This window comes from Kitasatospora sp. NPDC087315, from assembly GCF_044744345.1.
Classification (GTDB): Bacteria; Actinomycetota; Actinomycetes; order Streptomycetales; family Streptomycetaceae; genus Kitasatospora.
Genome location: NZ_JBIUYD010000019.1, coordinates 1 through 57,671, shown reverse-complemented (window position 1 = coordinate 57,671; position 57,671 = coordinate 1). Strand labels below are relative to the sequence as shown.

Sequence of the window (57,671 nt, the reverse complement as noted above, 5' to 3'; positions counted from 1 at the left end):
GCGGGGGCCGCGTCGTTGATCGAGTAGCCGTACCAGAGCCGGTACGAGTAGAGGAAGAAGGCCATCGCGGCGATGCAGACCATGCCGCCGGCCAGGCCGTCCAGACCGTCGATGAAGTTCACCGCGTTGACCATGACGACGACCATGGTGACCGAGATGACCATGCCCTGGGTGGGACTGACCGCGACCGCGCCGAAGCCGGGCACCGGGATCGTGATCACGGTGACGCCCTGCCAGACCATCACACCGGCGGCGATCATCTGGCCGCCGAGCTTCACCAGCGCGTCCACGCCCCATTTGTCGTCGAGCACGCCGAGCAGCCACATGATCCCGGCACCGGAGAGCAGCGCCCGGATGTCGGTGCCCTCGGAGAAGATCTTGCTCAGGTTGTCCAGCTGGGAGGCCACCAGGATGCCCGCGCAGAGGCCGCCGAACATGGCGATGCCGCCGAGTCGCGGCGTGGGCTCGCGGTGCACGTCACGGGCGCGGACCGGCGGCATCGCGCCGGCCGCGATCGCGAACTTCCGTACCGGGCCGGTCAGCAGGTAGGTGACGGCCGCGGTGCAGAACAGCACCAGCAGATACTCACGCACCACTGGCCTCCTGCGTCACTGTCCAACGGGTGGGTACCGAAAGTACCCCCGTGCCTGTCCGGGGTTCGAGGTGGGTCGCCACGGCACACACCTTATTGAGTCGGACGCGTGGGGTGTGCATCGCGGTTCGCCCTGGCGGGTAGGTAAGTCGGATGTCTGTGCTCCGGTCGCTCTCACCGGCGGTCGGCGAAGGCCTGCGCGAGCTCCCGGACCCGGGCGCCGGTCCGGGCGTCCGCGCCCTCCGTGAGCAGACGGCCGATCAGTCCGGCGATCTCCGCGAGCTCGGTCTCGCCCATGCCCTGCGAGGTCACGGTGCCGGTGCCGAGCCTGATCCCGGACGCCTCGGCGGGTGGCGCCGGGTCGTACGGCAGTGCGCTCTTGCCGAGCATCAGTCCGGCCGCGGCGCAGCGGCGCTCGGCCTCGGCTCCGCTGACGCCCAGCGGGCCGACGTCGGCGGTGACCAGATGGGTGTCGGTGCCGCCGGTCAGCGGGCGCGCACCGGCCGCCGCGAGCCCGTCCGCCAGCACCCGGGCGCCGGCCACCGTGCGCAGGGCGTACGCGCGGTAGCCGGGGGTGCCCGCCTCGGCCAGGGCGACGGCCTTGCCGGCCACCTCGTTCATCGCGGCGCCGCCCTGGCTGAACGGGAACACCGCCCGGTCGATCCGCTCGGCCAGCTCGGCGATACAGAGCAGCAGGCCGCCGCGCGGACCGCGGAGGAGCTTGTGGGTGGCGGCGACGGTGACGTCCACGTACGGCACCGGGGAGGGCGCCGCACCGGCCGCGACCAGGCCGGTGGTCTGTGCGACGGAGGCGATCAGATAGGCGTCGACCTCGTCGGCGATCTCCCGGAAGGCGGCCCAGTCGGGGTGCCGGGGGTAGGAGATGGATCCGGCCACGATCGCCTTGGGGCGGTGGAGCCGGGCGAGTTCGCGGACCTGGTCGAGGTCGATCAGGCCGTCGTCCCGGCGGACCCCGTAACCGATGAACTCGAACCAGCGGCCGGAGAAGTTGGCCCGCGATCCGCAGCTGAGGTGACCGCCGTGCTCCAGCGACATCGCCAGCACCACGTCGCCCGGCCGCAGCAGCGCCGCGTAGGCCGCCAGCATCGCCGAAGTGACCGAGCGGGGCTGGACGTTGGCGTGCGGGGCGGAGAACAGCTCGCGGGCCCGGTCGATCGCCAGCAGCTCGGCGGCGTCCGCGAGCGCGCAGCCGGTGTGGTGGCGCCGGCCCGGGTAGCCCTCGGCGTACTTGTCGATCAGCGGGCCGGAGAGCGCCGCCAGTACCGCCGCGCTGGTGAGGTTCTCCCCCGCCAGCAGCTGGATCGTCTCGGCCCGCCGCTCGGCCTCGGCGGCGAGCAGGTCGGCCAGCTGCGGATCGGCCCGGTGCAGCGCCTCGGACGCCCAACGGCGCCCCGTCGTCTCGGTGGAGCCGGTCGCGGCATCGGTGACGGTCATGGCGGGGCTCCCGGGCAGGGTCCGTGGCGTGCCTCCCGACCGGAGGCAGGGGGTCTCTCCAGCGTATGACCGGGCCTCCCGGCCGTCCTGCCGACGCGAGGCCGGTGCACCCGGCCGGACGCCGGGAGGGGCGCCGGGGCCAGAGCACCGGTGAGGCACAGAGGTACAGCCCCGGCCCCTGTTTCACACCCGCGCGGGCACTCCGGTGAGCGCGGTGACCACCGGGTCCACCGCGTGGAATATCTCCTCGCCGCAGTTGCGGAACATCCCGATCGGCGCGCCGTACGGGTCGTGCACCTCGTCCGACTCCGGGCTGGCGGCGAGCAGCCAGCCGCGCAGCGCGGCGGCGGCCCGGACCAGCGCGCGGGCACGCTCGGTGACGTCGGCGCCGCGACGCGGGTCGGGCAGGGTGCCCGGGTCGATCGTCCGCACCAGGCGGGTGAACTCCTTCAGGGTGAAGGTGCGCAGGCCCGCCTCGTGGCCCATCGAGATCACCTGGGCGCGGTGGTCGAGGGTCGCGGTGAGCACCAGGTCGGCCTCGACCACGTGCTCGTCCAGCAGCTCGCGGCCGGCGAAGCCGCCGCTGTCGGCGCCGTACTCGTCCAGCACCGTGGCGGCGTGCTCCTCCATCGGCGCGCCCTCGTGGCCCCAGGTGCCGGCGCTCTCCACCAGGATGCGCCCGGCCACCCGGGGGCTGAGCCGGGTGTCCAGCTCACGCCGGGTGAGCCGCTCGGCGATCGGCGAGCGGCAGATGTTGCCGGTACAGACGAACAGGATCCGGAAGTGGTCCAGCGGCCGCGGGCCCACGCTCAGGTACGGCGATATGCCGGGCCCGGCATGGAGGGAGGCGGCCGTCAACTGCCGGCCTCCAGGTCGGGGACGACCTCCCTCAGCTGCTCGGCGCTGATCGCGCCGGCCCGCAGCAGGACCGGGACCTTGCCCGTGACGTCGACGATCGAGGAGGCGGTGGCGTGGTCGGCCCGGCCGCCGTCCAGGTAGACGGAGATGGCGTCGCCGAGCTGCTGCTGGGCCTCGTCGCAGGTGCTCGGGGACGGTCCGCCGGTCCTGTTGGCGCTGGAGACGGCGAGCGGGCCGGTGGTGTTCAGCAGCTCGATCGCGACCGGGTGCAGCGGCATCCGGACGGCGACGGTGCCCCGGGTCTCGCCGAGGTCCCAGCGCAGCGAGGGCTGGTGCCGGGCGACCAGGGTGAGCCCGCCCGGCCAGAAGGCGTCGACCAGCTCCCAGGCCTGTTCGGAGAAGTCGGTGACCAGGCCGTGCAGGGTGGTCGGCGAGCCGACCAGCACGGGCGAGGGCATGTTGCGGCCCCGGCCCTTGGCGGCCAGCAGGGCGGCGACGGCCTCCGGCGAGAAGGCGTCGGCGCCGACCCCGTAGAGGGTGTCGGTGGGCAGCACGACGAGTTCGCCGCGGCGGATGGCCGAGGCGGCCTCGCGCAGGCCGGTGGCGCGGTCCCCGGTGTCGGCACAGTCGTAGCGGCGGCTCATCGGTGCGGTCCCCTTCCGAGATTGCTCATTACAGCGATGCCTTGCGCGCCGTGGTGAAGCGCGGGCGGTTGTTGAGGTCGCGGTGGTCGGCTGCGTCCGTCCAGCCGCCCTCCTCGTTGAAGATCCACGGCACCTGGCCGCCCTGGGTGTCGGCGTGCTCGATCACCACGGCCCCACCCGGGCGCAGCAGCCGGGCGGCGACCCGCTCGATGCCGCGGATGGTGTCCAGCCCGTCCTCGCCGGAGAACAGCGACATCTGCGGGTCGTGGTCGCGGGCCTCCGGCGCGACGTACTCCCACTCGGTGAGCGGGATGTACGGCGGGTTGGAGATCACCAGGTCGAAGCGGCCGTCCCAGGAGCGGTCGTCCTCGAAGGCCCGGGTGGCGTCACCGGCGTGCAGGGTGACGCGGGCCCGGTCGGAGCTGGCCTCGATGTTGCGCCGGGTGTACCGCAGCGCGCCCTCGTCCAGTTCGAAGGCGTGCACGGTGGAGCGCGGCAGCTCCTGGGCGAGGGCGAGGGCGATGGCGCCGGAGCCGGAGCAGAGGTCGACCACCAGCGGCTCGGCGACGTCCATGTCCCGGACGGCGTCTATGGCCCACTCGACGACCGACTCGGTCTCCGGGCGGGGCACGAAGACCCCGGGGCCGACCTCCAGCTCCAGATAGCGGAAGAACGCCCGGCCGGTGATGTGCTGCAGCGGCTCGCGCGCCTCCCGGCGGGAGACGGCCTCCCAGTAGCGGGCGTCGAAGTCGGCGTCCTTGACCGTGTGCAGCTGGCTGCGCTTCACGTTGTGGACGTGTGCGGCGAGTTCCTCCGCGTCGAAGCGCGGCGACGGTACGCCGGCCGCGGCCAACCGCTGGGTGGCCTGGGCCACCTCGGCGAGCAGCAGGTTCATCCGTACGACCTCTTGTTTCTGCGCTCCGGCCTGGCTGCCGGTCTCAGTTCTGTTGGGCCGTGGCGAGCTTGGCCGCCGCGTCCGCGTCGACGCAGGACTGGATCACCGCGTTCAGGTCGCCGTCCAGGACCTGGTCCAGGTTGTACGACTTGAAGCCCGTGCGGTGGTCCGAGATGCGGTTCTCGGGGTAGTTGTACGTCCGGATCCGCTCGGAGCGGTCCACCGTGCGGACCTGGCTGCGGCGCGCGTCCGAGGCCTCGCGTTCGGCCTCCTCCTGCGCGGCGGCCAGCAGCCGCGAACGCAGGATACGCATGGCCTGCTCCTTGTTCTGCAGCTGGCTCTTCTCGTTCTGGCAGGAGGCCACGATACCGGTCGGGAGGTGGGTGATCCGGACGGCGGAGTCGGTGGTGTTGACCGACTGGCCGCCGGGGCCCGACGAGCGGTAGACGTCGATCCGCAGGTCGTTGGCGACGATCTCGACCTCGACCTCCTCGGCCTCGGGGGTGACCAGCACGCCCGCCGCGGAGGTGTGGATCCGGCCCTGGGACTCGGTGGCGGGGACGCGCTGCACGCGGTGCACACCGCCCTCGTACTTCAGCCGGGCCCAGACGCCGTGGCCGGGCTCGGTGCTGCCCTTGGTCTTCACGGCCACCGAGACGTCCTTGTAGCCGCCGAGGTCGGACTCGTTGGAGTCGATGATCTCGGTCTTCCAGCCGACCCGCTCGGCGAAGCGCAGGTACATCCGGAGCAGGTCGCCGGCGAACAGCGCGGACTCCTCGCCGCCCTCACCCGCCTTGACCTCCAGGATGACGTCCTTGTCGTCGTTCGGGTCGCGCGGCACGAGGAGCAGCCGCAGCTCCTCGGTCAGCTCCTCGCGGCGGGCCTCGGATTCCTTCACCTCGGCGAGGAACTCCGGCTCCTCGGCGGCGAGTTCGCGAGCGGCCTCGATGTCCTCACCGGTCTGCTTCCAGGCGCGGTAGACGCGGGTGATCGGGGTCAGCTCGGCGTACCGCTTGGCCAGCTTGCGGGCGTTCGCCTGGTCGGCGTGGACCGAGGGGTCGGCCAGCCTCGTTTCGAGGTCGGCGTGCTCGGCGAGGAGCTCTTCGACTGCCTCGAACATGGAGTGGCCTCCTTCCCGTGAGATCCGGTGGTGTGGGGGCGCGCGAGCACCGTGGGACGCGAACGGCGCCGGCCCCCGACGCCCCCGGAACGAGTACGGGGGCGTCGGAGACCGGCGCCGAGGGAGCGCTAGGCCTTCGCGCTGTGCTGCTTGCCGAAGCGGGCCTCGAAGCGGGCCACGCGGCCACCGGTGTCGAGGATCTTCTGCTTGCCGGTGTAGAACGGGTGGCACTGCGAGCAGACCTCGGCGCGGATCTCGCCACTGGCCTCGGTCGAGCGAGTGGTGAACTCGTTGCCGCAGGTGCAGGTCACACGGGTGACCACGTACTCGGGGTGAACGTTGGGCTTCAAGGGGTTCTCCTAGTGTTCGGGAGGGCACCGGGTCGGCGACTTGAATGCCGCACGTGAACCGGGACCGACGGACCAGTCTGCCAGGACCGGCCGCTTCTTCCCAAACCGGGTCCGGTCCGGGGATATTCCGGGCGCGTCCTAGCGGCTCGCGGTGGCGCCCGCTCCGCCGCCCGCCGGGGCCTTCGGAGCCTTCGCAGGGGCCGTGGGGGCCTTCGCGGGGGCCGTGGGGGCGGCCTGGGCCGGGTTCTGCGGCTGGTCCGCCACGATGGCCTGCGGGAGCGGCTGGTCGGCCTTCAGGGCGGCCCAGAGCTGATCGGCCTGGGGCTGCTGCTCGACCACCCGGTTGAGGTCGCCGGGGGCGGTCACCACCGGCAGGGTGACCATGCTGAGCTGGTCGGGGCCGATGCCCTTGAGTTCCTGGGCCAGCCCCACCAGGGAGTTCACCGAGGCCAGTGCCGAGTCGGTGGTGATGCTGCGGGTGAGGGTGTCGCCGACCGACCAGAGCTTGACCGGGTTGCCGAACAGCCCGATCCCGCCGGCCTGCTGGAGCAGCGAGCGCACCATCTGCTTCTGGAGTTCGATCCGGCCGAGGTCGCTGCCGTCGCCGACGCCGTGCCGGGTACGGACGAAGGCCAGCGCCTGCTCGCCGTTGAGGTGGTGCTCCCCCGCCGGGAGGTCCAGCCCGCTGTCCTTGTCGTGGATGGCCACCGTGGTCGTCACGGTGGCCCCGCCTATCGCGTCCACGACGTGGGCGAAGCCGACGAAGTCGACCTCGACGTAGTGGTCCATCCGCAGCCCGGTGAGCTGTTCGGTGGTCCTGACCGCACAGGCGGCCCCGCCGGTCTCGTACGCGCTGTTGAACATCGCGCGCTTGGCGCCCGGGGCGGGCCTGCCGGTGGAGTCGGTGCAGTCGGGGCGGGTGACCAGGGTGTCACGCGGTATCGAGACGACCTCGGCGCGCGAGTGGTCCTGGCTGATGTGGACCACCATCGCGGTGTCCGAGCGGGCCGTGTCGCCGGTGTCCCCGCCGGCCAGGCCGCCGTTCGCGCCGGCCCGTGAATCCGAGCCCAGCACCAGGAGGTTGAACGAGCCGTCGGTCGCGGCCGGGGGCCGTGCGGTGCCCAGCCGGGCGTCGATGTCGACGCTCTTGAGGTTGCCGTTGAACTTCACGTAGGCGTAGCCGGCGGCCCCGACGCCGAGCACGACGAGCGCGGCGAACGCACACGCGACCGACCGCAGGACTTTGCGGCGGCGACTCGGAACCCTCTTGTGCTCGGCCATACGGTCCAGAGTAAATCGGACAACATGATCCAAAAGGCTCAATGTGTCCCAACCCTGGAACAAACACGGAACCCCGGACCGCTCGCGCGGTCCGGGGTTCCGTGTTCACGAGTGACCCGAGTGCGGTCAGTCGCCGGACCCGGGGGTCGTCTTGGCGATCTGCATCAGGAACTCGGCGTTGCTCTTGGTCTGCTTCATCTTGTCCAGCAGCAGCTCGATCGCCTGCTGCGAGTCCAGCGCGTGCAGCACCCGGCGGAGCTTCCAGACGATGGCCAACTCCTCGCTGCCCAGCAGGATCTCCTCCTTGCGGGTGCTGGAGGCGTCGACGTCGACGGCCGGGAAGATGCGCTTGTCCGAGAGCTTCCGGTCGAGCTTGAGCTCCATGTTGCCGGTGCCCTTGAACTCCTCGAAGATCACCTCGTCCATGCGCGAGCCGGTCTCGACCAGCGCGGTGGCCAGGATGGTCAGCGAGCCGCCGTTCTCGATGTTGCGCGCGGCGCCGAAGAACTTCTTCGGCGGGTAGAGCGCGGTCGAGTCGACACCACCGGACAGGATGCGGCCGGAGGCCGGCGCCGCCAGGTTGTAGGCACGGCCGAGGCGGGTGATGGAGTCCAGCAGGATCACCACGTCGTGGCCCAGCTCCACCAGGCGCTTGGCACGCTCGATGGCCAGCTCGGCGACGGTGGTGTGGTCCTCCGCCGGGCGGTCGAAGGTCGAGGAGATGACCTCGCCCTTCACCGACCGCTGCATGTCGGTGACCTCTTCCGGACGCTCGTCGACCAGGACGACCATCAGGTGGCACTCGGGGTTGTTGTGGGTGATCGCGTTGGCGACCGCCTGCAGCACCATCGTCTTACCGGTCTTCGGCGGCGCGACGATCAGACCGCGCTGGCCCTTGCCGATCGGCGACACCAGGTCGATGATCCGGGTGGTCAGCACGCCCGGGTCGGTCTCCAGGCGCAGCCGGTCCTGCGGGTACAGCGGGGTCAGCTTGTTGAACTCGGGGCGGCCGCGACCGCTCTCCGGGTCCATGCCGTTGACGGAGTCCAGCCGCACCATGGCGTTGAACTTCTCGCGGCGCTCGCCGTCACGCGGCTGGCGCACCGCACCGGTGATGGCGTCACCCTTGCGCAGGCCGTTCTTGCGGACCTGGGCGAGCGACACGTAGACGTCGTTCTGGCCCGGCAGGTAGCCGGAGGTGCGCACGAACGCGTAGTTGTCGAGGATGTCGAGGATGCCCGCGACCGGGATCAGCACGTCGTCCTCGCCGACCTGCGGCTCGACCACGCCGGCCTCGAAGCCCTCGCGGCGGGTGCCACGGCCCCGGCGGTCACGGTAGCGGCCACGACGGCCCCGGCGACCGTCGCCGAACTCGTCGTCGTCGTAACCGCCCTGCTGCACCTGCGGCTGGACCTGCTGGCCGCCCTGACGGCTCTGCTGGCCGTCGCTCTGGGCGCTCTGCTGCTGGCCCTGCTGCGCGGGCTGGCGGTCGGTGCGGTCCCGGCGGTTGCGGCGGTCGCGACGCGACTCGCGCGAGTCGGCGTCCTGGCCGGCCTGGGCCTCGCCGCCCTCCTGACGGCCGTCGCGCTCGCCGCCCTCGCGGCGGTCCCGGCGGTCCCGGCGGTCGCGGCGGGTCTCGGTACGACCCTCCTCGCGGCCCTCGAAGGTGCGGGTGGCGTCCGGGCGGGCCTCGGCCTGCTTGGCCTCGGTGGCGACCGCGGCGGGCGCCTCGGCGGTCTCGGCGACCGGCGCGCCGGCGGCCGAGGTGGCCCGGCGGCGGGTGCGCTCGGCACGGGCCGGCGCGGCGGTCTCGGCGGCGGCCTGGACCGGGATCTCGATCTGGGCGGCCTGCGCCTCGGCGGCCGGGGCCTCGGCCTGCGCGGCGCGGCTGCGACGGGCGGGCTTCTCGGCCGGCTCGGCCTGCGCGGCGGCCTCGGCCGGAGCGGCCTTGGCGGCGCGCTTGGCGGCCGGGGCGGCGGTGCTGCCGCCGGCCGCGAGCAGCGGGTCCCCGCCGCTCTTCTCCTTGATGGCCTCGATCAGCTGGCTCTTGCGCAGGCGTCCCGTGCCGCTGATTCCGAGCGTCGAGGCGAGCTTCTGCAGCTCGGCCAGGACGAGGCCGTCCAGGCCCGCGGCGGCGGTGCGACGGCGCCGGGCCGGGGCCGCGGGGGCGGCGGCTGCGTCCGGCGCCTCGGCGTCCGGGCGCGCGCCCATCAGATCGGTGGTGTCGCTCACTAAGGGTCCTTCCCTGGAGCGGACGTCGGCCTGTCTGGCTCGGCGACCGGTTGTGCTGTCCTGACCAACGCTCGACTGCGTCGGTCCGAGGCGGTGATCCCCCGAATGGCGGTTGGCCCGTCGGGGGAGAGCTGCGAGGTGCGGTGCGTGAAGCACGGTGGTGCTGAGTGGCGCGGTCGAGTGCCGACCTGCGCTGTTGCCTGCGAATCCCGGGCCCCCGTCGCGTGACAGCGGCCCGTGCTCCGCCCGTCCTCGCCTCTAGGTGGGAGGCCGCGGGTGGGAGTCAGGTGCCATCACGGCTTCGGGATGCGGCCGCATGTGCGCAGGCAGGCTGCGTACGCGCTGCGGTGGGCTCCCGGAGAATCGTCGCCCCGGATATCGCCGGGACTCCGCGTGAGCGGAGTGCTGGGATCGGGACGCGGCGCACCGAGCCCCGGAGGGCACCTGGTGCAGCAATGAGGTTAACACTACCGACCCCCTCAGACATTCCCCAGCCTTGCGCTTACCAATCGTGTCCGGAGGACCCGGCTCCGGCCGTGCCGGACCGGGCCCCGCGGACGACGTGCTCAGACGTCGAGCGGGAGCACCGCGGCCCCGGCCCGGTCGAGTTCCAGCCGGTGGGCGGCGAACGCCGGGCCGCCACCGTGGCCGTGGTCACCGGCGAACGCCAGCACCTTGTCGGCGCCCGCCTCGTCGGTGAGCGCGAGGACGGTCGGCCCCGCGCCGGAGATCACCGCGGGGATCCCCTCCGCGCGCAGCGCGCCCACCAGGGCGGCGCTGTCCGGCATCGCGGAGGCCCGGTAGTCCTGGTGCAGCCGGTCCTCGGTGGCGGCGAGCAGCAGCTCGGGCCGCCGGGTCAGGGCCTCCACCAGCAGCGCGGCGCGGCCCGCGTTGACGGCGGCGTCGGCCAGCGGAACGGTCTTGGGCAGCAGGCCGCGGGCGGTCTCGGTGAGCACCTCGGTGGCCGGGACGAACACCACCGGGACGACCCGGTCGGACGGCTCCAGGGTGACGGCCCTGGCCGACTCCTCGTCCGTCCAGGCCACCGTGAAGTTGCCACGCAGGCAAGCCGCGACATTGTCCGGGTGGCCCTCCAGTTCGGAGGCGAGGACCAGCAGCGCGTCGTCGTCCAGGGCGGACGGGCCGCCGATGGTGACGGCGCGGGCGGCCACGATGCCGGCGCAGATCGCGGCGGAGGACGAGCCCAGGCCGCGGCCGTGCGGTATCCGGTTGGCGCAGACCACCTCGAGGCCGCGCGGCTGGCCGCCGAGCCGGTCGAAGGCGGCCCGCATCGAGCGGACCACCAGGTGGCGCTCGTCGCGGGCCAGGGTGTCGGCGCCCTCGCCGGCGATGTCGACGGAGAGCCCGGAGTCGGAGACCCGGACGACCACGTCGTCGTACAGACCCAGCGCGAGTCCGAAGGCGTCGAAACCGGGGCCGAGATTGGCGCTGGTCGCGGGGACCCGGACCCGGACGGCGGCGGCACGGAACGCAGGACCGGCCATGCGGTGGACTCTCCTGGGGAAATCGGGCGGCGCGAAGCGCGTCGGTGCGAGGGTGGGGAGGGGCCGCGGGCCCCGGCCGGGGCGGGCGGTCACAGTCGTTGGTGCGGCCCGCACAGGGGCCGGACCCGGGGCATGTGCCACACGGCCGGACCCAGAGTATCGAAGACAGGTTCCACAGTGGTACACCCCGTAGGCCTTCGATCTGGTGTGTTGCCGCTTCTGGCCGGAATACATGCGGCGATGGCGTCGGAAAGCGCCATGAAATTGACACAAAAGTGTCAGCCGGGAACGGCGGTGGGCCGACCCTCGAAAGGGTCGGCCCACCGTGCGCCCGTGGGTCCGCCGGTCAGTCCAGCAGGCCGAGCCGCTGGGCGGCCGCCTCCGGGTCGACCGGGACGATCTGCGGCTGCGGCGCGCCGGCCACCGCCCAGTCCGGGTCCTTGAGGCCGTTGCCGGTCACCGTGCAGACGATCCGCTGGCCCGGGTCGACCAGGCCGGCCTCCGCCTTGGCCAGCAGGCCGGCCACCGAGGCGGCCGAGGCGGGCTCCACGAAAACGCCCTCCTGAGAGGCCAACAGCCGGTAGGCTGAGAGGATCTGACGGTCGGTCACCTTGTCGATGAGGCCGCCCGACTCGTCGCGCGCGGCGAGGGCGAAGTCCCAGGAGGCGGGGTTGCCGATCCGGATCGCGGTGGCGATGGTCTGCGGCTTGAGCACCGGGGCGCCGTCCACGATCGGGGCCGAGCCGGACGCCTGGAAGCCCCACATCCGCGGCTTGCGGGTGCTCAGGCCGTCCGCGGCGTACTCGCGGTAGCCCTTCCAGTAGGCGGTGATGTTGCCCGCGTTGCCGACCGGGAGGACGTGGATGTCGGGCGCGTCGCCGAGCATGTCGACGATCTCGAACGCGGCCGTCTTCTGGCCCTCGATCCGGACCGGGTTCACCGAGTTGACCAGCGCCACCGGGTACTTCTCGGACAGTTCACGCGCAAGGGTGAGGCAGTCGTCGAAGTTGCCGTCCACCTGAAGGATCCGGGCGCCGTGCACCAGCGCCTGGCCCATCTTGCCGAGCGCGATCTTGCCCTGCGGCACCAGCACCGCCGACACCATCCCGGCGCGCACCGCGTAGGCGGCGGCGGAGGCCGAGGTGTTGCCGGTGGAGGCGCAGATGACCGCCTGGGCGCCGTCCTCCTTGGCCTTGGAGATGGCCATCGTCATGCCCCGGTCCTTGAAGGAGCCGGTCGGGTTGGCGCCCTCCACCTTGAGGTAGACGTCGCAGCCGGTGCGCTCGGAGAGCACCTGGGCGGGGACCAGCGGCGTGCCGCCCTCCAGCAGGGTGACCACGGGAGTCGTGGCGCTGACCGGCAGACGGTCGCGGTACTCCTCGATCAGGCCGCGCCACTGGTGGGTGTGCGCGCCTCGGGCGATCGCTGCGTTCATGGTGCTTCCTACTCCCCTTCAACCCGCATGATGCTGGCCACGTCCCGCACGCTGTCCAGCGCGCGGAGCTTGTCGACCGTCGCCGACAGCGCGGCGTCGGTGGCACGGTGGGTGACCACGACGAGCGAGGCGTCGCCGTCGCGGCCCTGCTGGCGCACGGTGTCGATGGAGACGCCGTGCTCGGCGAAGGTGGACGCCACCTGGGCGAGCACGCCCGCGCGGTCGTCCACGTCCAGGCTGACGTGGTACCGGGTGACCACCTCGTCCATCGGCTTGGCCGGCAGCCGGGTGTACACCGAGTCGCCGGGGCCGGTGGCGCCGGCGAGCTTGTTGCGGCAGACCGCGACCAGGTCGCCGAGGACCGCGGAGGCGGTCGGCGCGCCGCCCGCGCCCGGGCCGTAGAACATCAGCCGGCCGGCCGCCTCGGCCTCGACGAACACCGCGTTGTACGCCTCGCGGACGGAGGCGAGCGGGTGCGAGAGCGGGATCATCGCCGGGTGGACCCGGGCGGTGACCGACTCGCCGTCCGCCGCCCGCTCGCAGATCGCCAGCAGCTTGACCACGCAGCCCATCCGCTTGGCGGAGGCGATGTCGGCGGCGGTCACCTCGGTCAGGCCCTCGCGGTAGACGTCCGCCGCGGTGACCTTGGTGTGGAAGGCGATGCCGGCCAGGATCGCGGCCTTGGCGGCGGCGTCGAAGCCCTCGACGTCGGCCGTCGGGTCCGCCTCGGCGTAGCCGAGCGCGGTGGCCTCCTCCAGCGCCTCCGAGTAGCCGGCGCCGGTGCTGTCCATCTTGTCGAGGATGAAGTTGGTGGTGCCGTTGACGATCCCGAGCACCCGGTTGACCCGGTCGCCCGCGAGCGACTCGCGCAGCGGGCGCAGCAGCGGGATCGCGCCGGCCACCGCGGCCTCGTAGTACAGGTCCACCCCGGCCTCGGCGGCCGCGGCGTGCAGTTCGGTGCCGTCCTTGGCGAGCAGCGCCTTGTTCGCGCTGACCACCGAGGCGCCCTGCTCGAACGCCGACAGGATGAGGTGTTTGGACGGCTCGATACCGCCCACCACCTCGATCACCACATCGATGTCGCCCCGGTTGACCAGGGCCTCGGCATCGGTGGTGATCAGGTCCTCGGGCACGCCCGGGCGGGCCCGGCCCGCCCGGCGGACCGCGATGCCGACGAGCTCGACCGGCGCGCCGATGCGCGCGGCGAGGTCGGCGGCGTCCGTCGTCATGATGCGCGCCACCTCGGAGCCCACCACACCACAGCCCAGCAACGCCACCTTCAGCGGCCGCGTACGCATCATCCGACTCCGCTCTGCATTCATCGTGCTTCGGTAGTTCCGGCGGGGTTTCGGGGGTCCGCCGGACCTTCGGTCTGTTCCAGTCTCCGGGACTTTCCGCACGGATCTACGGTCGTTCCATGATCTGAGACAAGGATTTCGTCATCCGATATCGAGACGCAGGAGATCCTCCTCCGTCTCGCGCCGGACGATCACCCGGGCCGAACCGTCCTTGACGGCCACCACGGGAGGCTTCAGGGCGTGGTTGTAGTTGCTCGCCATCGAGCGGCAGTACGCGCCGGTGGCGGGCACCGCGATCAGGTCGCCCGCGGTCAGGTCGGCCGGCAGGAAGGCGTCCCGGACGACGATGTCGCCGGACTCGCAGTGCTTGCCCACCACGCGGACCAGCATCGGCTCGGCGTCGCTGGAACGCGACACCAGGGCGACCGAGTACTCGGCGTCGTAGAGCGCGGTACGGATGTTGTCGGACATGCCGCCGTCCACGCTGACGTAGGTGCGCAGGCCCTCCAGCGCCTTGACGGTGCCGACCTCGTACAGCGTGAACGCCGTCGGGCCGACGATCGCCCGGCCCGGCTCCACGCTCAGCCGGGGGGCGCTCAGCCGGGCGGCGGCGCACTCGCGGCGGACGATCTCGGCCAGCGCGGCCGCGATCTCGGCCGGTTCGCGCGGGTCGTCCTCGCTGGTGTACGCGATGCCGAGGCCGCCGCCGAGGTCGATCTCGGGCAGCTCGACGCCGTGCTCGTCGCGGATCTCGGCGAGCAGGCCGACCACCCGGCGGGCGGCGACCTCGAAGCCGGCCGTGTCGAAGATCTGCGAGCCGATGTGCGAGTGGATGCCGCGCAGTTCGAGGCTCCGGTGGGCCAGGACCCGGCGGACCGCCTCGGCCGCGGCGCCCCCCGTCAGCGAGAGCCCGAACTTCTGGTCCTCGTGCGCGGTGGCGATGAACTCGTGGGTGTGCGCCTCGACACCGACCGTGATCCGGATCAGCACCTGCTGCCGGACGCCGTGCCGGGCCGCGATCGCCGCCAGCCGCTCGATCTCCTCGTAGGAGTCCACCACGATGTGGCCGACACCGGTCTTCACCGCGTGTTCGAGCTCGGCCACCGACTTGTTGTTGCCGTGCAGCGCGATCCGCTCCGCCGGCATCCCGGCGGCCAGCGCCACCGCCAGCTCGCCCGGGCTGCAGACGTCCAGGTTCAGGCCCTCCTCGTGCAGCCAGCGCACGACGGCCTTGGAGAGGAACGCCTTGCCGGCGTAGTACACGTCCGCCTCGGTGCCGAAGGCCTCCCGCCAGGCGCGCGCCCGGGCCCGGAAGTCCTCCTCGTCCAGCACGTACGCCGGGGTGCCGAACTCGGCGGCCAGCCGCTTGACGTCGATGCCGCCGACGGTGGCCACGCCCTCGGCGTCCCGGGTGACGGTCCTCGACCAGACCTTCGGGTCGAGCGCGTTCAGGTCGCTCGGCGGCGCCTGGTAGTGGCCCTCGGGCAGCACGTCGCCGTGGCGGGGACCTGCGGGGTGTGCGGAGCGGCTCATCTGTCTTCTCGTCCTTGACCTATGGCGAGGGGCGGCGACGGTCTCCGTCGACCGTCCGCCGCCCCCGCTGCGCGCTTGGGGGTGGTGCTACATCCGCTCGGGCGCCGAAACGCCCAGGAGCGTGAGGCCGTTGGCCGTGACCGTTCGCGTGGCCTCGACCAGCCAGAGGCGGGCCCGGTGCGTGTCCGTGAGCTCCTCGTCGCCCTTCGGCAGGAACATGCAGTTCTCGTACAGGCGGTGGTACTTGCCCGCGAGGTCCTCCAGGAACCGCGCGACCCGGTGCGGCTCGCGCAGTTCGCCGGCCGTGGCCAGGACGCGCGGGAACTCGCCGAGGGCGCCGAGGATGTCGTTCTCCCACGAGGTGGAGAGCAGCTCGGGTTTGAAGTCCTCCGCCGCGCCCTTGTCCACGCCGAGCTGAGCGGCCTTGCGCGCCACTCCGCACATCCGGGTGTGCGCGTACTGGACGTAGTAGACCGGGTTCTCGTTGGTCTGGCTGGTCAGCACGTTGATGTCGAGCGTGATGGTGGAGTCGGTGGACGAGCGCGCCAGGGTGTAACGGGCCGCGTCCACGCCGATCCAGTCGACGACGTCGTCGATGGTGATGATGTTGCCGGCCCGCTTGGACATGCGGACCTCTTCGCCGTCGCGAAGCATCTTCACGAACTGGCCGATCCTGACCTCGATGTTGCGGTCCATGTCGTCGCCCGCGCAGGCCGAGATGGCCTTGAGCCGGTTGACGTAGCCGTGGTGGTCCGCGCCCAGCATGTACACCGAGACCTCGGAGCCGCGGTCCCGCTTGGAGAGGTAGTACGCGGCGTCGGCGGCGAAGTAGGTGGTCTCGCCGTCGGCCTTGATCAGGACGCGGTCCTTGTCGTCACCGAAGTCGGTGGTGCGCAGCCAGATCGCGCCGTCCCGCTCGAAGACGTGGCCCTGCTCGCGCAGCCGCTCGATGGCCTGCTCGATGGCGCCGGAGTCGTGCAGCGACTTCTCCGAGAACCAGGTGTCGAAGTGGGTGCCGAACTCGTCCATCGAGCGCTGGATCTCGGCCACCATGAGCTTGAGGCCCTCGGTGCGGAAGACCTGGAGCTGCTCGTCCCCGGGCAGGTCGAGCACGCCCGGGACGCCGTCGGTGATCGCCTTGGCGATGTCGCCGATGTACTCGCCGACGTAGCCGTCCGCGGGCACCTCGCGCCCGTTGGCGGCGGCCTGGAGCGAGGCGGCGAACTTGGAGATCTGCACACCGGCGTCGTTGAGGTAGTACTCGGTGGTGACGTCGGCGCCGGAGGCCTTCAGCACGCGGGCCAGCGAATCGCCGACGGCGGCCCAGCGGACGCCGCCGATGTGGATCGGGCCGGTCGGGTTGGCGGAGACGAACTCCAGGTTGATCCGCAGACCCCTGAGCGCCTCGTTGCGGCCGTACTCCGCGCCCGCCTCGACGATGGTGCGGGCCAGCTCGCCCTGGGTGGCGGCGTCGAAGGTGATGTTCAGGAAGCCCGGCCCGGCGATGTCGACCCCGGCGACCCCGGGCAGCTCTCGCAGACGGGCGGCGACCAGCTCGGCCACGGCTCGCGGCGGCTTGCCGGCCGGCTTCGCGAGCTGGAGGGCCACGTTCGTCGCGTAGTCGCCGTGGTCCCTGTTCTTGGGTCGCTCGACCGTCACGTGCTCGGGCACGGCGACGGCCAGCTCGCCCGCCTCGACGGCGGCGCTCACTGCGGCCTGGACTGCCTGGGAAAGTTCTGCGGGGGTCACGACGCCAAGCGTAGGCGAGACGGGGTGCCCGCCCGCCACCCGGTTTACCGGTTGAGACACCCGGCCGCCGTGGCGGCGGGGGTGTCAGCCACGATCCGTCCGATCTGTTCGCTCAGGGCGAAATCCGCCCGGTGTCCCGCCCAGCACCATCAACCGCCGCACCAGCGCCACCAGATCGGCCGGGTCGAAGGGCTTGCCCAGGTAGCCGTCCACCCCGACCGACTCCCCCAGATCGAGATCGGCCGGCGTGCAGGCGCTGACGATCGCGATGGGCAGCCGGCGCGTCCCCGGCGCCGCCCGCAGCCGGGCCGCCGTGCGCAGACCGTCCAGCCGTGGCATCACCACGTCGAGCGTCACGACGTCCGGCTTCACCCGGCGGACCACCTCCAGGCACTCGGCCCCGTCGGCGGCGGTCACCACCTCGAAGCCCTCGAGTTCAAGATTGACCCTGATCAGCTGGCGGATCGCCTCGCTGTCGTCCACCACGAGGACCCGCCCGGACTCTCCAGACACCTCACCGAGGGTATCGGCGCGCCCCGCGCCCCGTCCGGCCTTTCGCCACTTCCGCTTCCGCTCCCCGCTCCCCGCCGCCCGATCGACCGGCCGATCACCCGTCGGCGAAACCCGTGCACGGAGCACGCCCCGGGCCTGGTAATGTTCTCCACGTCGGAGCGAACGCGAAGACACCAAGCAGGCCCCCGTAGCTCAGGGGATAGAGCACCGCCCTCCGGAGGCGGGTGCGCAGGTTCGAATCCTGCCGGGGGCACTTCGCGAGAAGTGCAACAGAGGCCCAGGTCAGTGGAGTTCATCCACGGATCTGGGCCTTCGTCATGTTCCGGGCCGTACCGGCCCCGTGCCCCGCCCGGCGGCCGTCCGCCGGGCCGGCCGCCGGGGATGGCGGGCTGTGACGGCGGGCCGGGCGGCCGGCTCAGGAGGCCGCCGCCTCGGCCTCGGTGTAGAGGTCGGCGACGGTGTGGTCGAAGTAGGCGCTGTAGGAGGTGTCGGAGGTGTCCCCGCCCTGCTGGTAGCCGCCGATGGTGCCGATGACGTGGCCGGTGGCGGTGCTGATCCAGGGGCCGCCACTGGTGCCGCCCGGGTAGTCGGGGCAGTCGACGACGCGCTGGTAGGCGGACTCGCGGCCGGTGGTGTTGGCGCAGAGGATCGGGGCCTCGGAGTCGGCGGGGTAGCCGTAGAGGCGGACGGCGGAGCCGAAGGGCTCGTCGGTGCCGAGCTGGTTGGCGCCGACCACGTCCTCGATCCGCCGGCCGTTGCTGGGGGCGGTCTCCAGGATCGCGAAGTCCTCGTCCTGGTCGCCGTTCTGGGACCAGCCGGCGGCGGTGTGGACGGCGGTGACCCGCCAGGTGCCGTACGGGGCGGTGCCGTTGTGGTAGCCCGGGGCGAAGGTGACGCCGTCGGCACCGCCGAGGCAGTGGGCGGCGGTGAGCAGCAGGTTGCCGGTCGGGCTGTGCAGCACGCTGGCGGTGCAGAAGTGGTTGCCGGGCCCGACCCCGCCGCTGAACAGGGCGCCCACGGTGGCCGCTTCGGGGGTGGCCTGGGCCTCGGCGGTGGTGCCGGCCCTGACCGTGGTCGGCGCGGCGGTCGGCGCGGACGCGCGGGCGAGGAGCGACGGGTCCTCGGCCGAGGCCTCGTCCGAGGGGGTGGGCTCCGCCGTGGGGGTGGGCTCCGTCGTGGGGGACGGCGGGTCCCCGGCGGTCGACGGGGCGGCGGGCGGCGGGTCGGCCGGGGCCGTGACCGCCGGGGGCGGGCTGCCGACGGCCGTCGCCTCGGAGGTCACACCGTGGGTGCCCGCCACCACCGTCGCCGCGGTGAGGGCGGCGAGAGCGGTGAACAGGACGGGGGCCAGAAGGCGTCGGCGGCGGTTACGGCGGCGGTGCTGGCCCATACCTGCTCTGCTCCTGCCTCGGGGGTCGGCGCGAGTACGGTCCGACTATGGCGGGTGGAGCTGGGAAGGGTGTTATGCGCGGCTGGGAGCCGGATGAGAAATAGGTCACTCCGCCGGACGTCCGGCGCCGCCGGCGCCCCCGGCACCGCCGCCCTGGCCCACCGGACCGGCCGGCGCCGCGGCCAGTTCGGCGGGGGTGATGAACGCGGTGTGCGTCCCGGCGGTGGTGCAGGCGAAGGCCCCGGCCACCGAGCCCGCCCGGGCGCAGTCCAGCGGCGGGCGGCCCTGGAACCAGGCGTGCAGGAACCCGGTGACGAAGGCGTCGCCCGCACCGTTGGTGTCGACCACCGGGCGGCCCGGGTCGACGGCCGGGAGGTGGCGCGGCGGGGCGTCGCGGGTGAGCAGGTGGCAGCCCTCGGCGCCGGCGGTGGCGATCACGGCGGTGGCCCGGCCCTCGGCGAGGATTCCGCGCATCACCTCCTCGTGCCGGCCCCGGCAGCCGGCCACGGAGAGGAAGACCAGGTCGGAGTTGACCGCGTAGTCCCGGTGGTGCGGCTCGCGGCCGTCCCAGTCGTGCAGGTCGGTGGAGGTGGTGCGGCCGAGCCGGTGGAGATCCCCGTACATGGCGCGGTTGGTGCCGGTGATGGAGAGGTGCACATGCCGGCTGCGCTCGACGTACGGCAGGTAGAACGAGCGCGGCAGCCGCAGGTCGGCGGGGTGGCGGGCGTCGAAGAAGGAGAAGCGCCGACCGGCGGCGTCCACCAGGTTGACCGCGCGGGGGGTGCCGTGCGGCGAGACGAGGTGGGCGAAGGTCAGGCCCTGGCGGGCGTACTCGGCGAGCACCAGCCGGCCCTGCGGGTCGTCGCCCAGGTAGTCGATGAAGGCGGTGCGCAGGCCGAGGTGGTGGGCGCCGAGGGCGACGCCGTTGCCGGTGTGGGCGACGTAGTCGCGGACGGGCCCGACCTGCTGCGATTCGCCGGGCGGGACTTCGAGCCGGTCGACCCGGACGATGGTGTCGACGCCGGCGCCGCCGACGACGAGCAGGTCGAACTCGAACGGCTCGGGGTCCGGCACGGCGGCGCCTCCTTGGTCCTGGACGGTGCCCAGGAGTCAAGCAGGCCCCGGAGCCCGGCTGCAAGACCTTGCGGCAACTTTCAGGAGGCCCGCTGTCTCCCGGTGGGCGTCACCGCCCCCGCCTTGGCGCTCGCGTCCGTCTCCCGCGCCGTGACCCGCGCCCGCGCGCCCGCCTCGGCACGCGTCGCGGCGCTGGCGCTGGCACCGGCACCGACCGCACCGACACCGACCGCCCTCGTGGCCTCGCCGGGCGCCGGGCGGTGGTTGATCAGTAGGAACGCGGCCAGCGCCGCGAGCAGCAGGACGCCCGTCGCCACCCAGGTGGCGGTCACATAGCCGTGCACCGCGCCCTGCGCCCGGACCCGCGGGTCGGCGGCGATCCGGGTGGCGAGGTAGCTCGCGGTGGCACTGGCCGCGATGGTGTTCAGCAGCGCCGTACCGAAGGAGCCGCCCACCTGCTGGGCCGAGTTGATGGTGGCCGACGCCGCGCCGGCCTCGTTCCGGGCGACGCCGAGGGTGGCCAGGCTCGTCGACGGCATGAACACCATGCCCATACCGAAGCCGAGCAGCAGTTCGGCGGGCAGCACCGTGCCGGCCCACGGGCTGTCCACCGTCATCCGGGTCAGCCAGGCCATCCCGCCCGCCGCGATCACCAGGCCCGAGGCGACCAGGTTCCTGGTGGGCACCCTGGTCGTCATCCGGGCCGAGAAGCCGGTCGAAGTGGCGACGATGGAGACCGTCATCGGCAGGAAGGAGAGGCCCGACAGCACCGGCGAGAAGTGCTTGATCACCTGCAGGTAGTAGGTGAGGAAGAGGAACAGCCCGTACATCCCGATCATGGTCAGGCCGATCGAGAGGGCGGCGCCGCCGCGGTTGCGGTCGGCGATGATGTGCAGCGGGAGCAGCGCGTGTCTGGTGCGTCTCTCGACCAGGACGAAGACCACCAGCAGGACGACGCCCAGCGCCAGCGCGCTCAGCACCAGCCCGTTGCCCCAGCCCCTGGTCACGGCCTCGGACATGCCGAAGACGACGGCCAGCAGGCCGCCGCAGCCCAGCACCGCGCCGGGCAGGTCCAGTCTGACCCGGTGCCCCTTGCCGATGTGGTCGGCGGTGAGGACGTAGGAGGCGGCGAAGGCCGCGGCGGCGGCGATCGGGGTGTTGACGAACAGGCACCAGCGCCAGTCCAGGTACTCGGTCAGCAGGCCGCCCAGGATCAGGCCGATCGCGGCGCCGCCGCCGGCGATCGCGCCGAAGACGCCGAAGGCCGTACCGCGCTCCCTGGGATCGGTGAAGGTGGTGGAGAGCAGTCCCAGTGCCGACGGGGCCAGCAGCGCGCCGAAGGCGCCCTGCAGGGCGCGGGCCCCGAACAGCATCGCCGGTCCGGACGCCGAGCCGCCGAACGCGGAGGCGAGGGCGAAGCCGATCAGGCCGACGGTGAAGACGCGTCTGCGGCCGAAGAGGTCGCCGAGCCGGCCGCCGAGGAGCAGCAGGCCCCCGAAGGCGAGCGTGTAGGCGGTGATCACCCACTGCCGGTTGGCATCGGAGATGCCGAGGTCCCGCTGGGCCGACGGCAGAGCGATGTTCACGATGGTGGCGTCGAGGACGATCATGAGCTGGGCGATGGCGATGACCGTCAGGGCCCACCATCGGCGGCTGTCCGCCGCCTCACGACCGGTGGCAGGGTGCGAAGACACTGGAGAGCCTTCCGGACGGGTACGGAGAGGTCGCGCAGTCGTCTTCCAGCCAAACGCCCATGGCAGGGAATGGCAAGGAAAAATCCCGCCAAATCCATAGGAATGGGACAAAAGAACCAGGTCACCGGGGTCGGAGGGACCAGAGCCCCGGGCCGGAGGACGAGGCCGCCCTCCGGCCCACGGGCCCCGCGGTCATCAGGTGTGACCGCCGGGGCCCGGGCGCTTCCGGCCGGAACCGGTGCCTACAGCGCGGTCAGCTCCGCGACCAGGTCGTCCAGGCCCAGCGAGCCCTGCGACAGCGCGGCCATGTGCCAGGCCTTGAGGTCGAACACCTCGCCCCGCGCCTCGTGCGCCGCCTGCGCCGCCGCCCGGCCGCGCAGCCAGGCGCGCTCGCCCAGCTTGTAGCCGATCGCCTGGCCCGGCATGCCCAGGTAGCGGACCAGCTCACTGTCCAGGAAGTCCGTGGACAGCCCGCAGTACAGGCCGAAGAACTCCCGGGCGGCGTCCGGCAGGACGGTCTCGCCCGGCCGGTACGGGGAGTCCGCGGGGAAGTCCAGGCCGACGTGCATGCCGATGTCCACGATCACCCGCAGCGCCCGCATCATCTGGGCGTTGAGGTAGCCGAGCCGGTGGCCGGGGTCGGTGAGGTAGCCCAGCTCGTCCATCAGGCGCTCGGCGTAGAGCGCCCAGCCCTCCAGGTTGGCGCTCACCCCGCCGATGCTGACCTGGTAGGTGGAGAGCCGGTCCGCGACGTAGTTCCACTGCGCCAGCTGGAGGTGGTGGCCGGGAACGCCCTCGTGGTACCAGGTCGAGACCAGGTCCCAGACCGGGAACGCCTCCCGGCCGATGGTCGGCAGCCAGGTCCGCCCGGGGCGGGTGAAGTCCAGCGAGGGCGCGGTGTAGTACGGCGCGGCGGCGCTGCCGGACGGGGCGATCATCGACTCGACCCGGGTGATCGGCTCGGCCAGGTCGAAGTGGGTGCCCTGGAGGTCGGCGATCGCCTGGTCCATCAGGCCCTGGAGGTACTCACGGGCGGGCTCGGCGCCCTGGATGGCCGGGCCGTCGCTCTCCAGCCACTTCATCGCCTCCATCGGGGTGGCGCCGGGCCGCACCTTCTCGGCCTCCACCCGCATCTGCGCCAGCAGGTCGTGGAACTCCTGCCAGGCCCAGCCGTACGCCTCGTCCAGGTCCAGGTCGGCGCCGGTCCAGTAGCGGACGAAGCGGCCGTAGCGCTCACGGCCGGTGGTGTCGGGGGCGTCGGCGGCGGCCGGCCCGTAGACGTCGCGCAGCCAGTCGCGCAGTTCGGCCAGCGCCCCGGCCGCGGCCACCGCGTGCTCGGACAGGCCCGCGCGCAGGCCCTCCGGGGCGTCCTGGACGAGCTCGCCGAACCAGCCGCCGGGCTGCTCCCCCTCCAGCCACTCGCCGATCTGCCCCACCACGGTGGTGACCTGGCGGGGGCCGGAGAGCAGGCCGCGCTCGATGCCCTCGGTGAGGGTCTCGCGGTACTGCGCCAGCGCGACGGGCACCCGGGCCAGCCGGCGGCCGAGCACCTCCCACTGCTGCTCCGTGTCGGTGGCCATCAGGGTGAAGACCTCGCGCACGTTGTGCACCGGCGAGCCCATGTTGCGGACCGCACGGAAGTTCTCGCCCGCGTCGTGGACGGCCAGTTCGGCGGTGAGCCGCTCGCGCAGCAGCCGGGCGCAGCGGCGCTCGGCCTCGTCCTCGGCGGCGCCGGCCTGCTCGGCCTCGGCGAGCCGGGCAAGGGTGTGGCGGCCCAGTTCGGCGACCGCCTCGTCACCGGCCGGGGAGAGGTCGGGCAGCCGGTCGTCATCGGGGTGGAGGCCCAGGTACACCGCCGTCAGCGGGTCGAGCACGGCAAGGGCCTGGACGTAGGCATCGGCGATACGGCGTGGGGTGGTGCCGTCGGAGCTGATCAGTTCTTCAACCATTCGGACATCATTTCGCGGCCCGGGCCGATTGCAAGTCCCTTACGCGCCGCCTCGACCGGCCCGGTTCAGGCTCCGGACCGCCGGGCCCGCCACCACTGCCGGAGCAGGCCCGGATCCCAGGTGGGCCGTCCGCGCGCGAAGGGCCGGAAACAGAGGCCGATCAGCACCGCGCAGAAGTGTCCGAGATCCGTGAAGGTGTGCGACGTGATCAGCGGCACCAGGTAGAAGACCACCACCCCGCCCCCGTACAGCCACCGCAGGCGGCCGGCGAACCGGTAGGTGAGCACCGCGGCCACCCCGGCCAGCGCGTACGAGACGCCGACGTCCACGGTGCGGGCGAGACTGTCGTGCAGCCGGCCGCTGGTGATGCCCCAGGCGACTATCCCCTCGCTGACGAAGGTGGCCCCGACGTGCGCGGTCGCGGCGACCGTGAACCAGCGCCAGGTGCCCAGCCAGCGTTCGGCGTTGGCGTGGAAGAGGCTGAAGAGGACGAAGTAGGAGAGGAAGCTCGCCTGCTCCGTCCAGATCGCGCTGGCGATCAGCGCGTGCACCGGGTGCGAGCGCAACTGGTCCAGATTGGTGGACCGGGCCGCCAGGAACCAGTGCAGCCTGGCCGGGTTCATCCGCGCCACGACGAAGCTGGTGGCCGCCAGCACCAGCAGCCAGAGGTACGTCCCCGGCGCCGACCCGATCCACCCCCCGACCGCCCGCGGCACCCGGCGGACGAGGCTCGCACGCGTGGGCGTCTCTGGCATCCGGCCGGGCTTCCTCGTCGACGGTTCGGGCATTTCCCCCCATAGTGGGCGCCTCCCCCACCACCGCCCGGCACCCTCGGCTCGCGTGTTGCCCGTGCACGAGCAGTGCCAGACCCCGGCCCGCGTCCGCCAGGGCACAGCGGACACGGACGGCCTGAGCCGTCCGGCGAAGCCGCCTGCTGACTCCGGAGGAACCCCGCACAGGAAGTCGGTGGGGCCGACTTCCTGTGCGGGGCAAGCGAGGGTGGCGGCGGGGTTCGTTCCGGAAGTGGGGTGCAGGCCGGGAACGGATCGGAGCGGGGCCCATTACGCTGGCCGCCATGGAAGCCAGCCCAGCGCCCTCGCCGCCCGTTTCCGACGGCCGCCCGCGTCGTAGCGGGTACCGGAGGCTGCCGGTGCAGCAGCGGCGGGAGCAGCTGATCTCGGTGGCCCTGGAGCTGTTCGCCTCGCGACCGCCGGAGGAGGTCAGCCTGGACGATGTCGCGGAGGCGGCGGGGGCGTCGCGGCCGCTGGTGTACCGCTACTTCGCGGGCGGCAAGCAGCAGTTGTACGAGGCCGCGCTGCGCAGCGCGGCGGAGGAGCTGACCAGCCGGTTCACCGTGCCGCCGGCCGGGACGCCGACCGAGCAGCTGTCGGCCGTGCTGGACAGCTACTTCACCTTCGTGGCCGAGCACGACGCCGGGTACTCGGCGCTGCTGCGGGGCGGTTCGGTGGTGGAGACGGCGCGGACCTCGGCGATCGTCGACGACGTGCGGCGGGCGGCGCTCCGGCGGACGCTGCGCCACCTCGGGGTGCGGGAGGCCGGGCCCCGGCTGACGCTGCTGGTGCGCTCGTGGATCTCGGTGGTCGAGGGCGCGTCGCTGAGCTGGCTGGACGAGGGCCGCACGCTGCCGGTGGCCGAGCTGCGGGACTGGCTGGTGGACCAGTTCGTGGCGATGGCCGCGGCGACGGCGCTGCGCGATCCGCAGTCGGCGGAGGTGCTGGCCGGCGTGCTGGCGCTGGAGGACCCGGCCGAGTCACGGACCGAACGGCTCCAGGCCGTGCTCACCCGGTAGCCCCGCCCCCGGGACCGGGTACCGGGCGGGGTGCTCAGGCCTTGCCGAGCACCTGGCGCCGGCGGCCGAGCCCGTCGATCTCGGTCTCGACCACGTTCCCCGGCGCCAGGAGCGGGGTTCCCGGGCGGCCCGGGGTGACGCCGGCCGGGGTGCCGGTGACGATCACGTCGCCCGGCTCCAGCACCATGAACTGGCCGGCGTACCGGACCAGTTCCAGCACCGGGAAGATCATCCGGACGGTGGAGCCGTCCTGCCGCAGCTCGTCGGAGTGGCCGCACACCGGCCCCGGCCTCTTGCCTGCGAGGCATGTCAAGGCACCCGCCCGCGAACCAGGCGGCTCCGCCCTCCGCCCCCGTCCGCCCCCGGCGAACAGCCGCACGCCCAGGGCGAACAGCCGTTGTGGGCGGGGAGCCCGGCACACAGGATCGGGACATGGAGATCACCCGCGTACGACCCGAGTTGTCCATGATCACCCTGGAGTTCGGGACGGCCTACCTCTGGCGGGACGAGGACGGGCTGACCCTGGTCGACACCGGTATCGCCGGGTCGGCGGCGGCCGTCGAGGAGGCGATCCGCTCGCTCGGGGCGGACCCGTCGGCGCTGCGCACCATCGTGCTGACGCACCACCACGAGGACCACACCGGCTCCGCCGCCGAGCTGGCCGGGCGCTGGGGCGCCGAGGTGGTGGCGCACCGGCTGGAGGCGCCGGTGATCCGGGGCGAGCGACCACCGGTGCCGCCGGTGCTGAGCCCCTTCGAGCAGGAGATCCGGGACGGCCTGCCGCCGCTGCCGCCGGCCCCGCCGTGCGCGGTGCACCGGGAGGTGGTGGACGGGGACGTGCTCGGCTTCGGCGGCGGCGCGGTGGTGGTGCACGTGCCGGGGCACACCGACGGCAGCATCGCGCTCCACCTGCCCGGCCCCGGTGTGCTGTTCACCGGGGACGCGGTGGCCAATCCCGGGGGCCGGACCATGTGCGGGGTGTTCAACACCGATCCGGTACGGGCCGCCGGCTCCCTCCGCCGCCTGGCGGGGCTGCCGGTGGAGACGGCGGTGTTCGGGCACGGCGACCCGATCACGGCCGGTGCGTCAGCCGCCCTGCGGGCCGCCGCCGAGCAGCCGCTGGAGCGGTAGCGGCCGCGTCTCCCCCGGCCGCGTCTCCCCCGGGCGCGCCTCCCCCCGGCCGACACGGTCCCGTTCGCGCTGCCAGTGGTCCAGGTCGCGCAGGGCGTCGGCGCGGGCGTCCGGCTCGCCGGCCAGCGCCGGGACCAGTTCGCGCAGCAGGGCGACGGCGGCGCCGGGACTGCCGCCGCGGGCCTGCCAGAGGGCCAGGTCGTGGCAGGTCCGCAGGGTGCGCAGGTCGGTGGGGCCGCAGATCCGGGCGAGGTCGGGGATCAGCGCCTCCAGCATCCGGACGGCCTCCTCCGGGGCGCCGTCCGCGCCGCGCTGCCAGGCCTGGTCGGCCCGGCGGCGCAGCTGTTCGGGGCTGGGGTCGTCCGGTCCGAGCAGGCCGGGCCGGACGTCCCGCAGCCGGCGCCGGACCTCGGCGGCGTCGGCGGGCCGGTCGGCCGGGTCCTTGGCGAGCAACTGGCGCACCAGGGCGGCCAGCGCCGGGTCGGTGGTGCGGACCGGCGGCGGGACGTCGTTCAGGTGCTGGTACATCATCGCGGCGGCCGTCCCGGCGTTGAACGGGCGCCGGCCGGTGCAGAGCTGGAAGAGCACGATGCCGAGCGCGTAGAGGTCGGCCCGGCCGTCGAGCGGGGCGCCGGCCCAGCACTCGGGCGCCAGGTAGGGCACGGTGCCGATGACGTTGCCGGTGGAGGTGAGGCCGACGGACTGGCTGAGCAGCCGGGCGATGCCGAAGTCCAGCACCTTGGCCTCGCCGGCCTCGGAGATCATGATGTTCTCGGGCTTGATGTCCCGGTGCACCACGCCCGAGCGGTGCGCGGCGTCCAGGGCCTTGCAGACCTGGCGGATCCAGCGCAGCGAGAGCGCCGGGTCGGGGATGCCCTCCTTGAGCACGGCGGACAGCGGCCGGCCGCGGACCAGCTCCATCACCAGGTAGTGGGTGGACCAGGCGCCGTCCTGCACCCGGCCGTAGTCGTGCAGGGTGACGATGTGCGGGTTGGAGAGGCTGCCGACGGTCCTGGCCTCCAGGATGAAGCGGTCGACCGCCTCCTGGTCGCTCGCGTTCTCCTCGGAGAGGACCTTGACCGCGACCGGACGGCCGAGTCTGGTGTCGTGGGCCGCCCAGACCACGCCGAATCCGCCCCGGCCGAGCTCCCGGTCCAGCCGGTAGCGGCCGTCCAGCACCTCCCCCGCCCTCATGCCTTCCCCCAGTCCGCCAAGTCCGATGGATCCGAACGGTGTTCACCGCGACCGGGGCCACCATAGCGGTGGGGGAAGACATCGGGGTGAACGGCTCACGGCTTCGGCTTGGGCAGGCCCTCCGGGTTCAGTTCGGAGGTCGGGACGGCCTCGTTGTCCAGGCCCCAGCGCTTGAGCACCTGGCCGTAGCTGCCGTTCCCGATGACCTCGTTCAGCGCCTCGTTGACCGCCTTGACCAGCCCGTTGTCCTTCTTGGTGGTCGCCGCGATCTTGCCGACCACATTGGCGCCGCCGCCCGAGTAGGTGCCGATGATCTCGGTCTCGCCGGTCTGGACGGCGTGGAACGAGGCGCTGGGGTTGGGGCCGACGTAGATGTCGATCCGGCCGGAGGAGAGCGCGAGGTAGTAGTCGGAGGAGTTCTGGTAGTACTTGATGTCGGCCGGCTTGAGGCCGTTCTTCACGTTCTCCTCGTTCCAGGAGACCAGCAGCTTCTCCTGGTTGGTGCCGGAGGAGACGGCGATGGTCCGGCCGGCGATGTCCTTGGGCCCGGTGATCTTCCAGCCGCTGCCCTTCCTGGCCTCGAAGCCGAGGATGTCCAGCCGGTAGGTGGCGAAGTCGTACTTCTCCTTGCGGGCCTCGGTGACGGTGATGTTGGAGAAGCCGACGTCGTACTTGCCGCTGTCCAGGCCGACGAAGATGTTCTCCCAGGAGACCGGGTTGAACTCCGCCTTCAGGCCGAGGACGTTGGCGATCAGGGAGGCGATGTCCGGCTCGACGCCGATGATGGTCTTGTCGTCGTTGGCGTAGAAGTCCAGCGGCGGTGTGGTGCCGAGCGAGTCGACGACCGTCAGCGTCCCTCTCTTTCTGATCTCCTCCGGGACCAGTGCCGCGATGGCGTCGACCTTCGGTGTGGTGACGCGGTTCTGATTGGGCGTCAGATTGACCGTGATGCCGTTGGGCGCGGTGCTGCCCTTGGCGGGCGCGAGTTCCGCCGTGGCGTCCGAGGAGCCGCCGCAGGCGGCCAGGGTGAGGGCGGCGGCGGCCGCGACGGCGGTCACGAGGGCACGGCGGGGCAGGGACATGGCGGAACTCCTTGACGGGTGAAGGGGTTTCGGGGACGGCACGAGCCGGGGTCAGAGGACCTTGGCGAGGAAGGCGCGGGTGCGCTCGTGCTGCGGGTCGTCCAGGACGGCACCCGGCGGGCCCTGCTCGACCACCACGCCGCCGTCCATGAAGACGACGGTGTCGGCGACCTCGCGGGCGAAGCCGATCTCATGGGTGACCACGATCATCGTGGTGCCGCTCCCGGCCAGACCCCTGATGACGTCCAGCACCTCACCGACCAGCTCCGGGTCGAGCGCCGAGGTGGGCTCGTCGAAGAGCAGCACCTTGGGTTCCAGGGCCAGCGCGCGGGCGATCGCCACCCGCTGCTGCTGCCCGCCGGAGAGCTGCCGGGGGTAGGCGTCCGCCTTGTCCGCGAGGCCGACCCGGCCCAGCAGGTCCAGCGCGGCCGCCCGGGCCTCGGCCTTCCGTCGGCGCAGCGCGCTGACCGGCGCCTCGATGATGTTCTCCACCACGGTGAGGTGCGGGAACAGGTTGAAGTTCTGGAAGACGAAGCCGATGTTGGTGCGCTGGCGCAGCACCTCGCGCTCCTTGAGCTCGTGCAGCCGGTCGCCGGACCGGCGGTAGCCGATCAGCTCGCCGTCGATGGCGACGAAGCCCCGGTCCAGCTTCTCCAGGTGGTTGATCGCACGCAGCAGGGTGGACTTGCCGGAGCCGGACGGACCGAGCACCACCGTCACCGAGCCGGCCGGGACGTCGAGGTCGACGCCGCGCAGCACGGCGAGCTGCCCGAAGCTCTTGTGCAGGCCCCTGACCTGCACCATGGGTTCGACGGCGAGCGTGGTCATGAGCGTCCTCCGGGGGCCTTGTCGGCGGGGGCACGGGCAGCGGTACGAGCGGCGGTACGAGCGGGACCGCGGCCGGTCCGGAGGCCCCGGACGAAGGCCAGGGCCCGCCGCAGCGGGGTGGGCGGCGGGGTGCGCTCGGCGCCCCGGGCGAAGTAGCGCTCGACGTAGTACTGGCCGATCGACAGCACGGTGGTCAGCAGCACGTACCAGACGGTGGCGACCATCAGCAGCGGCACCACCCGGCCGGTGCGGCCGTAGACGACCTGCACCTGGTAGAAGAGCTCGCCGATGGCCATCACATAGACCACCGAGGTGCCCTTGAAGAGCGAGATCACCTCGTTGGCGGCGGCCGGCAGGATGCCGCGCATCGCCTGGGGGAGCACGATCCGCCAGGCCTGGCGCCAGCGCGGGACGCCGAGCGCGGCGGCGGCCTCGCGCTGGCCGGCGTCGACGGAGATGATGCCGCCGCGGATGATCTCGGCGGCGAACGCGGCCTGGTGCAGGCCGAGGCCGAGCACGGCGGCGCCGATCGCGCCGAGCACGCCGACCGTCTCGAAGTCCGCGAAGGTCGGGCCGAACGGGATGCCGACGCCGAACCGCTTGTAGAGATAGGACAGGTTGAACCAGAAGACCAGCTGGACGATGAGCGGGATGGACCGGAACGCCCAGACGTAGGCCCAGGCGATGGACTGCAGGACCGCGCTGCGGGACAGCCGCATCGCGGCCACCACGGCGCCCAGCAGAAAGCCCAGCACGGTGCCGTAGAAGGTGAGTTCGAGGGTGCGGCCGACGGCCCGCAGGATGGTGTCGGCGGAGAAGAAGAGCCGGAAGGTGGCCCAGTCCCAGCCCGGGTTGGTGGCCAGCCCGTGGGCGAACTGGGCCAGGACGACGAGCGCGGCGAGGCCGGCCGCCCAGCGCCAGGGGTGCCGGGCGGGGACGGTCCGGAGCCCGGCCAGCTCACCCAGGTCGAGGGCGGCGGCCGGTCTGGCCGCCGGTTTGACCAGGGGGCCTGTCGCGGTGGTGACGGTCATGGTGGGATTCCTCCAGGAGACCTGACGCAGGGGGGCCCGAAGCCCGGACAGGGGATCACGCGTGCTCGGGCGGGCTGATCAGGGACTCCTTGATGGCCGAGTCGGCGACTCCCCACTTCGCGAGGATCCGCTCGTACGTCCCGTCCTTGATCAGCTGGTTGACGGCCGCCTGGAACGCGGGGGTGAGCGTGGAGCCCTTCTTGAAGGCGAAGCCGACGTCCAGACGGTGGAACTCACCGAGGAACCTCGTCCCGGACGCCTCCTGCGCGGCCTGGTAGCGCAGGCCGTTGATGGTGGACATCGAGATGTCCACCCGGCCCTGCTGGAGGCTGGTCAGCGCGGCGCCGGTGTCACTGAACGCCTTCACCTCGTACGGCTTCCTGCCCGCGTCGGTGCAGACGTTCTTCCTGCTGTTGAGCGTGGTCTCGAAGGTGGTGCCGGCACCGGTGCCGATGGTCAGGCCGCAGAGCTGGAGCAGGTCGGTGACCGGCTGAATGGTGGTGTTGTCCTTCTTGACCGCGAAGCCCTGGCCGTCGTCGATGTAGGTGACGAAGTCGATGGTCTTCAGCCGGGCCGTGGTGACGCCGAAGTTGCCGGTGCCGACGTCGAACTTGCCGCTGCCGAGGGCGGGCAGGATGGTCTCGAACGCGGCCTCCTCGCGCTGCACGGTCAGGCCGAGCACCCTGGCCACCGCGTCGGTGAAGTCGATGTCGATCCCGGCCGCCTTCTTGGTGGCCTGGTCGGCGTAGAACGCGCCGGGCGGGGTGCCGAACGAGGACCCGAACTTCACCGTGCCGGAGGTGCGGACGTCCTCCGGCAGCAGTGCGGCGGCGGCGTCCGACCTGGCGATCCCGGAGACGATGTCCTGCGTGGCGGCGGCGAGCGCCTCGCCGCCGCCACCCGGCCGGGCGGCGATCTTCGGGTCCGAGCCGCACGCGGCCAGCGCCAGGACCGGCAGCAGGGCGGTGGCCGCGTACAGGCGGCGGACGATGGTGGTTCTCACGGGAGTCGGTGCCTTTCGGGGGTTCGGACGGTGCGGCCGGGCAGGTGCTTCTCGAACGGCAGCGGGCCGATGGTCAGCGGGTCGGCCGTGACGTCGAAGAGCGGGGTGTAGCCGGTCGCCAGGTAGAGGCCCTTGGCCTCCGGCTGGCGTGGCCCGGTGGTGAGGTAAATACGGGTGTAGCCGGCCGCCTCGGCGGCCCGTTCCAGCTCCGTCAGGACCCTGCGCGCCAGGCCCCGGCGGCGGTGTGCGGAGTGCGTCCACATCCGCTTCAGCTCGGCGGTCCGCTGGTCGTACCGCTTGTACGCGCCCCCCGCCACCGGCTCGCCGTCCTCCAGCAGGAGCAGCAGGACGCCGGCCGGCTCCGCGAAGGCGTCCTTCGGGTAGCGGGTCATCTCCTGGTGGGCGTCCGCTCCGTACCGGCTGACGTACTCGTGGGTGAGTTCGCGCAGCAGCGGCTCGACCAGCGGGTCGTCGATGGTGACCCGGCGGACCTCGACGGCCAGGCCGGTACGGCTCACGCCTGCACCGCGATCAGCTGGTGGCGGTCGCGCTCGGCCCGGGCCGCCTTCGCGGCGCAGGACGCGTTCGGCCGGTGGACCAGCGGGATCTGGAGCTTGTCGGGCATGGTGACTGACCTTTCGGGTTGTGCGGACATCCGGTGGACCGCGGGTGGGCCGGGGCCGGAGCAGGCCATGGCGGAGCCGGACGCGGCACGCGAGGCGCGGAACACGGCTGCGCGGCGGCGACGGTGAAGGGGTGAAGGTGCAGGCGACGGTGGCGGAATCGGTGACCGGGGAACTGCCGGAGCGCAGTGGGGAGGAGGGCGAAGCGGAAGGCGGCAGCGTGCGCCTGATCAGCCGTCAGCGGTGGACGGCTTCCCGGCCCGCGTCGGGGCACCGAGGGAGGGGTCTCCGAGAGGAGAGCAGGGCCGGCTGGGCGGCCCGCTGCCGGGTCAGCCGCGACACGCCGCGGACCACACCCGACCGAAGTCGATGTGGTCGCGGGTGACCAGGGGCTGCTCGGCGTACATGGCCCCAAGTTGAACAGCCGCCGATGCGGTACGTCAACCACCCTCCATTACCGCTCTGTTGCGATCTCCTGTCGCCCCGCGACCCTGTCATCCCGCCCTTGACACGCGCCGATCGAGCATGCGTACGATCACAGCGGAGTGCAGTGCAGTGCCGGCCGCGTTGAGGGACGCGGGCCGGTGCGACGGCAGTACGTGACCACACCCGTACCTCCCCGCCTGCCCGCACCTCCAGCCTGGAGTCCTCCTCATGGCCACCCCGCAGGACGTCCTCCCCGCACCCGCCCTCCGCAAGAGCACCGGACCCACCGCCGACCCCGCCGCCGACCCCGCCACCGGTCCCGCCGAGGCCCGGATCGTCGCCCGCCGCCGCCCCGGGCAGTGGGTCTCCGCCGCCGTCGCCCTGCTGCTGTTCGCGATGGCCGTCAGCTCGGCGATCCGCAACGACGCCTTCCAGTGGGACGTGGTGGCCGACTGGTTCACCGCCACCTCCGTCCTGAACGGCCTCACCCTCACCCTCTGGCTGACCGCCGTCACCCTCACCCTCGGCTTCGTCCTCGGCACCCTGCTCGCCACCATGCGCCTCTCCACCAACCCGGTGCTGCGCACACTCAGCTGGGTCTACATCTGGATCTTCCGCTCCACCCCGCCCCTGGTGCAGCTGCTCCTCTTCTTCAACATCGGCGCGCTCTACCCGACCCTCGGCCTCGGCATCCCGTTCGGCCCGGAGTTCGTCACCGTCAAGACCGTCAACCTGATCGGCCCCACCCTCACCGCCGTGATCGGCCTCACCCTGCTGGAGGCCGCGTACGCCGCCGAGGTGGTGCGCGGCGGCATCCTCTCGGTCGACCGCGGCCAGCTGGAGGCCGCCTCCGCGCTCGGGCTGAGCCGTTGGCGGGTGCTGCGCCGGATCGTCGTCCCCCAGGCGATGCGCTCGATCGTGCCGACCGCGGGCAACATGCTGATCGGCGCGCTCAAGGGCACCAGCATCATCAGCGTGCTGGCCGTCTCCGACCTGCTGTACTCGGTGCAGCTGGTCTATCTGCAGAGCTACCAGGTCATCCCGATGCTGCTGGTCGCCACCATCTGGTACATCGTGATCACCACCGTTCTCTCCATCGGCCAGTACTACGTCGAGCGCCACTACGCCAAGGGCGCCACCCGCGAGGGCCTGCCGCCCACCCCGCTGCAGCGGGCCCGCGCCGCCTACCGCCGGCTGCGCACCGCCGCCGACGCCGATGCCGATGCCGATGCCACCGACGCCGCTGCCGTCGCCGGCCGGGCCGCCGGGGAGGCCCGGTGAACACCCTGGTGATCGTCGGCGCCGGGCCACGGGGCACCGGGCTGCTGGAGCGGATCGCCGCCAACGCGGCCGAACTGCTGCCCGCCCGGCGGCCGTTGCACATCCACCTGGTCGACCCCCACCCGCCCGGCGGCGGCCGGATCTGGCGCTACGACCAGTCCCCGCTGCTGCGGATGAACTCGATGGCCGAGGACGTCACGATGTTCACCGACGAGAAGTCCACCATCGAGGGGCCGGTCCGCCCCGGCCCCTCGCTCGCCGAGTGGGCCGCCCGCATCGAGGAGTTCGCGCCCTACCAGGAGATACCCGACCCCGGCGTCCGGGCCGAGCTGCGCACCCTCGCGCCCACCGACTTCCCCACCCGCCGGGCCCAGAGCGCCTATCTGGACTGGGTGTTCCGGCGCGCCGTGGCCGACCTGCCGCCGCAGGTCACCGTCACCGTGCACCGGGACACCGTCCGCCGGATCGAGGGCCCCGGCGACGGGCCGCAACTGGTCCACCTCGGCGACCGGGTGCTCACCGCCGACCAGGTCGTGCTCACCCTCGGCCACCTCGACTCCGCGCCACACCCCCGGTACGCCGCCGACGCCGACTTCGCCGCCCGGCACGGCCGCTTCCACCTCCCGCCCGCCTTCTCCGCCGACGCCGACCTCTCCGGCATCGCACCCGGCGAACGGCTCGTCCTGCGCGGTTTCGGCCTGGCCTTCGTCGACCTCGTCGCCCTGCTCACCGAGGGCCGCGGCGGCCGTTTCGAGGAGACCGCCGACGGCCTGGCCTACCGCCCCTCCGGCCGCGAGCCGGTGATCCACGTCGGCTCCCGGCGCGGCGTGCCGTACCACTCCAAGACCGGCTACCGCCTCCAGGGCCCGCCCGCCCCGCTCCCCCGCTACTTCGACGCCACCGCCGTGGACACCGTCCTCGCCCGCCCCGGCCCGCTCGAACTACGGCGCGACTTCTGGCCGTTGATGGCCAAGGACATCGGCTTCGGCCACTACCACGAGCTGTTCCACGCCCACCCCGAACGCACCGCGCTGCCCTGGCCGGAGTTCCTGGCCGGGTACGACCGGCACGACTGGTACTCCCCCGAGCTCGGCGAGCTGGTCGCCGCGGCCGTCCCCGACCCGGCCGACCGGCTGGACTTCGAACGGCTGGACTTCCCGCTGGCCGGCCTCGAACTCGGCTCGGCCGAGGAGCTCCAGCGGCACCTGCGCGACTACATCACCGCCGACGCCGACCGCCGCGCCGACCCCGCCCACAGCGCCGACCTCGGCGCCTTCCTCGCCCTGCTCTCGCTCTTCGGGCAGGTGCCCCGCATCCTCGCCTCCGGCCGGCTCACCGCCCGCTCGGTCGGCGAGGAGGTGGACGAGTGGTTCTTCGGCTACTTCAGCTACCTCGCCTCCGGCCCGCCCGGCTTCCGGCTGCGCCAGTTGCTCGCGCTCTCCGAGGCGGGCGTGGTCCGCTTCCTCGGCGCGGGCGTCCGGGTGGAGCGGGACGAGACCACCGGCACCTGGCGGGCCTCCGGCGCCACCGTGCCCGGCCACACCGTCACCGCCACCGCCCTGGTCGAGGCGTACCTGCCCAGGCACGCCCTGGCCCGTACCCGCGACCCGCTGCTGGCCGGGCTGCACCGTGCCGGGCGGATCGTCGAGGAGGTGGTCGCGGACGAGGAGTACACCCACCGCTCCGGGCTGCTCACCATCGCCCCCGGTGACAGCCGCGTCCTGGACCCGGCCCTGGACGGCGCCCCGCACCCGCGCCGCACCGCCCTCGGTCCGCACACCAGCCTCCGCGCGGCCGCCGCCTTCGCCCGCCCGCGCACCGACTCCCCCGGCTTCCGCCAGAACGACGCCGCCGCCCGCACCCTGCTCCGCGCCCTCGCCGGGACCCAGGCAGCCGCCCTGGCCGCCTGAGCCGCCGGGGAGCCGGGCCGCCGGGGAGCGGCGCCGCCGCCGAAGCCCGTACCGGGCCCGCGCCCGGCCCTGCCCCCGGCCACCCGCCGGGTGGAAGGATGGGGCGCGGGCCCGCACCGGCGCGCGGCCCGGACGAGCCGGAGGAGAGCGGTCATGGCCAAGCAGGCCCCGCAGAGCGATCCCGCGCAGGACGCCCCCCAGGTGTCGGCGCCCCACCACGCGGCGGCCGGGCTGCCCGCGGTCGGCCACAGTCTGCGGATGGCCGCCGAGCAGATGGGCACCCGCCGAACCCTCGCCACCCTGCGCAAGGTCAACCAGCCGGACGGCTTCGACTGCCCCGGCTGCGCCTGGCCGGAGCCCGGCAGGACGCACACCGCCGAGTTCTGCGAGAACGGCGCCAAGGCCGTCGCCGAGGAGGCCACCGAGCGGCGGATAACCGCCGAGTTCTTCGCCGCCCACCCGGTGGCCGAACTCGCCGGGCGCTCCGGCTACTGGCTCGGCCAGCAGGGCCGGCTCACCCGGCCGATGCTGCTCGACGAGGGCGCCACCCACTACGTCCCGGTCTCCTGGGACGACGCCATCGGGATCGTCGCCGAGGAGCTGCGCGCCCTGGACACCCCGAACGGCGCCGCCTTCTACACCTCCGGCCGGACCAGCAACGAGGCCGCCTTCGCCTACCAGCTGCTCGCCCGCCGCCTCGGCACCAACAACCTGCCGGACTGCTCCAACATGTGCCACGAGTCGTCCGGTTCGGCGCTCACCGAGACGCTCGGCATCGGCAAGGGCAGCGTCAGTCTGAAGGACCTCTACCAGGCCGACCTGATCATCGTGGCCGGCCAGAACCCGGGCACCAACCACCCCCGGATGCTCTCCGCCCTGGAGCGAGCCAAGCGCGCCGGCGCGACCGTCGTCAGCGTCAACCCGCTGCCCGAGGCCGGCCTCGAACGGTTCAAGAACCCGCAGCACGCCCGCGGCCTGGTCGGCCACGGCACCAAGCTGACCGACCTCTTCCTGCAGATCCGGCTCGGCGGCGACCTCGCCCTGTTCCGCGCCCTCAACCAGCTGATCCTGGAGGCGGACGGCGGCGTCGACCGGGCGTTCGTCGATGAGCACTGCCACGGCTTCGAGGAGTTCGCCGCCGAGGCCCGGACCACCGACCGCGCCGAGGTGCTGGCCGCCACCGGCCTGCCCTGGGAGCAGATCGAGGAGCTGGGCCGGCTGGTGCTGGCCTCCCGGAAGGTCATCGTCTGCTGGGCGATGGGCCTCACCCAGCACAAGCACGCCGTGCCGACCATCCGTGAGGTGGTCAACTTCCTGCTGCTGCGCGGCAACGTCGGCCGGCCGGGCGCCGGGGTCTGCCCGGTCCGCGGGCACAGCAATGTGCAGGGCGACCGGACGATGGGCATCTTCGAGCGGCCGTCCGCCGCCTTCCTGGACGCGCTCGGCAAGGAGTTCGGCTTCGAGCCGCCGCGCGCACACGGCCACGACTCGGTGGACACCATCCGCGCGATGCGCGACGGCCGGGTGAAGGTGTTCTTCGCGATGGGCGGCAACTTCGTCGCGGCCACCCCGGACACCGAGGTCACCGAGGCGGCGATGCGCCGCTGCCGGCTGACCGTGCACGTCTCCACCAAGCTCAACCGCTCGCACGTGGTGACCGGCGCCAGGGCGCTGATCCTGCCCACCCTCGGCCGCACCGACCGGGACATCACGGCCAGGGGCGCCCAGTTCGTCAGCGTCGAGGACTCGATGGGCCAGGTGCACTCCTCGCGCGGCGGCCTGCGCCCGCCCGCGCCGGGCCTGCTCTCCGAGGTGGCGATCGTCTGCCGGCTGGCCCGCGCCGTGCTCGGGCCGCAGGACAGCGTGCCGTGGGAGGACTTCGCCGCCGACTACGACACCCTGCGGGACCGGATCGCCCGGGTGGTGCCGGGCTTCGAGAACTTCAACGACCTGGTCCGCCGGCCCGGCGGCTTCACCCTGCCGCACGGCCCACGCGACTCCCGGACCTTCCCGACCGCGACCGGCCGGGCCAACTTCAGCGTCAACCCGCTCACCGCGCCCGAGGTGCCGGCCGGCCGGCTGCTGCTCCAGACACTGCGCTCGCACGACCAGTACAACACCACGATCTACGGTCTGGACGACCGCTACCGCGGTATCACCGGCGGCCGCCGGGTGGTCCTGGTGAACCCCGCCGACGCCGCCGAACTCGGCCTGCCCGAGGGCGGGTACGTCGACCTGGTCGGCGAGTGGAAGGACGGCGTGGAGCGCCGCGCCCCGCACTTCAAGGTGGTCCACTACCCGGTGGCCCGGGGCGGCGCGGCCGCGTACTACCCGGAGACCAATGTGCTGGTGCCGCTGGACTCCACCGCCGACATCAGCAACACCCCGACCTCGAAGGCCGTGGTGATCCGCTTCGAGCCGGACAGCGGCGCCCGCTGAGCCCGCCGGGCCCGGGGCCTGAGCCCCGGGCCCCGGGCGGGCCGGTCAGTTCTGGTTGGCCGGCAGGGTGCCGGTGGCGCCGGCCGTGGCGGACGCGGCCGACGACCCCTTGCCGGACGGCGAGCCGGTGCCCGTGGGCGCCTGGGTCCCCGTGCCGGACGGCGTCGTCCCCGTCGGGGTGCCGGTGGGAGTGTCGGTCGGCGAATCGGTGGGCGTCCCGGTCGGGGTGCCGGTGCTCGGCGTACCGGTGGGCGTACCCGTCGGGGTACCGGTCGGCGTCGTGGTGGGCGTCCCGGTCGGGGTGCCGGTGGGCGTGGACGGCTGGCCCGGCGTCGCCGGGTCGGTCGGCGTCGTGCCGGGCGCCGGAGTGCCGGGGGCCGGCGTCCCCGGAGCGGGCGTGCCCGGCGCCGGGGTGCCGGGCGTGGCCGGGACCTGGTTGGCCGGGCTCGGGGCGATCGGGGTCACCGAGTCCCAGCCGGCCGGGAGGTCCGGCACCTTCCAGGCGCCGCCCTGCTCGTCCGAGGCGGTCTCCGGGTCCGGTCGGACGGCACCGAGGATCGGCATCGAGCCGATCGGCGACACCTTGATGACGGCGCCGGGCCGGGGCGCCTGGACGACCAGCCCGCCGCCGATGTACATCGCGACGTGGGTGGCGCCCTCGAAGTAGATGACCAGGTCGCCGGGGCGCATCTGGTTCAGCGGGATGTGCTGGAGCTGGGCCCACTGCTCCTGGCTGGTGCGCGGGATCGGCCGTCCGGCGTGCAGCCAGGCCTGCGAGGTGAGGCCCGAGCAGTCGAAGACGTCCGGCCCGGCGCCGCCCCACACGTACGGCTTGTTGAGCTGCGCCAGCGCGTACGTGATGGCGGCACGGCCGGCCAGCGAGGGGGTGCGCTCGCCCTTGCCGAGCACGCCGGAGGCGAGGAAGGCCAGCTGGGCCTCGTCGGCCTTGGCCTTCTCCAGCTTCTCCAGCTCGGCGCGCTGGGCGCCGGTCAGCGAGGAGACCAGTTGCTCGACGGCGGTCAGGTCGGTGGCGACCTTGACCTTGGCGGCGTCCTGCTGGGCGGCCAGCGCCTGGGAGTCCTTGAGCGCGTCCTCGTTCTGCTTCCGCAGCCCGGTGAGCGCGTCGCGGTCGGACTTGAGCCGGTCCAGGAAGTCGGACTGCGAGCGGCTGGCGGTGGCGAGCAGCTCGGCGATGGTGACCGCCTCGTACGGGTCCTTGGAGAGCAGCAGTTCGGCGTAGGCGGAGGCGGCGCCGTTGCGGTACTGGGCGGCGGCGAGCTGGGCGGCCACGTCGGTGCCGGCGTCCACCTGCTTCTGCTGTCGCTCCAGCCGGCCCTGGAGGTCGGCGAGCGCGGCCTGCTGCTCGGCGACCCTGGCGACGGAGGCGTTGTACTGCTCGGTGGCCGCCTCGGCGCCCTTGTACAGCTCGTGCAGCTGGTCGAGCAGCGGGCCGAGGGTGGCCTTGGCGTCGGCCAGCGGGTCGGTACCGGGGACGGTGGCCGGGGCGCCGACACCCGGGCCGCCCGGGTCGGGGGCGGCGTACGCGGCCTGGGTGGCCAGTGGCAGGGCGAGCGCGGCGGCCGCGAGCACGGCTCCGCAGCGCAGGGCGGCCCGCACCCACGGTCGTACGCCCGTCGACTCCGTGCGTTGTGCAGCCCCGCCCATGGGTTCGTCCTCCCCGCCCCTGCCTGACGTCCGGGGTCCCCGGACCCCGCCGATCCTGCCATGGGTTACTCGCCGGAAACAGGCCGCACCAGGACCGGCTGATGAATTCTCCGTTCATCTGTGAGACAGGTCTCAGCAAACCGGAGCGAACCAGGATTTTCTCCACTAATGTCCAGCTCAGCACGGGCAGGGACACCCTGCGGCAAGGCGCTGGAAACCCGTGGGACACTCACGGAACCACGATTCCCGACCCAGTTCACCTTCCGTTTACCAAGCGTCCCTACCGTCGCGACCGACACCAACGTCCGTGCGACAACTACGACGATTGTTTGGGTATGGAACACATCTCGTTCCTGGTAGCCGTTGTGATCATCACGGCACTCGCCTTCGACTTCACCAACGGCTTCCACGACACCGCCAACGCGATGGCCACCTCCATCGCCACGGGAGCCCTCCGCCCGAAGGTCGCAGTCACCATCGCGGCCGTCCTCAACTTCGCGGGCGCGTTCCTCTCCGTGAAGGTCGCCACCACCATCTCCGGCGGCATCGTCAACGAGAAGGCCGGCATCCATCCCGAGATCATCTTCGCCGCGCTGGTCGGCGCGATCCTGTGGAACCTGCTCACCTGGCTGAGAGGTCTGCCGTCCAGTTCCTCGCACGCGCTCTACGGCGGTCTGATCGGCGCCACCGTGGTCGGCGTCGGCGTCAACGGGGTCAACTTCGACACCGTGCTCAGCAAGATCCTGATCCCGGCGATCGCCTCCCCGCTGGTCGCGGGCCTGGCCTCGTGGGGCGCCACCAAGCTGGCGTACGCGATCACCCGCAAGAGCGACGGCAAGACCGTCACCAAGGGTTTCAAGACCGGCCAGATGTTCTCCTCCTCACTGATCTCGCTGGCGCACGGCACCAACGACGCCCAGAAGACGATGGGCATCATCACCCTGACGCTGGTCTCGGTCGGCGCCCTGCCCAAGGGCGCGCTGCCCCCCACCTGGGTGATCATCTCGGCCGGTGCGGCCATCGCGCTCGGCACCTACATGGGCGGCTGGCGGATCATCCGCTCGATGGGCAAGGGGCTGGCGGACATCCAGGCGCCGCAGGGGTTCGCCTCCGAGTCGGCCGCCGCGACCGTCATCCTGACCTCCTCGCACATGGGCTTCGGCCTCTCCACCACCCAGGTCTGCTCGGGCGGCATCATGGGCGCCGGCCTCGGCGGCCCGAAGGGCGAGCTGCGCTGGAGCCTGGTCCGCCGCATGGTCTACACCTGGGGCCTGACCCTGCCCGCGGCCGCCGCGGTGGCGGGCGGCGCGGCCTTCCTGGTCGAGCAGGGCACCTGGGGCGTGGTCGTGGCCGGCGCCGCCCTGGTGGCCGGCTCGGGCGCGATGTGGCTCGTCTCGCGCCGCCAGCCGGTCGGCGCGGACAACGTCAACGACATCACCCCGGTCGAGGTCGCCCCGGCCCCCGCGCCCGTCACCCCCACCCCCGCCTCGACCACGGTCGCGGCCTGAGCGCCGCAGGCTGAGGAGCACACACCATGCACATCAAGTGGAACGCCCTGGCCCAGACCGCCGGTGTCAGCTTCGGCATCACCGTCGCCGTGGTCTCCGTCTTCGCGCTCGGCATCCTGGCGCTCTCCCGCCGCGAGGCCGTGACGGCCCGGCACGCGGGCACGGACGCCCCGGCCGCCGGCGGCAGCGGCCGGCTGGCGCTGGTCGGCGCGTACGCCTGCTTCGGCGTCTGCGCGGCGGCCGTCGTCTACGGGCTGACGCTGATCGCCGGCAAGTAGCACGGCCGTACGGCCGTGAAGGAGAGGGGCCGGGGAGTGGAATCACCACTCCCCGGCCCCTCTCCTCATCCCGCCGTCCCGACGCCGTCCGGCCGGTCGGCCGCCCCGGGCTCAGTCCTGCTGCGAGGTGCGCAGCGCGGTCTCCCGGATGAACAGCACCGTGATGAAGGCCAGCAGCGCGAACGGCGCCGCGACCAGGAACACCACGCCCACACCGTGCCCGAAGGCGTCCGTCACCAGCGGGACGACCGGGGCGGGCAGCTTGTGCAGGTCCGGGATGCCGCCACCGCCGGCGCCGGCGGCCGGGATGTGCGCGGCGGTGAGGTTCTCCGTCAGGTAGTGGCCGACCCTGTTGTTCATCAGGGCGCCGAGCGCGGAGACGCCCATCGCACCGCCCATGGTGCGGAAGAAGGTGACCACCGAGCTGGCCGCGCCGAGCTCGCTCCGCGCCACCGTGTTCTGCACCGCCAGGACGAGGTTCTGCATGGTCAGGCCGAGGCCGACGCCGGTGATGGCCATGTAGAGCGAGAGCAGCCCGTAGTGGGTGTCGGCCCGGACGGTGCCGAGCAGGGCGAAGCCGATCGCCAGCAGCAGGGTGCCGGAGACGAGGTACGCCTTCCACTTGCCGTACTTGGTGATCATCTTTCCGGCCACGGTGGAGGAGACGGCCAGGCCGAGGATCATCGGCAGGGTCATCAGGCCGGCGATGGTCGGGGACTTCTCCCGGGCCAGCTGGAAGTACTGGCTGAGGAAGGTGGTCGCGCCGTACATCCCGATGCCGACCAGCACGCTGGCGACCGCCGCCAGGGTGACGGTGCGGTAGCGGAAGAGGTGCGGCGGGATGATCGGCTCGGCGGCCCGGCGCTCGATCACCACGGCCAGGGCGCCCAGCGCCAGGCCGCCGCCGACCATGGCCGCGGTCTGCCAGGAGAGCCAGGCATAGTTCTTGCCGGCCAGCGTGATCCAGATCATCAGCAGGCTGACGGCGCCGGTGATGACCAGCGCGCCCAGGTAGTCGATCTTCACCTTGCGCTTGACCACCGGCAGCTTGAGGGTGCGCTGCAGCACCAGGATCGCGGCCAGCGCGAACGGGATGCCGACGTAGAAGCACCAGCGCCAGCCCAGCCAGGAGGTGTCCACGATGACGCCGCCGATCAGCGGCCCGCCGATGGTAGCCAGGGCGAAGACGGCGCCGAAGTAGCCGCTGTACCGGCCGCGCTCACGCGGCGGGACCATCGCCGCCAGGCAGATCTGGGCCAGCGCGGTGACACCGCCGGCGCCGATGCCCTGGAGGGCACGGCAGGCGATCAGCTGTCCGGTGTTCTGGGAGAGACCGGCCAGCGCCGAGGAGGCGATGTAGATCACCAGGGCGATCTGCAGCAGCAGCTTCTTGCTGGCGAGGTCGGAGAGCTTGCCCCAGATCGGGGTGGAGGCGGTGAGCGTGAGCAGGGTGGCGGTGATCACCCAGGTGTAGGCGGACTGACCGCCGTGCAGGTCGGTGAGGATCCGCGGCAGCGCGTTGGAGACGACCGTCGACGAGAGCACGGCCACGAAGAGACCGAGCAGCAGGCCGGAGAGCGCCTCCATCACCTGCCGGTGCGTCATGGGCTGGTCGTCGGCGGTGGCGGCTCCGGTCGCGGCGTGGGTGGTGACGGTCATCTGGGTCCTTCTGCGGGGTACGGGGGATGCGAGAAATCGTTGCCTTAAGCAACCATAGGGGCGATGGTTGACTAAGGCAACTTTCTTCAAGCCCAAGTAAAGTCCCGCCGAACGACCCCGCCCCGGCCGGCGCCGGGGCCCCCGCAGCGGCTCAGGGCGCGACGGCCTCCCCGACCACGTCGTTGAAGCGGTGCAGCAACTCGGCGAAGCGGACCACGTCCTCCTCGGACCAGTTCTCCATCAGCTCCCGCACCCGCTTCACCCGGACGTCCCGGGCGCCCAGGTAGCGCCGCCGCCCGTCCTCGGTCAGCGAGACCAGCGCGGCCCGGCGGTCCTGCGGATCCGCCTCCCGGGACACCAGACCCAGCTCCTCCAGCGCCCTGATCTGCCGGCTCACCGTGGCCTTGCCCACAGCGAAGTGCACGCCGACGTCCGTCACCCGCACCCGGCCGGCCTGCTCGATGTAGCCGAGCATGCTGTACGCCATGCCCTCCAGCCGGGGATGGACCCGGCGGGACAGCTCCGCCACCCGGGCCCGGCCCCGCCGGAACATCAGCGCGACCTCGCGCTCCACCGCCAGCAGGGGATCTTCGTCACTCACCGTATTCGCCGCACTCACCGCGCCAGTATCCCGCAGGCCACCCCGGGCCGGACCCGGCGCGGGATGACAAACAACCTAACTAGTTGATGGTATGAAGTATCCGTTTTTCCCTCATACACAAGGAGATGTCGATGGCCGCCCCAGGGCAGGGACTCGTCGCCGAACTCAAGGGAGCGGTCACCCCGCGCGCGGCGCTGATGGTGATTGCCGTGCTCCTTCTCCAATTCGGCTTCATCACCTCGTACGTCGGGGCGCTGCACGAGCCGACCCCGCACAACCTGTCGATCGCGGTGGTCGCCCCGCCGCAGGTCTCCCCCAAGCTGGTCGAGGCGCTGGACTCGGTGCCGAACGACGCCGTCCGGGCCGTCACCGCGCCCGACGCGCAGACCGCCACCGAGCAGCTCAAGGACCAGAAGATCTACGCCGCGCTGGTGGTGAACCCGGCCGGCACCGAGGACACCCTGCTGGTCGGCAACGCCCGCGGCCCGGCGGCCGCCAAGGCCGCCGAGTCGGTCGTCACCGGCCTGAACAAGGCGCAGGGCCGGACGGTCGTGACCCAGGACGTGGCACCGCTGGCCAAGGGCGACACCAACGGCCTCTCCTCCTTCTACCTGGTGATCGGCTGGTGCGTGGGCGGCTACCTGGTCGCCTCGATCCTCGGCATCAGCGCCGGCTCGCTGCCCGCCAACCCGCACCGGGCGCTGATCCGGCTCGGCACCCTGGCGCTCTACTCGATCGCGGCCGGCATCGGTGGCGCGGTGATCGTCGGACCGGCCCTGAACGCGCTGCCCGGATCGTTCTGGGGCCTCTCCGCCCTGGGCGCCCTGGTGGTGTTCGCGGTCGGCGCGGTCACCATGGCACTGGAGTGCCTGTTCGACATCATCGGCATCGGTGTCGCGGTGCTGCTCTTCGTGGTGCTCGGCAACCCCAGCGCGGGCGGGGTCTTCCCGCCGCCGATGATGCCGCCGTTCTGGCGGGCCATCGGGGCGTGGATCCCGAACGGCGCGGGCACCGACGCGGCCCGCTCGATCGCCTACTTCGGCGGCACCAACCTGGGCATGCCCCTGCTGGTCCTCGCCGTCTGGGCGCTGGCCGGCGTCGGAATCACCTTCCTCGCCGTGCTGCGCAAGCCGCGCTACGGCCGCGAGATAGTGCACGCGTAGGGCGCCAGGGCCTGTCAGACAAGCCCTAGTCCGCCAGACGGCCCGGGTCCGCGACGATCGCCCGCACCACGCCGACCGCGGCCCCCAGCAGCGGGCCGCGGCGGCCCAGCCGGGAGACCGTCAGCCGGTCCTCCGACCAGGGGCGGACGGTCACCCGGGCCGCCAGCTCGGCGCGCATCGACGGCAGCAGCCAGGGCGCCAGCTGGGCGTAGCCGCCGCCCAGCACCACCTCGGCCGGGTCGAGCAGGTTGACCGCCCCGGCCGAGGCGATGCCCAGCGCCGTCCCGGCCCCGGCCAGCGCGACGCGCACCTCCTCGTCCCCGGCCTCGGCCCGTTCGGCGAGCAGCGCCACCCAGTCGCCCCGGACCCCCTCCAGACCGGCCGCCCGCAGCACCGCCGCCTCCCCCGCGTACTGCTCCAGACAGCCGTACGCCCCGCAGGCGCAGCGGGGTCCGTCCGGGTGGACCGGCACATGGCCCAGCTCGCCCGCGTACCCGCGTGCCCCGCGCAGCAGCCGGCCGCCGATCACGATCGCCGCGCCGACGCCGGCCTCGGCCGAGACGTGCAGGAAGTGGTCGGGTCCGCCGCCCAGCCAGAGTTCGGCGAGCCCGCCGAGGTTGGCCTCGTTGTCCGCGTCCACCGGCAGCTCGGCCAGCTGCTCCGCGTTGGCCGCCCGCAGCGCGAGCCGCAGCTCGGCCGCGATCGGCACGTCCTGCCAGCCCAGGTTGGCGGCCCGCTGGAGCACCCCGCCCCCGGCACCGACCAGACCGGGGACGGCCAGCGCGAGCCCGGCCGGGCGCAGCCCCGCGTCGTCGGCGGCCCGGCGCAGCAGCTCGGCGAGGTCGGCCATCACGGCGGCGGGCCGCCGGCCGCGGTTGCGGATCTCCTGGCGGCGCCAGGCGCGGACCTCGCCGCGCAGGTCGACCACGCAGGCGCCGAGGTGCTCCACGCCGATCTCGGCGCCGATGCCGCCCGGCCCCCGCGGGTTGAGGCCCAGCGCGGTACCGGGTCGGCCGACCTTGCCGCTGGACGTGGCCGTGCCCTCCTCGACCACCAGACCTGCGGCGATCAGCTCTTCGGCGAGCGAGGAGACGGCCGCCCTGGTCAGCCCGGTCTCCGCGGCCGCCTCGGCCCGGGAGCGCGGGGAGCGCGCGATCGCGCCGAGCACCAGCGCCAGATTGGCCCGGCGCATGCCCTGCTGGCTGGCGGGTCCGGTCCGGGGACCGTCCGTCTCGCGCATCGCCCTCACCCGCTCGACTGCCGCGCACCGTGCCCATGGGGCCGGACGTTTGCAGCGTAATCGCGTTTGGCCCCGGTGGCCCGGAGCGGTCGGCCGGGCGCGGAGGGGCCGCTCCGGGCCACCGTCACGAGGTCCGCTGGGGCTGCTGCTCCATCCGGGCGACGGGCTGGGCGAGGCGGGTGAAGACCCAGCGCTGCATCGCCCAGAAGCGGAACAGCATCGCGACGAAGGTGCCGACGACCATCCCGCTGAGGAAGTCGGCCACCTCCTGGGTGAGGGCGCTCACCTGGGGCTCGCGCAGGTCCAGGAGGTAGCGCGAGAGGATCAGCGGGATGTCGTTGACGACGATCGCCACCACGCTGACCAGGAAGAACAGTGCGGCCTCGCGTCGGCGCCCGACCGCCCGGAAGGACCACCGGCGGTTCAGCACGTAGGAGACCGCCGTGGCGGCCACGGTCGCGATGGTGAGTGCCACCACCGGCTTCCGCTCCAGCAGGGTGAACTTCAGCGAGAAGTTGATCACCGTCGTCAGCACGAAGCAGGAGGCCCCGACCAGCAGGACCTTCACCAGCCTGCGGTGCCTGACCAGGAACGGGCGCAGACGGGCCGGCACCCTGGCCAGGGCTCGCTGCGTGGGGGACGGCATCCTCGCAGTCTGGCACGAGGTCTGCCGCCCCCTCCCGTCCGGCGGCCGGGCCGGGTGACGCCCGGACCGCTGCCCACCGTCAGGCGGCGACCAGCACCTCGGCCGGCTCCAGGGCCAGCCTCAGCACCTCCCGGACGTCCGCGACCGGGTGGACGGTGAGCCGCTCCAGCACCTCGGCCGGGACGTCGTCCAGATCGGCCTCGTTCCGCTTGGGGATGATCACCGTGGTGACCCCGGCCCGGTCGGCGGCGAGCAGCTTCTGCTTCACCCCGCCGATCGGCAGCACCCGCCCGGTCAGCGACACCTCGCCCGTCATCGCCACGTCGGTGCGCACCTTGCGGCCGGAGAGCAGCGAGGCCAGCGCGGTGGTCATGGTGATGCCGGCGCTCGGCCCGTCCTTGGGGACGGCCCCGGCGGGGACGTGCAGGTGCACGCCGCGGTCGCGCAGCGAGGTGACCGGCAGCTCCAGCTCGGCGCCGCGCGAGCGCAGGTAGGAGAGCGCGATGTGCGCGGACTCCTTCATCACGTCGCCCAGCTGCCCGGTCAGGGTGAGCCCGGTGCCGCCGGTCTCGGCGTCGGCGAGCGACGCCTCGATGAAGAGGACGTCGCCGCCGGCGCCGGTGACCGCGAGGCCGGTAGCCACGCCGGGGACGGCGGTGCGCCGCTCGGCCGGCTCCTGGGCCGCCTCGGGCACGTGGTGCGGGCGGCCGATCAGGGCGCGCAGGTCGCCCGCGCCGATCGTGGCGGGCAGCTCCCGCTCGCCCAGCTCGCTCTGCGTGGCGATCCTGCGCAGCACCCGGGCGATCGAGCGCTCCAGGTTCCGGACGCCGGCCTCGCGGGTGTACTCGCCGGCCAGCCGGCGCAGCGCCTCCTCGTCGACGGTGACCTCGCCGTCCTTCAGCCCGGCCTGCTCCAGCTGGCGCGGGAGCAGGTGGTCCCGGGCGATGACGACCTTCTCGTCCTCGGTGTAGCCGTCCAGGCGGACCAGCTCCATCCGGTCGAGCAGCGGCCCGGGGATGGCCTCCAGCACATTGGCGGTGGCGAGGAAGACCACGTCCGAGAGGTCCAGCTCGACCTCCAGGTAGTGGTCGCGGAAGGTGTGGTTCTGCGCCGGGTCGAGCACCTCCAGGAGGGCGGCCGCCGGGTCGCCCCGGAAGTCGGAGCCGACCTTGTCGATCTCGTCCAGCAGGACGACCGGGTTCATCGAGCCGGCCTCCTTGATGGCGCGCACCAGACGGCCGGGCAGCGCGCCGACGTAGGTGCGCCGGTGACCGCGGATCTCCGCCTCGTCCCGGACACCGCCGAGCGCGACCCGGACGAACCTCCGGCCCATGGCGCGGGCCACCGACTCGCCGAGCGAGGTCTTGCCGACGCCGGGCGGGCCGACCAGCGCCAGCACCGCGCCCCCGCCCGCCCGGCGCGCGCCGCCACCCGGCTGCTCCTGGGGGCTCGCGGCCGGCCCGGTCCGCTGGTCGGCCCGGCGCTTGCGCACCGCCAGGTACTCGACGATGCGGTCCTTGACGTCGGCCAGGCCGGAGTGGTCGGCGTCCAGCACCGCACGGGCGCCGGCGATGTCGTAGGCGTCCTCGGTGCGCTCGTTCCAGGGCAGCTCCAGGACGGTGTCCAGCCAGGTGCGGATCCAGGAGCCCTCGGGCGACTGGTCGGAGGAGCGCTCCAGCTTGTCGACCTCCTTGAGGGCCGCCTCGCGGACCTTCCCGGGCAGGTCCGCGGCCTCGACCCGGGCGCGGTAGTCGCCCTCCTCGTCCGCCGGGTCGCCGTTCAGCTCGGCCAGCTCCTTGCGGACCGCCTCCAGCTGCCGGCGGAGCAGGAACTCCTTCTGCTGCTTGGCGACGCCCTCCTCGACGTCCTTGCGGATGGTGTCGTTGACCTCCTCCTCGGCGAGGTGGTCGCGCAGCAGGCCGAGCGCGTACTCCAGCCGGGCCACCTGGTCCGCCTCCAGCAGCACCTTGAGCTTCTGCTCGGCGGTGGCGAAGGGGGCGTAGCCGATGTTGTCCGCCAGCTCGCCGACGCCCTCGATCTGGGCGACCCGGTCGACGATCTGCCAGGCGCCGCGCTTGCGCAGCCACTGGGTGGAGAGCGTCTTGTACTCCTTGACCAGCTCGGCGGCGCGCCCGGCCACCGGGGTGCCGGCCGAGGACTCCCGGAACGGCGTGGTCTCCACCCAGAGGGCGGCGCCGGGACCGGTGGTGCCGACGCCGATCCGGGCCCGGCGGACGGCGCGGACCAGCGCCGCCGGATCCCCGTCGGCCAGCCGGCCGACCTGCTCGACGGTGGCGAGGGTGCCGACCGCCGCGTACGAGCCGTCCACCCGCGGGACCAGCAGGACCTGGGGCTTGCCGGCGCCGGTGGCCGCCGCCCGGGCGGCCTCGACGGCGGCGCGCACCTCGGTGTCCTTGAGCTCCAGCGGGACGACCATGCCCGGGAGCACGACCTCGTCGTCGAGCGGCAGCACGGGCAGGGTGAGCGGTGTGGACGTCGATGCCATGATCTCTCCCCAGTCAGCGAACTTGAGTTGACCTGACTAAGGTTTCGCGGGCACCGGATGTTCCCGAGGCCTTGTTCGCCGTGAGCGAACAGGGAAGGCCGCGGCCCGGGCTGTCAAAAACGCCTGGCCCAGGCCCCGCGCGGGGCTACCCGCGGTCCAGCACCGCGGCCCCGCCGGGCCCGGAGGCGGAGGCCGCGGAGGCGGCCGGCGTACGCAGCCGGCGCGGCCGCAGCCTGCCGCCCCCGTCCCGCCGGAGCCAGCGCCAGAGCACCACCCCGGCGAGCACCGCGACCGGGTGGCCGATCCCGGTGACCAGGTCCCGGTCGGTGAGGATCTGGTCGGCGATCATCGCTCCGACGCCGCCCAGCGCCAGCAGCCGCCCGCGCGGCGGCAGCAGCCCGGCCAGCGCGCCGAGGCTGGCCAGCACGCCGTAGCTGACGCCGATGTCCAGGTAGTCCATCGCCTCGGACTCCATCCGGCCGGTCGCCACGGCGGTGATCACCACCGCCTGGGAGAGCACCGTGGCGGTGATGTGCCCGATCGCGAACACCGCCGCCGCCCGGGCCGCCCCGACCCGGCGCTCCAGCGGCGCGACGGTGAAGGCGAACGCCCACAGGTAGGGCATCCAGATCGGCCCCGCCACCCAGAAGCCACTGAAGAGCAGCGCGCGCACGGGGTGGTGCAACAGGTTGTGCCCGTCCGAACTGGACGCCTCCTGGAGGCGCAGCACCAGCTCCGGATCGGCGAGCCTGGCGAAGGTGGTGGTGGCCCCGACCGCGGCCAGGTAGCCGAGCGCGAAAGGGTTGCGCCGCGGCGTCGGCACCCGGGCCAGCACCCACTCGGCCACCCCGGCCCGCAGGCCGTGCCGCAGCAGGCCGTACGGCGGCCCGGCGGGCGGCGCCGGGCGGGAGCGGGCCGGTACCACACCCTGCCGCCACTCCGCCATGCCGCCTCCGCTCAGATCCGCAGACACCGGTTCACACCCGGTGCCAACGTACCGGCGCGCGCCGGAAATCCCACCCTCGGCAATCTCGTGACCACGGTACGTCGAGGTTCTGGGAGCCCGCTGGGAAAACCCCGTGAGGATCACCGGGCCCGGGGTCGCCCGTCACCCGGGATTGGTCCAGACCTTCTCTCCGTTCACGCGCCGGCACGGGTCCTGACCGGCGTCTCAACGTCAACCCGGGTGCATACGTACCGTTACGGAGTGAAAAATCGCCGGGTAAGGTATCGGCCCGTGCCCACTTGCGAGTGGGTCCGCGGACGGCCCCGACGGCCGGCCCACGGGCCGGAAACGTCCGGTCCACCTGCCGGGAGGCACCCGCTGTCCGTACGCTGCGAAGTGTGCGGGACAGGTGGGCGGTCGACACCCGCCCTCCGGTCCCCGCGCGCGACGGGACGGCGGACCCGGCACAGTCCACGACGGAACAAGACTACGAGCGGAGCCCCGCCATCCCCATCGGTGGCCGGCCCGCAGCCCTGGGGGCGGTGGCGTGACCGTGACAGAAATTCAGCAGGACAACACCAACAGCGGCGGCACGGTGAGCAGCCAGCGCAGAGTGCTGGTGGTGGAGGACGAACCGACGATCGCCGAGTCGATCGCGGCCCGCCTGGGCGCGGAGGGCTTCAAGGTCGCAGTCGCCCACGACGGCCCGGGCGCCGTCGACGGCTTCCACACCTGGCAGCCGGACCTGGTGGTGCTCGACATCATGCTGCCCGGCTTCGACGGCCTGGAGGTGTGCCGCCGGATCCAGGCCCAGCGCCCGGTCCCGGTGCTGATGCTGACCGCGCGGGACGACGAGACGGACCTGCTGGTCGGCCTCGGCGTCGGCGCGGACGACTACATGACCAAGCCGTTCTCCATGCGCGAGCTGGCGGCCCGGGTCAACGTGCTGCTGCGTCGCGTCGAGCGCGCCCAGCAGGCGGCCAGGACGCCGGCGCTCGGCAGCCTGCGCTTCGGCGAGCTGGAGATCGACCATGTGCAGCGCCGGGTCCGGCTGGCCTCGGGCGACGTCCACCTGACGCCGACCGAGTTCGACCTGCTCGCCTGCCTGGCCGCCCAGCCGCGCGCGGTGCTCACCCGCGAGCAGCTGCTGGCCGAGGTCTGGGACTGGACGGACGCCTCCGGCACCCGCACCGTCGACAGCCACGTCAAGGCGCTGCGCCGGAAGATCGGCGCCAGCTGGATCCGCACCGTCCACGGCGTCGGATACGCCCTGGAGGCCCCGCACCCCTAGGGTCACCGGGCACCGGGCCTCCGGGGGGCCCGCATCCCGGACCGCCGCGCGAACCGCGCGGGGGGAGCACACACGGGGGAAGCACAGGGGACCAATGACCTTTCCACAGCAACGCGACGGGGACACCGCCGGCATGCGGCAGCCCACCCTGGCCGCCCGCGCCGCCCGCCGGGTCTGGGCCGACATCCGGCCGCTCGACCCGGTCCGCTCCATCAAGGGCAAACTCGCCCTGCTGGTGATCGTCTCGGTCTTCCTCGCCACCGGCATGGTGGTGGTGGCCATCCGGTCCGAGACCCAGATCCGGATCATCATGGTCTTCTCCATGATCGCCTCGCTGCTCTTCATGCAGTTCCTCGCGCACGGGCTGACCGCCCCGCTGCGCGACATGACGGCCGCCGCCCGCGCGATGGCCTCCGGCGACTACAGCCGCCGGGTCGAGGTGAACTCGCGCGACGAGATCGGCGAGCTCGCGGCCGCCTTCAACCTGATGGCGGCCGACCTGGAGGCCGCCGACCGCCACCGCCGCGAACTGGTCGCCAACGTCTCGCACGAGCTGCGCACGCCCATCGCCGCGCTGCGCGCCGTGCTGGAGAACGTCGTCGACGGCGTCGTCCAGCCGAACCCGGCGACCCTGGGTGCCGCGCTGGAGCAGACCGAGCGGCTCGGCCGGCTGGTCACCCATCTGCTCGACCTCTCCAAGATCGACGACGGGGTGGTCGACCTGGACGCGCGCTCCTTCGAGGTGCGCGAGTTCCTGGACGGCGTACTGCGCGGGGTCACCGTGGACGGCGCGACGGCGGGCGGGGCGTTCTCCCGGCGCGGGGACGTCCGGCTCGCGCTGGAGGTCAGCCCGGCAGGCCTGACCGGCGTCGCCGACCCGGAGCGGCTCCACCAGGTGGTCGCCAACCTGGTCGACAACGCCTGCAAGCACTCCCCGCCCGGCGGCACCGTGACGGTCCGGGCCCGGCCCGGCGCCGAGCCGGGCGCCCTGCTGCTGGAGGTCGAGGACGAGGGCCCGGGCATCCCGCCGGCCGACCGGACCCGGGTGTTCGAGCGGTTCAGCCGCAGCGGCACCGCCACCGCCCAGGGGCCCGGCGCCGACGGCGGCACCGGTCTGGGGCTGGCCATCGCCCGCTGGGCGGTGGATCTGCACGGCGGCCGGATCGAGGTGGCCGAGGCCGCCCGCGGCTGCCGGATCGAGGTCCGGCTGCCCGGTCCGCGGTGAGCCTCGTCGCATTCGCGTCGGACGGACTTCGCCGTCATGTCACAGGACGGACACAGACGTACACGAAGATCATTCGGTGCTTCCGGGATGCTTTGTCCGGTTTCGTCCAGATATGTGCACTGATCGACCGTGATCGCTTCCCCTCCGATGCGGCTTTCTAACGCACATTTTCAGCCAAACTGCAGGTCAGCACTGTGATCTGGGCGACGCCTGAGCCCCGGGGACTGCGCGATCACTGGTCAGGGGCGTAGCCTTAATCCCCGCTGTCCAAACATCCCAAAAGGAAGCGGAAGAGGGCGGTTGCCGCCGTGTCGCCACAGTCCCCTGAAACCCCCAATAGCTCGGCAAGTTCCACTGGCTTCGGCCCCAATGAGTGGCTCGTCGATGAGATCTACCAGCAGTACCTCCAGGACCCGAACTCGGTCGACCGAGCCTGGTGGGACTTTTTCGCCGACTACAAGCCCGGTACCGAGGTGACCCCAGTGACCCAGGCCGCGACCCCGGTCGGCACCACGCCGACTCCCGTTGCCGCCCCCGCGCCCGCCGCTGCCGCTCCCGCCGCGCCGGCCGCACCCGCGACCGCCCCGGCGGCCCCGGCTCCGGCTCCCGCGCCGCTCGCCGCAGCCCCCGCCGCGCCGCCGGCCCCCAAGGTCGCCGCCCCGGCTCCGGCCGCGCCGGCCGCCACGGCGGGCCCCGAGCTCGTCCAGCTGCGCGGCCCGGCCAAGGCCGTCGCCACCAACATGGACGCCTCGCTGGAGGTGCCGACCGCGACGTCCGTCCGCGCGGTGCCCGCCAAGCTGCTGATCGACAACCGCATTGTCATCAACAACCACCTGCAGCGCGCCCGCGGCGGCAAGGTCTCCTTCACCCACCTGATCGGTTACGCCCTGGTCCAGGCCGTCAAGGCCTCGCCGGGCATGAACCACAGCTACAAGGTGGAGAACGGCAAGGCCTTCCTGGTCAAGCCCGAGCACGTGAACCTGGGCCTGGCCATCGACCTGGTCAAGCCCAACGGCGACCGCCAGCTCGTCGTCGCGGCCATCAAGAAGGCCGAGACCCTCGACTTCTTCGGCTTCTGGCAGGCCTACGAGGACATCGTCCGCCGGGCCCGCGCCAACAAGCTGACCATGGACGACTTCACCGGCGTCACGGTCTCGCTGACCAACCCCGGCGGCATCGGCACCGTGCACTCCGTGCCGCGCCTGATGCAGAACCAGGGCACCATCGTCGGCGTCGGCGCCATGGAGTACCCGGCCGAGTTCCAGGGCTCCGCCCCGGAGACCCTGTCCCGCCTCGGCGTCTCCAAGATCATGACGCTGACCTCGACCTACGACCACCGCGTCATCCAGGGCGCGGCGTCCGGCGAGTTCCTGCGCGAGATCCACCGGCTGCTGCTCGGCGAGAACGGCTTCTACGACGAGATCTTCGAGTCGCTGCGGATCCCGTACGAGCCGGTCCGCTGGGCCACCGACGTCGCCACCACCCACGACGACGAGGTCAACAAGACCGCGCGCGTCATGGAGCTGATCCACTCCTACCGGGTCCGCGGCCACCTGATGGCCGACACCGACCCGCTGGAGTACAAGCAGCGCAAGCACCCCGACCTGGACGTCACCACCCACGGCCTCACCCTGTGGGACCTGGAGCGCGAGTTCGCGGTCGGCGGCTTCGGCGGCCAGCGGATGATGAAGCTCCGCGACATCCTCGGCCTGCTGCGCAACACGTACTGCCGCACCGTCGGTATCGAGTACATGCACATCCAGGACCCGGCGCAGCGCAAGTGGCTGCAGGAGCGCCTGGAGAAGCCGTACACCAAGCCGGAGCGCGAGGAGCAGCTGCGCATCCTGCGCCGGCTGAACTCGGCCGAGGCCTTCGAGACCTTCCTGCAGACCAAGTACGTCGGGCAGAAGCGCTTCTCGCTGGAGGGCGGCGAGTCGCTCATCCCGCTGCTGGACGCCACGATCGACGCGGCCGCCGAGCACCGCCTCGACGAGACCGTGATCGGCATGGCCCACCGCGGCCGTCTGAACGTGCTGGCCAACATCGTCGGCAAGCCGTACGGCAAGATCTTCGGCGAGTTCGAGGGCAACCTCGACCCGAAGTCGATGCACGGCTCCGGCGACGTGAAGTACCACCTCGGCTCCGAGGGCACCTTCACCGGCCTGGACGGCGAGACCATCAAGGTCTCGCTCGCCGCGAACCCCTCCCACCTGGAGGCCGTGGACCCGGTCGTCGAGGGCATCGCCCGCGCCAAGCAGGACATCCTGGACCAGGGCGGCACCACCTTCCCGGTGCTGCCGATCCAGATCCACGGCGACGCGGCCTTCGCCGGCCAGGGCGTCGTCGCGGAGACCCTGAACATGTCGCAGCTGCGCGGCTACCGCACCGGCGGCACCGTGCACATCGTGGTGAACAACCAGGTCGGCTTCACCGCCGCCCCGGCCTCCTCGCGCTCCTCGATGTACTGCACCGACGTGGCCCGGATGATCGAGGCCCCGATCTTCCACGTGAACGGCGACGACCCGGAGGCCGTGGTCCGCGTCGCGCGGCTCGCCTTCGAGTTCCGTCAGGCGTTCCACAAGGACGTCGTGATCGACCTCATCTGCTACCGCCGCCGCGGTCACAACGAGGCCGACAACCCGTCGTTCACCCAGCCGCTGATGTACGACCTGATCGACAAGAAGCGCTCGGTGCGCAAGCTGTACACCGAGGGCCTGATCGGTCGCGGCGACATCACCATGGAAGAGGCGGAGCAGGCGCTCCAGGACTTCCAGGGCCAGCTGGAGAAGGTCTTCGCCGAGGTCCGCGACGCCGCCCAGACGCCGGCCCCGGCCGCCGTCGGCACGCCGCAGGCCGACTTCCCGGTCAGCATCCAGACCGGCATCTCCCAGGAGATGGTCAAGCGGATCGCCGCCTCGCAGGTCAACCTGCCGGACTGGCTGACCGTCCACCCGCGACTGCTGCCGCAGCTGCAGCGCCGCGCCGGCTCGGTCGAGGACAACACCATCGACTGGGCGATGGGCGAGACCCTCGCCATCGGCTCGCTGCTGATGGAGGGCCACCCGGTCCGCCTGGCCGGCCAGGACAGCCGCCGCGGCACCTTCGGCCAGCGCCACGCGGTGCTGATCGACCGGGTCAGCGGCGAGGACTACACCCCGCTGCTGTACCTGACCGAGGACCAGGCCCGCTACACCGTGTACGACAGCCTGCTGTCCGAGTACGCGGCGATGGGCTTCGAGTACGGCTACTCGCTGACCCGCCCGAACGCGCTGGTCATGTGGGAGGCGCAGTTCGGCGACTTCGTCAACGGCGCGCAGACCGTGGTGGACGAGTACATCGCCTCCGCCGAGCAGAAGTGGGGCCAGCACTCCGGCGTCACCCTGCTGCTGCCGCACGGCTACGAGGGCCAGGGCCCGGACCACTCGTCCGCCCGCCCGGAGCGCTTCCTGCAGCTGTGCGCGCAGAACAACATGACGGTCGCCATGCCGACCCTGCCGTCGAACTACTTCCACCTGCTGCGCTGGCAGGCGCACAACCCGCACCACAAGCCGCTGGTCGTCTTCACCCCGAAGTCGATGCTGCGTCTGAAGGCCGCGGCGAGTGCCACGGAGGAGTTCCTCTCCGGCTCGTTCCGCCCGGTCATCGGTGACACCACCGTCGACCCGTCGCAGGTCCGCAAGGTGGTCATCACCGCGGGCAAGTTCTACTACGACGTCGAGGCGGCCCGTGCCGAGCGCGGGATCACCGACACCGCGATCGTCCGGGTCGAGCGCCTCTACCCGCTGCCGGTGGCCGAGCTCCAGGAGGAGCTGAGCCGCTACGGCGACGACGTCCAGTTCATCTGGGCGCAGGAGGAGCCGGCGAACCAGGGTGCCTGGCCGTTCATCGCGATGAACCTGGTCGACCACCTGGAGGTCGTCATCGGCCGCAGCGCCGGCGACTCGCGCCTGCGCCGCGTCGCCCGCACGGCCTCCTCGGCCCCCGCGGTCGGCTCGGCCAAGCGCCACGCCGCCGAGCAGCAGGGTCTCCTGGAGGAGATCTTCTCGCTCTGACCCCCGGTCAGGCCGAACGGCCCGGGCCCCCGCGCACACCGCGCGGGGGCCCGGGCCGTTTCGCGGTGCCGCCGCGGTCGCGGCCGTGGAGGCCGCCGGCCCCACCACCGGGGCCGCCGGGGTGACCCTCGGCACCTGGCGGGCCAACGGCCAACCGGGTCTATCCTGACCAGGTCGAATTCCCGTCTGACCGGAGCGAACCGTGTACTTCACCGACCGCGGCATCGAGGAGCTGGCGAGCCGGCGCGGCGACGAGGAGGTCACCTTCGAGTGGCTGGCCGAGCGCCTGCGCGAGTTCGTCGACCTCAACCCCGACTTCGAGATCCCGGTCGAGCGGCTGGCCACCTGGCTGGCCCGGCTCGACGACGAGGACGACGAGTAGACCGCTGACACCGCCCCGCCGAGGGGCCTGAAGGGCCCGGGTGACCACCGTCTCCCGGGCCCTTCGCGCTGCGCCCCTCGCCCTTCACCCCTAGACGAGTAGATCCGATGTGATCAGTGGTCGTAGGCGATCAGCGAGCGGGTGACCGGTGCGCCGATCAGGTTGTTGTGCCAGATGCCGGCGG

45 protein-coding genes, 1 tRNA gene and 1 pseudogene (1 of these 47 running past the window's edge) are annotated in these 57,671 nt (G+C 72.7%); 13 read left to right on the top strand and 34 right to left on the bottom strand.

From position 1 onward, the window contains the following. From ACIO5D_RS25590 to ACIO5D_RS25520, 15 genes are all read right to left on the bottom strand, one after another. Positions 1–593, bottom strand: the start of a protein-coding gene (locus ACIO5D_RS25590; RefSeq protein WP_400798048.1) for an MraY family glycosyltransferase. The gene continues 841 nt to the left of window position 1, outside the view; 593 of the gene's 1,434 nt are visible here — the first part of the coding sequence; its start codon is at positions 591–593; its stop codon lies off the left edge, out of view. A gap of 173 nt (positions 594–766) precedes the next feature. Continuing rightward, a complete protein-coding gene (gene glyA, locus ACIO5D_RS25585) occupies positions 767–2,047 on the bottom strand; it encodes a serine hydroxymethyltransferase (protein ID WP_363604796.1) in 1,281 nt (426 codons plus the stop codon). Between the two features lie 183 nt (positions 2,048–2,230). After that, positions 2,231–2,872: a protein-tyrosine-phosphatase gene (locus ACIO5D_RS25580; RefSeq protein ID WP_363604907.1), complete on the bottom strand. Its 642-nt coding sequence runs from the start codon at positions 2,870–2,872 to the stop codon at positions 2,231–2,233. Positions 2,873–2,901: 29 nt separating this feature from the next. Next, positions 2,902–3,549, bottom strand: a complete 648-nt coding sequence (locus ACIO5D_RS25575; protein ID WP_363604794.1) for an L-threonylcarbamoyladenylate synthase — start codon at positions 3,547–3,549, stop codon at positions 2,902–2,904. A gap of 28 nt (positions 3,550–3,577) precedes the next feature. Further along, on the bottom strand, positions 3,578–4,444 hold the full coding sequence (prmC, locus tag ACIO5D_RS25570) for a peptide chain release factor N(5)-glutamine methyltransferase (RefSeq protein WP_363604793.1): 867 nt from the start codon (positions 4,442–4,444) through the stop codon (positions 3,578–3,580). A 43-nt stretch (positions 4,445–4,487) separates the two neighbouring features. Beyond that, positions 4,488–5,564 (bottom strand): peptide chain release factor 1, encoded by a 1,077-nt coding sequence (gene prfA, locus ACIO5D_RS25565; protein WP_400654605.1) that lies wholly within the window; start codon positions 5,562–5,564, stop codon positions 4,488–4,490. Positions 5,565–5,692: 128 nt separating this feature from the next. Further along, a complete protein-coding gene (rpmE, locus tag ACIO5D_RS25560; RefSeq protein ID WP_363604790.1) occupies positions 5,693–5,914 on the bottom strand; it encodes a 50S ribosomal protein L31 in 222 nt (73 codons plus the stop codon). A gap of 138 nt (positions 5,915–6,052) precedes the next feature. Then, positions 6,053–7,195 carry an LCP family protein gene (locus ACIO5D_RS25555; RefSeq protein WP_363604788.1) on the bottom strand — a complete coding sequence of 381 codons (1,143 nt, stop codon included), beginning with the start codon at positions 7,193–7,195 and terminating at the stop codon, positions 6,053–6,055. Positions 7,196–7,321: 126 nt separating this feature from the next. After that, positions 7,322–9,427, bottom strand: a complete 2,106-nt coding sequence (rho, locus tag ACIO5D_RS25550; protein WP_363604787.1) for a transcription termination factor Rho — start codon at positions 9,425–9,427, stop codon at positions 7,322–7,324. Between the two features lie 566 nt (positions 9,428–9,993). Further along, entirely contained in the window at positions 9,994–10,932 is a 939-nt protein-coding gene (gene thrB, locus ACIO5D_RS25545; RefSeq protein WP_400758382.1) for a homoserine kinase, read from the bottom strand. 346 nt (positions 10,933–11,278) lie between these two features. After that, positions 11,279–12,367, bottom strand: coding sequence for a threonine synthase (gene thrC, locus ACIO5D_RS25540; protein ID WP_363604784.1), 1,089 nt, complete (start codon positions 12,365–12,367; stop codon positions 11,279–11,281). A gap of 8 nt (positions 12,368–12,375) precedes the next feature. After that, complete coding sequence (locus tag ACIO5D_RS25535) at positions 12,376–13,668, bottom strand: homoserine dehydrogenase (protein ID WP_363604783.1); 1,293 nt, start codon at positions 13,666–13,668, stop codon at positions 12,376–12,378. A gap of 138 nt (positions 13,669–13,806) precedes the next feature. After that, a complete protein-coding gene (gene lysA / locus ACIO5D_RS25530; protein ID WP_400654599.1) occupies positions 13,807–15,198 on the bottom strand; it encodes a diaminopimelate decarboxylase in 1,392 nt (463 codons plus the stop codon). Between the two features lie 87 nt (positions 15,199–15,285). Continuing rightward, a complete protein-coding gene (argS, locus tag ACIO5D_RS25525; protein ID WP_400654596.1) occupies positions 15,286–16,947 on the bottom strand; it encodes an arginine--tRNA ligase in 1,662 nt (553 codons plus the stop codon). 84 nt (positions 16,948–17,031) lie between these two features. Then, positions 17,032–17,460, bottom strand: a complete 429-nt coding sequence (locus ACIO5D_RS25520; protein ID WP_363604780.1) for a response regulator — start codon at positions 17,458–17,460, stop codon at positions 17,032–17,034. A 181-nt stretch (positions 17,461–17,641) separates the two neighbouring features. On the opposite strand from ACIO5D_RS25520, the gene ACIO5D_RS25515 reads away from it, so the two are divergent. Continuing rightward, positions 17,642–17,713, top strand: a tRNA-Arg gene (locus ACIO5D_RS25515). A 162-nt stretch (positions 17,714–17,875) separates the two neighbouring features. On the opposite strand, the gene ACIO5D_RS25510 is transcribed toward ACIO5D_RS25515, so the two are convergent. The 5 genes from ACIO5D_RS25510 to ACIO5D_RS25490 all read right to left on the bottom strand — a co-directional run bounded on the left by ACIO5D_RS25510 (position 17,876) and on the right by ACIO5D_RS25490 (position 24,322). Continuing rightward, entirely contained in the window at positions 17,876–18,850 is a 975-nt protein-coding gene (locus ACIO5D_RS25510; protein WP_400798045.1) for a trypsin-like serine peptidase, read from the bottom strand. Positions 18,851–18,955: 105 nt separating this feature from the next. After that, a complete protein-coding gene (locus tag ACIO5D_RS25505; RefSeq protein WP_363604777.1) occupies positions 18,956–19,924 on the bottom strand; it encodes a carbohydrate kinase family protein in 969 nt (322 codons plus the stop codon). A gap of 80 nt (positions 19,925–20,004) precedes the next feature. Further along, on the bottom strand, positions 20,005–21,618 hold the full coding sequence (locus tag ACIO5D_RS25500) for an MFS transporter (RefSeq protein WP_400798042.1): 1,614 nt from the start codon (positions 21,616–21,618) through the stop codon (positions 20,005–20,007). 242 nt (positions 21,619–21,860) lie between these two features. Continuing rightward, positions 21,861–23,567 carry a DUF885 domain-containing protein gene (locus ACIO5D_RS25495; protein WP_400798040.1) on the bottom strand — a complete coding sequence of 569 codons (1,707 nt, stop codon included), beginning with the start codon at positions 23,565–23,567 and terminating at the stop codon, positions 21,861–21,863. A 65-nt stretch (positions 23,568–23,632) separates the two neighbouring features. Further along, on the bottom strand, positions 23,633–24,322 hold the full coding sequence (locus ACIO5D_RS25490) for a rhomboid-like protein (RefSeq protein ID WP_363604774.1): 690 nt from the start codon (positions 24,320–24,322) through the stop codon (positions 23,633–23,635). 320 nt (positions 24,323–24,642) lie between these two features. Here ACIO5D_RS25490 and ACIO5D_RS25485 point away from each other — a divergent pair, with 320 nt between their 5' ends. Then, positions 24,643–25,377 (top strand): TetR/AcrR family transcriptional regulator, encoded by a 735-nt coding sequence (locus ACIO5D_RS25485; RefSeq protein WP_400654587.1) that lies wholly within the window; start codon positions 24,643–24,645, stop codon positions 25,375–25,377. 34 nt (positions 25,378–25,411) lie between these two features. Here ACIO5D_RS25485 and ACIO5D_RS25480 read toward each other — a convergent pair. After that, positions 25,412–25,639 (bottom strand): annotated as a pseudogene (locus ACIO5D_RS25480) (fumarylacetoacetate hydrolase family protein); the annotation flags it as partial. 170 nt (positions 25,640–25,809) lie between these two features. Between ACIO5D_RS25480 and ACIO5D_RS25475 the strand changes: the two are divergent. Continuing rightward, positions 25,810–26,508 carry an MBL fold metallo-hydrolase gene (locus ACIO5D_RS25475; RefSeq protein ID WP_400654585.1) on the top strand — a complete coding sequence of 233 codons (699 nt, stop codon included), beginning with the start codon at positions 25,810–25,812 and terminating at the stop codon, positions 26,506–26,508. Here ACIO5D_RS25475 and ACIO5D_RS25470 read toward each other — a convergent pair. The 6 genes from ACIO5D_RS25470 to ACIO5D_RS25445 form a co-directional block, all read right to left on the bottom strand. Then, complete coding sequence (locus ACIO5D_RS25470; protein ID WP_400798037.1) at positions 26,464–27,702, bottom strand: serine/threonine-protein kinase; 1,239 nt, start codon at positions 27,700–27,702, stop codon at positions 26,464–26,466. The two genes, ACIO5D_RS25475 and ACIO5D_RS25470, sit on opposite strands and share 45 nt — an antisense overlap. Before the next feature lie 95 nt (positions 27,703–27,797). Further along, positions 27,798–28,784: an ABC transporter substrate-binding protein gene (locus tag ACIO5D_RS25465; protein ID WP_400798034.1), complete on the bottom strand. Its 987-nt coding sequence runs from the start codon at positions 28,782–28,784 to the stop codon at positions 27,798–27,800. 51 nt (positions 28,785–28,835) lie between these two features. Next, positions 28,836–29,612, bottom strand: coding sequence for an amino acid ABC transporter ATP-binding protein (locus ACIO5D_RS25460; RefSeq protein WP_400798031.1), 777 nt, complete (start codon positions 29,610–29,612; stop codon positions 28,836–28,838). Then, a complete protein-coding gene (locus ACIO5D_RS25455) occupies positions 29,609–30,643 on the bottom strand; it encodes an amino acid ABC transporter permease (RefSeq protein ID WP_400798028.1) in 1,035 nt (344 codons plus the stop codon). The genes ACIO5D_RS25460 and ACIO5D_RS25455 overlap by 4 nt, the downstream gene beginning before the upstream one ends. A gap of 55 nt (positions 30,644–30,698) precedes the next feature. Beyond that, positions 30,699–31,646 (bottom strand): ABC transporter substrate-binding protein, encoded by a 948-nt coding sequence (locus ACIO5D_RS25450; RefSeq protein WP_363604750.1) that lies wholly within the window; start codon positions 31,644–31,646, stop codon positions 30,699–30,701. Then, a complete protein-coding gene (locus ACIO5D_RS25445; protein WP_363604749.1) occupies positions 31,643–32,164 on the bottom strand; it encodes a GNAT family N-acetyltransferase in 522 nt (173 codons plus the stop codon). Before ACIO5D_RS25445 ends, ACIO5D_RS25450 begins: the two co-directional genes overlap by 4 nt. A 759-nt stretch (positions 32,165–32,923) precedes the next feature. Between ACIO5D_RS25445 and ACIO5D_RS25440 the strand changes: the two genes are divergently transcribed. The 3 genes from ACIO5D_RS25440 to ACIO5D_RS25430 all read left to right on the top strand — a co-directional run bounded on the left by ACIO5D_RS25440 (position 32,924) and on the right by ACIO5D_RS25430 (position 38,325). Beyond that, positions 32,924–33,976 carry an amino acid ABC transporter permease gene (locus tag ACIO5D_RS25440; protein WP_400654576.1) on the top strand — a complete coding sequence of 351 codons (1,053 nt, stop codon included), beginning with the start codon at positions 32,924–32,926 and terminating at the stop codon, positions 33,974–33,976. After that, positions 33,973–35,886: an FAD/NAD(P)-binding protein gene (locus ACIO5D_RS25435; RefSeq protein WP_400798025.1), complete on the top strand. Its 1,914-nt coding sequence runs from the start codon at positions 33,973–33,975 to the stop codon at positions 35,884–35,886. The genes ACIO5D_RS25440 and ACIO5D_RS25435 overlap by 4 nt, the downstream gene beginning before the upstream one ends. Before the next feature lie 153 nt (positions 35,887–36,039). After that, positions 36,040–38,325 (top strand): FdhF/YdeP family oxidoreductase, encoded by a 2,286-nt coding sequence (locus ACIO5D_RS25430; protein ID WP_400798023.1) that lies wholly within the window; start codon positions 36,040–36,042, stop codon positions 38,323–38,325. Positions 38,326–38,370: 45 nt separating this feature from the next. Here the strand turns inward: ACIO5D_RS25430 and ACIO5D_RS25425 are convergent, their stop codons facing one another. Next, positions 38,371–39,990, bottom strand: coding sequence for an NlpC/P60 family protein (locus tag ACIO5D_RS25425; RefSeq protein ID WP_400798020.1), 1,620 nt, complete (start codon positions 39,988–39,990; stop codon positions 38,371–38,373). A 335-nt stretch (positions 39,991–40,325) separates the two neighbouring features. Between ACIO5D_RS25425 and ACIO5D_RS25420 the strand changes: the two genes are divergently transcribed. After that, entirely contained in the window at positions 40,326–41,498 is a 1,173-nt protein-coding gene (locus tag ACIO5D_RS25420; RefSeq protein ID WP_400758348.1) for an anion permease, read from the top strand. A gap of 26 nt (positions 41,499–41,524) precedes the next feature. Continuing rightward, entirely contained in the window at positions 41,525–41,776 is a 252-nt protein-coding gene (locus tag ACIO5D_RS25415) for a hypothetical protein (RefSeq protein WP_400798017.1), read from the top strand. 111 nt (positions 41,777–41,887) lie between these two features. On the opposite strand, the gene ACIO5D_RS25410 is transcribed toward ACIO5D_RS25415, so the two are convergent. Both ACIO5D_RS25410 and ACIO5D_RS25405 read right to left on the bottom strand, forming a co-directional pair. Next, entirely contained in the window at positions 41,888–43,435 is a 1,548-nt protein-coding gene (locus ACIO5D_RS25410; RefSeq protein WP_400654566.1) for an MDR family MFS transporter, read from the bottom strand. 151 nt (positions 43,436–43,586) lie between these two features. Continuing rightward, a complete protein-coding gene (locus ACIO5D_RS25405; RefSeq protein WP_400654564.1) occupies positions 43,587–44,036 on the bottom strand; it encodes a MarR family winged helix-turn-helix transcriptional regulator in 450 nt (149 codons plus the stop codon). A 131-nt stretch (positions 44,037–44,167) separates the two neighbouring features. Here ACIO5D_RS25405 and ACIO5D_RS25400 point away from each other — a divergent pair, with 131 nt between their 5' ends. Further along, positions 44,168–45,199: an ABC transporter permease gene (locus tag ACIO5D_RS25400; RefSeq protein WP_363604734.1), complete on the top strand. Its 1,032-nt coding sequence runs from the start codon at positions 44,168–44,170 to the stop codon at positions 45,197–45,199. Between the two features lie 25 nt (positions 45,200–45,224). On the opposite strand, the gene ACIO5D_RS25395 is transcribed toward ACIO5D_RS25400, so the two are convergent. The 4 genes from ACIO5D_RS25395 to ACIO5D_RS25380 form a co-directional block, all read right to left on the bottom strand. Continuing rightward, positions 45,225–46,439, bottom strand: a complete 1,215-nt coding sequence (locus tag ACIO5D_RS25395; RefSeq protein WP_400798014.1) for an ROK family protein — start codon at positions 46,437–46,439, stop codon at positions 45,225–45,227. Positions 46,440–46,563: 124 nt separating this feature from the next. Then, the gene (locus ACIO5D_RS25390) at positions 46,564–47,085 is read right to left on the bottom strand and encodes a GtrA family protein (protein WP_363604731.1); all 522 of its coding nucleotides are present in this window, start codon (positions 47,083–47,085) and stop codon (positions 46,564–46,566) included. 79 nt (positions 47,086–47,164) lie between these two features. Further along, on the bottom strand, positions 47,165–49,591 hold the full coding sequence (gene lon / locus ACIO5D_RS25385) for an endopeptidase La (RefSeq protein ID WP_400798011.1): 2,427 nt from the start codon (positions 49,589–49,591) through the stop codon (positions 47,165–47,167). Positions 49,592–49,736: 145 nt separating this feature from the next. Then, the gene (locus tag ACIO5D_RS25380) at positions 49,737–50,537 is read right to left on the bottom strand and encodes a rhomboid-like protein (RefSeq protein WP_400798008.1); all 801 of its coding nucleotides are present in this window, start codon (positions 50,535–50,537) and stop codon (positions 49,737–49,739) included. 553 nt (positions 50,538–51,090) lie between these two features. On the opposite strand from ACIO5D_RS25380, the gene ACIO5D_RS25375 reads away from it, so the two are divergent. The 4 genes from ACIO5D_RS25375 to ACIO5D_RS25360 all read left to right on the top strand — a co-directional run bounded on the left by ACIO5D_RS25375 (position 51,091) and on the right by ACIO5D_RS25360 (position 57,487). Continuing rightward, a complete protein-coding gene (locus tag ACIO5D_RS25375; protein ID WP_400655246.1) occupies positions 51,091–51,828 on the top strand; it encodes a response regulator transcription factor in 738 nt (245 codons plus the stop codon). Between the two features lie 133 nt (positions 51,829–51,961). Then, positions 51,962–53,053: an ATP-binding protein gene (locus ACIO5D_RS25370; protein ID WP_363604726.1), complete on the top strand. Its 1,092-nt coding sequence runs from the start codon at positions 51,962–51,964 to the stop codon at positions 53,051–53,053. 308 nt (positions 53,054–53,361) lie between these two features. Beyond that, positions 53,362–57,105 carry a multifunctional oxoglutarate decarboxylase/oxoglutarate dehydrogenase thiamine pyrophosphate-binding subunit/dihydrolipoyllysine-residue succinyltransferase subunit gene (locus ACIO5D_RS25365; protein WP_400655243.1) on the top strand — a complete coding sequence of 1,248 codons (3,744 nt, stop codon included), beginning with the start codon at positions 53,362–53,364 and terminating at the stop codon, positions 57,103–57,105. A gap of 202 nt (positions 57,106–57,307) precedes the next feature. Then, complete coding sequence (locus ACIO5D_RS25360; RefSeq protein WP_073926358.1) at positions 57,308–57,487, top strand: DUF6104 family protein; 180 nt, start codon at positions 57,308–57,310, stop codon at positions 57,485–57,487. Positions 57,488–57,671 lie beyond the last annotated feature (184 nt).

Coding starts and splice junctions, on each gene's coding strand:
- glyA (WP_363604796.1), bottom strand. CDS start 2,047: ATGACCGTCACCGATGCCGCGACCGGCTCCACCGAGACGACGGGGCGC.
- ACIO5D_RS25575 (WP_363604794.1), bottom strand. CDS start 3,549: ATGAGCCGCCGCTACGACTGTGCCGACACCGGGGACCGCGCCACCGGC.
- prmC (WP_363604793.1), bottom strand. CDS start 4,444: ATGAACCTGCTGCTCGCCGAGGTGGCCCAGGCCACCCAGCGGTTGGCC.
- prfA (WP_400654605.1), bottom strand. CDS start 5,564: ATGTTCGAGGCAGTCGAAGAGCTCCTCGCCGAGCACGCCGACCTCGAA.
- ACIO5D_RS25555 (WP_363604788.1), bottom strand. CDS start 7,195: ATGGCCGAGCACAAGAGGGTTCCGAGTCGCCGCCGCAAAGTCCTGCGG.
- thrB (WP_400758382.1), bottom strand. CDS start 10,932: ATGGCCGGTCCTGCGTTCCGTGCCGCCGCCGTCCGGGTCCGGGTCCCC.
- thrC (WP_363604784.1), bottom strand. CDS start 12,367: ATGAACGCAGCGATCGCCCGAGGCGCGCACACCCACCAGTGGCGCGGC.
- ACIO5D_RS25535 (WP_363604783.1), bottom strand. CDS start 13,668: ATGATGCGTACGCGGCCGCTGAAGGTGGCGTTGCTGGGCTGTGGTGTG.
- lysA (WP_400654599.1), bottom strand. CDS start 15,198: ATGAGCCGCTCCGCACACCCCGCAGGTCCCCGCCACGGCGACGTGCTG.
- ACIO5D_RS25510 (WP_400798045.1), bottom strand. CDS start 18,850: ATGGGCCAGCACCGCCGCCGTAACCGCCGCCGACGCCTTCTGGCCCCC.
- ACIO5D_RS25495 (WP_400798040.1), bottom strand. CDS start 23,567: ATGGTTGAAGAACTGATCAGCTCCGACGGCACCACCCCACGCCGTATC.
- ACIO5D_RS25490 (WP_363604774.1), bottom strand. CDS start 24,322: ATGCCAGAGACGCCCACGCGTGCGAGCCTCGTCCGCCGGGTGCCGCGG.
- ACIO5D_RS25485 (WP_400654587.1), top strand. CDS start 24,643: ATGGAAGCCAGCCCAGCGCCCTCGCCGCCCGTTTCCGACGGCCGCCCG.
- ACIO5D_RS25475 (WP_400654585.1), top strand. CDS start 25,810: ATGGAGATCACCCGCGTACGACCCGAGTTGTCCATGATCACCCTGGAG.
- ACIO5D_RS25470 (WP_400798037.1), bottom strand. CDS start 27,702: ATGAGGGCGGGGGAGGTGCTGGACGGCCGCTACCGGCTGGACCGGGAG.
- ACIO5D_RS25465 (WP_400798034.1), bottom strand. CDS start 28,784: ATGTCCCTGCCCCGCCGTGCCCTCGTGACCGCCGTCGCGGCCGCCGCC.
- ACIO5D_RS25460 (WP_400798031.1), bottom strand. CDS start 29,612: ATGACCACGCTCGCCGTCGAACCCATGGTGCAGGTCAGGGGCCTGCAC.
- ACIO5D_RS25455 (WP_400798028.1), bottom strand. CDS start 30,643: ATGACCGTCACCACCGCGACAGGCCCCCTGGTCAAACCGGCGGCCAGA.
- ACIO5D_RS25440 (WP_400654576.1), top strand. CDS start 32,924: ATGGCCACCCCGCAGGACGTCCTCCCCGCACCCGCCCTCCGCAAGAGC.
- ACIO5D_RS25430 (WP_400798023.1), top strand. CDS start 36,040: ATGGCCAAGCAGGCCCCGCAGAGCGATCCCGCGCAGGACGCCCCCCAG.
- ACIO5D_RS25425 (WP_400798020.1), bottom strand. CDS start 39,990: ATGGGCGGGGCTGCACAACGCACGGAGTCGACGGGCGTACGACCGTGG.
- ACIO5D_RS25420 (WP_400758348.1), top strand. CDS start 40,326: ATGGAACACATCTCGTTCCTGGTAGCCGTTGTGATCATCACGGCACTC.
- ACIO5D_RS25415 (WP_400798017.1), top strand. CDS start 41,525: ATGCACATCAAGTGGAACGCCCTGGCCCAGACCGCCGGTGTCAGCTTC.
- ACIO5D_RS25410 (WP_400654566.1), bottom strand. CDS start 43,435: ATGACCGTCACCACCCACGCCGCGACCGGAGCCGCCACCGCCGACGAC.
- ACIO5D_RS25400 (WP_363604734.1), top strand. CDS start 44,168: ATGGCCGCCCCAGGGCAGGGACTCGTCGCCGAACTCAAGGGAGCGGTC.
- ACIO5D_RS25395 (WP_400798014.1), bottom strand. CDS start 46,439: ATGCGCGAGACGGACGGTCCCCGGACCGGACCCGCCAGCCAGCAGGGC.
- ACIO5D_RS25390 (WP_363604731.1), bottom strand. CDS start 47,085: ATGCCGTCCCCCACGCAGCGAGCCCTGGCCAGGGTGCCGGCCCGTCTG.
- lon (WP_400798011.1), bottom strand. CDS start 49,591: ATGGCATCGACGTCCACACCGCTCACCCTGCCCGTGCTGCCGCTCGAC.
- ACIO5D_RS25380 (WP_400798008.1), bottom strand. CDS start 50,537: ATGGCGGAGTGGCGGCAGGGTGTGGTACCGGCCCGCTCCCGCCCGGCG.
- ACIO5D_RS25370 (WP_363604726.1), top strand. CDS start 51,962: ATGCGGCAGCCCACCCTGGCCGCCCGCGCCGCCCGCCGGGTCTGGGCC.